This window comes from Sphingorhabdus sp., from assembly GCF_040079335.1.
In the GTDB taxonomy this organism is placed as follows: Bacteria; Pseudomonadota; Alphaproteobacteria; order Sphingomonadales; family Sphingomonadaceae; genus Sphingorhabdus_B.
Map to the genome: position 1 here is coordinate 57,672 of NZ_JBEBKL010000004.1, position 50,500 is coordinate 108,171.

At 62.7% G+C, this 50,500-nt stretch carries 43 protein-coding genes and 2 pseudogenes (1 of these 45 running past the window's edge); 13 read left to right on the forward strand and 32 right to left on the reverse strand.

Features of this window, described 5'->3' with window-relative positions:
* The 3 genes in view from ABL922_RS02500 to ABL922_RS02510 are tightly spaced (each overlapping or abutting the next) and all read left to right on the forward strand, a layout consistent with a single transcriptional unit that may run on beyond the window.
* On the forward strand, positions 1-616 hold the 3' portion of the coding sequence (locus tag ABL922_RS02500; protein WP_349022626.1) for a DUF6361 family protein. 569 nt of this gene lie to the left of the window's left edge; 616 of the gene's 1,185 nt are visible here — the last part of the coding sequence; the start codon falls outside the window, past its left edge; the stop codon is at positions 614-616.
* Positions 606-2,462: a phospholipase D family protein gene (locus tag ABL922_RS02505; RefSeq protein WP_349022627.1), complete on the forward strand. Its 1,857-nt coding sequence runs from the start codon at positions 606-608 to the stop codon at positions 2,460-2,462. The genes ABL922_RS02500 and ABL922_RS02505 overlap by 11 nt, the downstream gene beginning before the upstream one ends.
* Positions 2,452-5,580 carry a DEAD/DEAH box helicase gene (locus tag ABL922_RS02510; RefSeq protein ID WP_349022628.1) on the forward strand — a complete coding sequence of 1,043 codons (3,129 nt, stop codon included), beginning with the start codon at positions 2,452-2,454 and terminating at the stop codon, positions 5,578-5,580. The genes ABL922_RS02505 and ABL922_RS02510 overlap by 11 nt, the downstream gene beginning before the upstream one ends.
* 50 nt (positions 5,581-5,630) lie before the next feature.
* Here the strand turns inward: ABL922_RS02510 and ABL922_RS02515 are convergent, their stop codons facing one another.
* Entirely contained in the window at positions 5,631-6,269 is a 639-nt protein-coding gene (locus tag ABL922_RS02515) for a hypothetical protein (RefSeq protein ID WP_349022629.1), read from the reverse strand.
* Between the two features lie 475 nt (positions 6,270-6,744).
* Between ABL922_RS02515 and ABL922_RS02520 the strand changes: the two genes are divergently transcribed.
* Genes ABL922_RS02520 through ABL922_RS02530 form a run of 3 tightly spaced genes read left to right on the forward strand, consistent with a single transcriptional unit; the run spans position 6,745 to position 8,022 of the window.
* Entirely contained in the window at positions 6,745-7,389 is a 645-nt protein-coding gene (locus ABL922_RS02520) for a S24 family peptidase (RefSeq protein ID WP_349022672.1), read from the forward strand.
* Positions 7,390-7,399: 10 nt separating this feature from the next.
* Complete coding sequence (locus ABL922_RS02525; protein ID WP_349022630.1) at positions 7,400-7,828, forward strand: hypothetical protein; 429 nt, start codon at positions 7,400-7,402, stop codon at positions 7,826-7,828.
* Positions 7,819-8,022, forward strand: coding sequence for a hypothetical protein (locus ABL922_RS02530; protein ID WP_339964384.1), 204 nt, complete (start codon positions 7,819-7,821; stop codon positions 8,020-8,022). The genes ABL922_RS02525 and ABL922_RS02530 overlap by 10 nt, the downstream gene beginning before the upstream one ends.
* 11 nt (positions 8,023-8,033) lie before the next feature.
* Here ABL922_RS02530 and mobF read toward each other — a convergent pair whose 3' ends face one another.
* The 3 genes from mobF to ABL922_RS02545 are packed head-to-tail and all read right to left on the reverse strand — an operon-like array spanning position 8,034 to position 13,727.
* Positions 8,034-10,964: a MobF family relaxase gene (gene mobF, locus ABL922_RS02535; RefSeq protein ID WP_349022631.1), complete on the reverse strand. Its 2,931-nt coding sequence runs from the start codon at positions 10,962-10,964 to the stop codon at positions 8,034-8,036.
* Positions 10,965-10,995: 31 nt separating this feature from the next.
* Complete coding sequence (locus ABL922_RS02540; RefSeq protein WP_349022632.1) at positions 10,996-13,404, reverse strand: type IV secretion system DNA-binding domain-containing protein; 2,409 nt, start codon at positions 13,402-13,404, stop codon at positions 10,996-10,998.
* The gene (locus tag ABL922_RS02545; RefSeq protein WP_349022633.1) at positions 13,401-13,727 is read right to left on the reverse strand and encodes a hypothetical protein; all 327 of its coding nucleotides are present in this window, start codon (positions 13,725-13,727) and stop codon (positions 13,401-13,403) included. The genes ABL922_RS02540 and ABL922_RS02545 overlap by 4 nt, the downstream gene beginning before the upstream one ends.
* Before the next feature lie 440 nt (positions 13,728-14,167).
* Here ABL922_RS02545 and ABL922_RS02550 point away from each other — a divergent pair, with 440 nt between their 5' ends.
* Positions 14,168-14,362, forward strand: coding sequence for a hypothetical protein (locus tag ABL922_RS02550; protein ID WP_349022634.1), 195 nt, complete (start codon positions 14,168-14,170; stop codon positions 14,360-14,362).
* Positions 14,363-14,466: 104 nt separating this feature from the next.
* Here the strand turns inward: ABL922_RS02550 and ABL922_RS02555 are convergent, their stop codons facing one another.
* The gene (locus ABL922_RS02555) at positions 14,467-14,703 is read right to left on the reverse strand and encodes a hypothetical protein (RefSeq protein ID WP_349022635.1); all 237 of its coding nucleotides are present in this window, start codon (positions 14,701-14,703) and stop codon (positions 14,467-14,469) included.
* 319 nt (positions 14,704-15,022) lie between these two features.
* Between ABL922_RS02555 and ABL922_RS02560 the strand changes: the two genes are divergently transcribed.
* A complete protein-coding gene (locus ABL922_RS02560) occupies positions 15,023-15,265 on the forward strand; it encodes a DUF6437 family protein (protein ID WP_349022636.1) in 243 nt (80 codons plus the stop codon).
* A gap of 79 nt (positions 15,266-15,344) precedes the next feature.
* Here the strand turns inward: ABL922_RS02560 and ABL922_RS02565 are convergent, their stop codons facing one another.
* The 12 genes and pseudogenes from ABL922_RS02565 to ABL922_RS02620 all read right to left on the reverse strand — a co-directional run bounded on the left by ABL922_RS02565 (position 15,345) and on the right by ABL922_RS02620 (position 27,731).
* Entirely contained in the window at positions 15,345-15,734 is a 390-nt protein-coding gene (locus tag ABL922_RS02565; RefSeq protein ID WP_349022637.1) for a single-stranded DNA-binding protein, read from the reverse strand.
* Positions 15,735-16,033: 299 nt separating this feature from the next.
* Positions 16,034-16,465, reverse strand: coding sequence for a hypothetical protein (locus ABL922_RS02570; protein WP_349022638.1), 432 nt, complete (start codon positions 16,463-16,465; stop codon positions 16,034-16,036).
* Positions 16,466-16,475: 10 nt separating this feature from the next.
* Positions 16,476-16,937 carry a DUF6878 family protein gene (locus ABL922_RS02575; protein WP_349022639.1) on the reverse strand — a complete coding sequence of 154 codons (462 nt, stop codon included), beginning with the start codon at positions 16,935-16,937 and terminating at the stop codon, positions 16,476-16,478.
* Between the two features lie 127 nt (positions 16,938-17,064).
* Positions 17,065-18,018: a DUF2493 domain-containing protein gene (locus ABL922_RS02580; RefSeq protein WP_349022640.1), complete on the reverse strand. Its 954-nt coding sequence runs from the start codon at positions 18,016-18,018 to the stop codon at positions 17,065-17,067.
* A gap of 297 nt (positions 18,019-18,315) precedes the next feature.
* Positions 18,316-18,743: pseudogene (locus ABL922_RS02585) on the reverse strand (hypothetical protein); the annotation flags it as partial.
* An 11-nt stretch (positions 18,744-18,754) separates the two neighbouring features.
* Positions 18,755-19,708, reverse strand: coding sequence for a zincin-like metallopeptidase domain-containing protein (locus ABL922_RS02590; protein ID WP_349022641.1), 954 nt, complete (start codon positions 19,706-19,708; stop codon positions 18,755-18,757).
* Positions 19,709-19,862: 154 nt separating this feature from the next.
* Complete coding sequence (locus ABL922_RS02595; protein WP_349022642.1) at positions 19,863-21,875, reverse strand: ParB/RepB/Spo0J family partition protein; 2,013 nt, start codon at positions 21,873-21,875, stop codon at positions 19,863-19,865.
* 445 nt (positions 21,876-22,320) lie between these two features.
* Positions 22,321-23,850, reverse strand: coding sequence for a DHA2 family efflux MFS transporter permease subunit (locus ABL922_RS02600; RefSeq protein ID WP_349022643.1), 1,530 nt, complete (start codon positions 23,848-23,850; stop codon positions 22,321-22,323).
* Between the two features lie 6 nt (positions 23,851-23,856).
* A complete protein-coding gene (locus ABL922_RS02605) occupies positions 23,857-25,002 on the reverse strand; it encodes an EmrA/EmrK family multidrug efflux transporter periplasmic adaptor subunit (protein ID WP_349022644.1) in 1,146 nt (381 codons plus the stop codon).
* Positions 24,999-26,450, reverse strand: a complete 1,452-nt coding sequence (locus ABL922_RS02610) for an efflux transporter outer membrane subunit (protein ID WP_349022645.1) — start codon at positions 26,448-26,450, stop codon at positions 24,999-25,001. Before ABL922_RS02610 ends, ABL922_RS02605 begins: the two co-directional genes overlap by 4 nt.
* A complete protein-coding gene (locus ABL922_RS02615) occupies positions 26,440-26,853 on the reverse strand; it encodes a hotdog fold thioesterase (RefSeq protein WP_349022646.1) in 414 nt (137 codons plus the stop codon). The genes ABL922_RS02610 and ABL922_RS02615 overlap by 11 nt, the downstream gene beginning before the upstream one ends.
* Complete coding sequence (locus ABL922_RS02620) at positions 26,850-27,731, reverse strand: alpha/beta hydrolase (protein WP_349022647.1); 882 nt, start codon at positions 27,729-27,731, stop codon at positions 26,850-26,852. The genes ABL922_RS02615 and ABL922_RS02620 overlap by 4 nt, the downstream gene beginning before the upstream one ends.
* 74 nt (positions 27,732-27,805) lie before the next feature.
* Between ABL922_RS02620 and ABL922_RS02625 the strand changes: the two genes are divergently transcribed.
* Positions 27,806-28,258 carry a MarR family transcriptional regulator gene (locus tag ABL922_RS02625; RefSeq protein ID WP_349022648.1) on the forward strand — a complete coding sequence of 151 codons (453 nt, stop codon included), beginning with the start codon at positions 27,806-27,808 and terminating at the stop codon, positions 28,256-28,258.
* A 55-nt stretch (positions 28,259-28,313) separates the two neighbouring features.
* On the opposite strand, the gene ABL922_RS02630 is transcribed toward ABL922_RS02625, so the two are convergent.
* The 10 genes from ABL922_RS02630 to ABL922_RS02675 form a co-directional block, all read right to left on the reverse strand.
* Complete coding sequence (locus ABL922_RS02630; RefSeq protein WP_349022649.1) at positions 28,314-29,099, reverse strand: hypothetical protein; 786 nt, start codon at positions 29,097-29,099, stop codon at positions 28,314-28,316.
* A 113-nt stretch (positions 29,100-29,212) separates the two neighbouring features.
* On the reverse strand, positions 29,213-30,172 hold the full coding sequence (locus ABL922_RS02635) for an alpha/beta hydrolase (protein ID WP_349022650.1): 960 nt from the start codon (positions 30,170-30,172) through the stop codon (positions 29,213-29,215).
* 17 nt (positions 30,173-30,189) lie between these two features.
* Positions 30,190-31,797, reverse strand: a complete 1,608-nt coding sequence (locus tag ABL922_RS02640; RefSeq protein WP_349022651.1) for an NAD(P)/FAD-dependent oxidoreductase — start codon at positions 31,795-31,797, stop codon at positions 30,190-30,192.
* Complete coding sequence (locus ABL922_RS02645; RefSeq protein WP_349022652.1) at positions 31,794-33,407, reverse strand: acyl-CoA synthetase; 1,614 nt, start codon at positions 33,405-33,407, stop codon at positions 31,794-31,796. The genes ABL922_RS02640 and ABL922_RS02645 overlap by 4 nt, the downstream gene beginning before the upstream one ends.
* Before the next feature lie 24 nt (positions 33,408-33,431).
* Positions 33,432-34,523, reverse strand: a complete 1,092-nt coding sequence (locus tag ABL922_RS02650; protein WP_349022653.1) for an acyl-CoA dehydrogenase family protein — start codon at positions 34,521-34,523, stop codon at positions 33,432-33,434.
* Positions 34,523-35,746, reverse strand: coding sequence for an acyl-CoA dehydrogenase family protein (locus ABL922_RS02655; protein ID WP_349022654.1), 1,224 nt, complete (start codon positions 35,744-35,746; stop codon positions 34,523-34,525). The genes ABL922_RS02650 and ABL922_RS02655 overlap by 1 nt, the downstream gene beginning before the upstream one ends.
* A complete protein-coding gene (locus ABL922_RS02660) occupies positions 35,743-36,219 on the reverse strand; it encodes an OB-fold domain-containing protein (protein ID WP_349022655.1) in 477 nt (158 codons plus the stop codon). Before ABL922_RS02660 ends, ABL922_RS02655 begins: the two co-directional genes overlap by 4 nt.
* The gene (locus ABL922_RS02665; RefSeq protein WP_349022656.1) at positions 36,216-37,391 is read right to left on the reverse strand and encodes a transporter; all 1,176 of its coding nucleotides are present in this window, start codon (positions 37,389-37,391) and stop codon (positions 36,216-36,218) included. The genes ABL922_RS02660 and ABL922_RS02665 overlap by 4 nt, the downstream gene beginning before the upstream one ends.
* A 16-nt stretch (positions 37,392-37,407) precedes the next feature.
* Positions 37,408-38,547 (reverse strand): nitronate monooxygenase, encoded by a 1,140-nt coding sequence (locus ABL922_RS02670; protein ID WP_349022657.1) that lies wholly within the window; start codon positions 38,545-38,547, stop codon positions 37,408-37,410.
* Between the two features lie 12 nt (positions 38,548-38,559).
* Positions 38,560-39,348, reverse strand: coding sequence for an FCD domain-containing protein (locus ABL922_RS02675; RefSeq protein WP_349022658.1), 789 nt, complete (start codon positions 39,346-39,348; stop codon positions 38,560-38,562).
* 151 nt (positions 39,349-39,499) lie between these two features.
* On the opposite strand from ABL922_RS02675, the gene ABL922_RS02680 reads away from it, so the two are divergent.
* Together ABL922_RS02680 and ABL922_RS02685 are read left to right on the forward strand one after the other, a co-directional pair.
* The gene (locus ABL922_RS02680) at positions 39,500-40,777 is read left to right on the forward strand and encodes a cytochrome P450 (protein WP_349022659.1); all 1,278 of its coding nucleotides are present in this window, start codon (positions 39,500-39,502) and stop codon (positions 40,775-40,777) included.
* Positions 40,778-40,806: 29 nt separating this feature from the next.
* The gene (locus ABL922_RS02685; RefSeq protein ID WP_349022660.1) at positions 40,807-41,133 is read left to right on the forward strand and encodes a 2Fe-2S iron-sulfur cluster-binding protein; all 327 of its coding nucleotides are present in this window, start codon (positions 40,807-40,809) and stop codon (positions 41,131-41,133) included.
* 167 nt (positions 41,134-41,300) lie between these two features.
* Here ABL922_RS02685 and ABL922_RS02690 read toward each other — a convergent pair.
* From ABL922_RS02690 to ABL922_RS02700, 3 genes and pseudogenes are all read right to left on the reverse strand, one after another.
* Positions 41,301-41,563: pseudogene (locus ABL922_RS02690) on the reverse strand (transposase); the annotation flags it as partial.
* A gap of 96 nt (positions 41,564-41,659) precedes the next feature.
* Complete coding sequence (locus ABL922_RS02695; protein WP_349022661.1) at positions 41,660-45,901, reverse strand: strawberry notch family protein; 4,242 nt, start codon at positions 45,899-45,901, stop codon at positions 41,660-41,662.
* A gap of 75 nt (positions 45,902-45,976) precedes the next feature.
* On the reverse strand, positions 45,977-46,873 hold the full coding sequence (locus ABL922_RS02700) for a toprim domain-containing protein (protein ID WP_349022662.1): 897 nt from the start codon (positions 46,871-46,873) through the stop codon (positions 45,977-45,979).
* A gap of 127 nt (positions 46,874-47,000) precedes the next feature.
* Between ABL922_RS02700 and ABL922_RS02705 the strand changes: the two genes are divergently transcribed.
* Both ABL922_RS02705 and ABL922_RS02710 read left to right on the forward strand, forming a co-directional pair.
* The gene (locus tag ABL922_RS02705) at positions 47,001-47,669 is read left to right on the forward strand and encodes a lytic transglycosylase domain-containing protein (protein WP_349022663.1); all 669 of its coding nucleotides are present in this window, start codon (positions 47,001-47,003) and stop codon (positions 47,667-47,669) included.
* Complete coding sequence (locus ABL922_RS02710) at positions 47,666-47,896, forward strand: DUF5818 domain-containing protein (RefSeq protein ID WP_349022664.1); 231 nt, start codon at positions 47,666-47,668, stop codon at positions 47,894-47,896. Before ABL922_RS02705 ends, ABL922_RS02710 begins: the two co-directional genes overlap by 4 nt.
* 12 nt (positions 47,897-47,908) lie before the next feature.
* Here ABL922_RS02710 and ABL922_RS02715 read toward each other — a convergent pair whose 3' ends face one another.
* Together ABL922_RS02715 and ABL922_RS02720 are read right to left on the reverse strand one after the other, a co-directional pair.
* Positions 47,909-49,132 carry a tyrosine-type recombinase/integrase gene (locus ABL922_RS02715; RefSeq protein WP_349022665.1) on the reverse strand — a complete coding sequence of 408 codons (1,224 nt, stop codon included), beginning with the start codon at positions 49,130-49,132 and terminating at the stop codon, positions 47,909-47,911.
* 438 nt (positions 49,133-49,570) lie between these two features.
* Positions 49,571-50,328 (reverse strand): IS5 family transposase gene (locus tag ABL922_RS02720; RefSeq protein WP_349022666.1). Its coding sequence is split into 2 segments (ribosomal slippage): positions 49,571-49,995 and positions 49,995-50,328, totalling 759 coding nucleotides; the frame shifts between segments, so codons are not numbered across the junction.
* Positions 50,329-50,500 lie beyond the last annotated feature (172 nt).

Consider the following 50,500-nt stretch of genomic DNA (forward strand, 5'->3'; position numbering starts at 1 on the left):
GCTCGACGAGGCACAGTTCATCATTGACCGGCTCATCGCCCATCAACCGCACAGCCTCTTGGCGTTTTTAGCGCGAAGCGGGTCCAACCAAGCTGAATGCGACAACATCTGGGAGCACCCCCACCTTGCCGATTTCCCTGACGATGCCCGCACATTGGTCGGCCATGGCGCGATATTCTCCAGCGTGATGCACGGCGCCTCACTGCTCTACAACTTGCTGCTCAGCCGGCTCCGTGATCGGGCCGAATGGATCGAGAAATACGAGGTGCGGTTTGCCGAATGGCAATCCAGCCTGGACATGGTCGCAATCCGGGCTTGGTCACTCGATGCGTTCTGGGCGGCGACCGATCACCCCGCACACAGCATTCGGCCCGCAGCCAAACGCTTCGTCGCCGAATGGCTTGGCATGTTGACCTCGGGCAGCGTCCTAGACGGTGCGCTGACACCGGCCGGCCGTCTTGTGCAGGATCGCGAGCGGCGACTGAAAACAAGCCAGTCCCGATTTGCCAACCGAGCCGTGCGAGACCGTTGGACAGGCGCTTCTGGTGTCGAGCCGCTGACCTTCCGATGGGCGCAAGCCAAGTCGCACCTGCGGGATCTTGCCAGTGCTGAATAGAACGACGCTCGACCCAGAAACCCGCGTTCTCTACGGCGACAGCCTGCAGCCCCCTCCGGGCTATGTCTTCGACGCTGCGATCGCGACGACTTTCTCGCTCGATTTCGAAACCGCGCTCGCCACACCCGTCAGCCTCGCCCTGTTCGCGGCCGAAAATCGTGACGACATTCTCACCCACCCACTGGCGCTGCTCGAAGGCGCCGAGCGGATCGCTGGACGCCTCGTCATCTATGCCGATGCAGGACATCTACATGCTCAAAGCCGCCCTCATTCACGGCTCTGCTCTCTGCTCGAACGCATCATCGTCGAAGTCGCCGCACCGCGCGAAGGTGCGTTTCATCCGAAGCTCTGGGCTCTCCGCTATCGGCCGACGCGCGCCGAAGATCCGACGCTCCTGCGGCTGCTGGTACTCTCGCGCAACCTTACGCGAGATCGGTCCTGGGACATCTCGCTACGCCTCGACGGCGAGCTGACGCGCCGTCCCGATGCGAACAACCGGCCGCTGTTCGATCTTCTGAGCCGACTGCCAGACCTCGCCGTCGCTGGCATCTCCGACGATGCGCGCACACTGACCGCTGAGGTTGCCGAAGATATTCGGCGCGCCCGGTGGACCGTGCCCGACCGGTTCGACGAGGTCAGCTTCGCGGTCAACGGGTTTGGTGGCAAAATCTGGCAGCCTGCGTCCTGCGCGCGACTGGGCGTCATCTCGCCCTTTTGCGACACCAGTGCGCTCAACCTGCTCAGCGGGCTCCCGACAGCAGAAAAGCCCGTCATCATCAGCCGCCCGGATCAATTGGCTTGCGTCGACAGCGCCACGCTGGACGCTTTTGAACGCGTTTCCGTCCTCGACGAAATGGCCGCCAGCGAAGACGGCGAAGAGGTCTCCATCAGCGCGCTTCAGGGGCTACACGCCAAGGCGTTCATCGCCGAGACGGGATGGGACACGATTCTGACGATTGGGTCTGGCAATGCGACGCGTCCCGCCCTTTTGTCGGGGAACAATGTGGAGCTCTTCGCCTCGCTCAGAGGCAAGCGATCTAAGGTCGGAAGCGTCGAGCAGATCATGGGCGAGAAGGGCTTTGGGCGCCTGACCCGCACCTTCGTTGCCAGCGAGCTCGAACCCATCGATCCAGCCACTATCGCCGCAGAGGCCCGGCTCGACGACGCACGCCGCGCCTTGTGCCGCGGTGGATTGCACCTGCGCTGTGAGCGGATCGAGAGCATTGACGGCGATGCGCACCCGTGGCGCGTCTGGCTCATTCCTACGGAGCCGTTGCCGCTTGTCGGCATCGCCTCGCTACAGGTCTGGTCCATCACCCGAGGAGACGGCCATGCCTGTGATGTTCTGGATGCCCTTCGCACAGGAACAGCCGTTGAACTCGGTGCCATGCCGATAGTCGACCTCACCCGCTTTCTGGCCTTCCGGTTGACCGCAGACAGCGCCCAGGTGTCAGCTCTCTTTAGCACCAGTCTGGTGATGGAAGGCCTTCCGCCCGAACGCCATGCCGCCATTCTTCGCTGGGTGATCGACAGCCGAGATGCGTTCTTTCGTTATTTGCGGCTCCTGTTGTCAGAACTCGGCGATCCATTCTCCGCGGCCTTGGCGGCGCAGGAGGGTTCCGGCAGCATGGCTTGGGCCAGTGCCGCCGACGACGCGCCGCTCTTGGAAGATATGGTTCGCGCCTTATGTCGTGGAGGCGAAAGACTACATGCGATCGAACGCCTGATGACGCGATTGGAAGCCGGCAACGATACCGGTGCCGATCCGATACCCAGTGATTTCCGAACCCTTTGGGATGCTTTCCGCATCGCCCTCCAAGATCAGGGCCTCAGCCATGGCGGATAACCGGTTTGAAGCAGAAGCTGCCCTCGCTCCGCTGAAAGCCTTTCAGCGTCGTACAGTCGATTATGTGTTTGACCGGCTCTACGGCAATCAGGATCCCGTGAGGCAATTTCTGGTCGCGGACGAAGTGGGCCTTGGCAAAACCATGGTCGCGCGCGGTGTCATCGCCCGCACAATCGAGAAACTTTGGGACAGCACCGACCGGATCGATATCCTCTATATCTGTTCCAATCAGGCGATTGCGGCTCAAAACATCAATCGCCTCAATGTGCTTGGCCGGCGCGAGCTGGCGTTGCCGACCCGCATGACGCTTATACCGCTCCAGGTCCGGGGCGATCAGGGGCTCGACGCCAACAAGGTCAACTTCATCAGCTTGACACCGGGCACAACCTTTGACCTGCGCTCGACCACAGGCGTTACACAGGAACGCGCCTTGCTGCTGCGGATGCTCGAAGACCGGGTGTCGCGGCAGCGCGGCCTGCACAATCTGCTTCAGGTGTCCGCCGGTGTTGATGGTTGGAATGCCGCCGTCCGCGAGCTGTCCCTGGATGGTGTCGATCAACGGATCATTGAACGCTTCCGCCGCGACGTCGAAAAAGATACCGAGATGTTCACGGAACTGGAGGCGGTATGCGACCTCTTCCCACGTCGACGTGATACTTATCCTCAAGAGCTGAACCAGCGACGCAATGCCTTGGTCGGTCGCCTTCGCGGCAAACTCTCGCACGCCTGCATCGACGCCCTGAAACCTGACCTGATCATCATGGATGAGTTTCAACGGTTCCGGGACTTGCTCCACGGCGAAACCCCCGCTGCGGAACTCGCTCGCGAGCTGTTCGAGTATTCTGACGGCAAGGGTCATGCCGCACGCACGCTCCTGCTTTCCGCCACGCCCTACCGGATGCTGACCCTGTCGGGCGACGAACCCGACGATGGCGAGCATTACCGTGACTTTCTGGAGACCCTGTCCTTCCTCTACGGTCGGACCAACGGTCCCGACGTGGCCAAGACGCTGGAACGCGAGATGCGCGAGTTTCGTGGCTTCCTCCATGCACTGCCAGGTGCGCGAACTGAGGCCATCGGCGCGCGCCAAGTCGTCGAAAACCGGCTGCGCAAGGTGATGGCACGCACCGAACGCGTGGCCAGCACCATAGAGCGAGACTCGATGGTGAGCGAACCGTCGATGGCCATCACGATCCTGCCATCTGACCTGCGCCAGGCCGCAGCAGTGTCGGACGTCGCGCGCGCGCTCGATGCCCCAGAGATTACCGAATACTGGAAGTCCGCGCCCTATCTCCTCAACTTCATGCGCGACTATGCCCTCAAGCGACTTTTGAAAGACCAACTCGACAAGCCGGCGCCCAATCTGTGCGCAGCGCTCGAACGCGCACGGCCCGCCATGCTCGATCACAACCGGCTTGACGCCTATGAGCCGCTCGAACCTGCCAACGGTCGGATGCGCGGCGTCATGGATGATGTGTTCGGCGATGGTCTCGATCAACATCTGTGGATCCCGCCATCCCTGCCATATTACGGTCCCGAACGATCCGGGCCGCCGCTGACCAAAGCTTTGATCTTCTCATCCTGGTCGATGGTTCCCGATGCGATCGCGGCAATCCTGTCCTACGAGGCTGAACGGCGTATGGGCGTCGGCGCTTCGGGGCAGCGCTATTTCGGCCATGTTCGCCCACGTCCCATCCAGTTCCGGCAAAATCAAGGACGACTTGTCGCTATGCGCGCGATGCACCTGGTCTATCCGTCACCGACCTTGGCACGCCTTGCCGACCCCCTTGCGATCTTTGGAGAGTCGAACGAGACCCTATCTGTCGATGCTATGCGCAAAGCCGCCGCCGACCGTTTGCGCGAGAGCGTCTCGGCACTCGCCGAGCGATCCGGCGACACCGCCGATGGTCGCGATTGGGAATGGGCTGCGCCGGCCGTCATCGACGCCATGGCCGGAGCCGGATCTGTATCCTGGGTTAACTCGCCCTACGGCTTTGCGCTCCTCGGCAACGAGGAGGGCTTCAAGGAGCATGTGGCCGAACTGCGCACGGTGACGACCGAGCGTACCTTCGGACCCGTGCCGGATGCGCTACTTGATCTTTTGGTCGACGTTGCCCTCGGCAGCCCCGCGGTCTGTGCGTTGCGCGCATTGCATCGGATCGCGCCCGATCTCGCTTGGGACGATCATCGACTTCTGAAGGCGGCGAACCAGATCTCCTGGGGTTTCCGCACGCTTTTCAACCAGCACGACGCCGTCGCCCTCCTCCGCAAGGACGACGATGACCGCTATTGGCGCCAGGTGCTCACCTACGGCGTCGAGCATAACCTTCAGGCCGTTCTCGACGAGTACGTCCACTATCTGCTCGACGCCGAGGGCTTGGGCGCCAAGCCAGCCGTCGATCGTATCGCTGGGATCAGCAAGGCGATCTCGGATGCGTTGGCCATTCGCCCCTCGCAGATCGATGTCGAGGATCCAACGGTCGACGGTAAGAAGCTGGTGATCAACAAGTTCCAGATGCGCGGGCGCTTCGCCATGCGCCTGGCCGACTACAAGGACGAGGAAGGTGGGGCCGCACGCCTCTCCAGCGTTCGCGACGCCTTCAACTCACCGTTCCGACCCTTCGCGCTGGCCACGACCTCCGTCGGACAGGAAGGTCTCGACTTTCACCCTTATTGCTATCGACTCTACCACTGGAACTTGCCCGGAAATCCGGTCGATCTCGAGCAGCGCGAGGGGCGTGTCCACCGCTTCAAGGGTCACGCAATCCGCCTCAATCTGGCGCATCGGCAGGTCGACGTGGTGCGTGGGCGGGAGACAGGTCACGATGATCCGTGGCAGATCATGTTCGACGCCGCTCGTGCCGAGACCGAGAATGATTCTGACCTCATTCCCTACTGGATCTACGAAGGTCCCGTGAAGGTCGAACGCCGCGTGCTCATGCTCCCATTCAGTCGCGAGGTGCGTAAACTCGAGTGGCTCAAACGAAGCCTGACCGTCTATCGCCTCGCGTTCGGCCAACCGCGTCAAGAAGACCTGCTGGAATATCTTCACAGCCTCATGGGAACCGCCATGCAAGCCGAGGATCTTGCCGATATGCAGATCTGTCTGGAACCCTGACATTCTTTTGACTGTCGTTCTGCGGCGGGAGTGGTGGGGACCCTCCGCGGTTATGCCGCAACGGCAGGCTGATCGGGTGTCACTTCGAGCAATAGATAGCGCAAGCCCTCCGACGCTTTGTTCCATTCGAAAAGATAATCGTGGGCGAGCGTAATCGGCGGGCCGTAAGGCACCGTGGTTCGATAGGTTAACGGTGTTCCGGCTGCGTACGTCTTTCCATGACGCAAATCGAAATCAAGTGTGTCGGCGGAGTATGCGGCGTGATTTATATAATGGGCATGGTCGGAAGCGACGAGCACATAACCGACATCCGCCACGTCCGCGCAGTGCTCAAGGCGCGCGATATCCTTGAAAACATCGTAGCGGTTGTTCGGCTCCCGCTGGTTGATCTTTTTGAAAAACTTCAGCTCGATGGCGCACCGCCATTCCAAGTCGGCATCGGTGGTGAGCTTGAACCAGATGTCAATGCGTCCACGTTTTGCTCGCCCACCCGTTAGTGGTTTCTCGAGTTCGATAGAGAAAGTTTCCCGCGGGCTTGCGATCTCCAGGTCTGCAACGGTAGCGATGATCCTTCCCAGGTGGAGTTGCAGCGTCGCTTCGCTTTCACATACGATCCGGCCACCGTGGATCTGAGCAAACAAGCGTGGAACCGATGCTCGGACAATCTCCCGTAGTCGCTCGGCGGACATGTACAGCCTCACTCTTCCTTTGGTCATTAACGGCGATCTGATCCTCAGCGCTGTCGTAAATAGCATGGTTTCGCTGATAGCGATGATGCAAATGAATTGCGGATTTCGTGCTTTCAAAGCCCCTGTCGAACCTCCGAAGAACTAGCGGGGTCCGCCAACAACATCGGCAGGTATTTCGGCAGTCGTAAGACTCAAGCGGCCCTATTTTCTCTTGAGATACTGCCTTATCCGATCGCAGGTCTTGGCCCTGGGCGACCGCCCTCCCCGCAGATCCTCCACGAACCTCGGGTCTCCGACTGCAAGCCGTCCGAACTTGCTCGGTGGCATCCGGTGCTGGGCAAGGTAGGTCTCAATCTGATCCAGAAGCTCCATCTCCGTCCGACTCACTTTAGACTTGCGTTCTTGTTATGTTCTTACTAGGACGGCATCCTAGAGTCTAGGAATTTTTCCTATGAAAGCAGCGAGACCCATCGAGATGGACGAGACGCGCGAGGCACTGGAACGGCTGATCCTGGAGCGAAAGCTCACCTATTCGGGCATTTCCCGGCTTCTCGGGCGCAACGTCTCCTACATCCAGCAGTTCATGCGTAAAGGCAGCCCGCGCTATCTGGATGAGCGCGATCGCAGCGTCCTCGCCCGGTTCTTTGGGGTCGAGGAAAGCGTGCTTGGCGCCCCTTCGCGGCGCAGCGGACCAGTTGTGGAACTGATCCAGGTCCCGATGCTCGATATCGAGGCTTCGGCCGGCCATGGCTCGCTCGCCGAGCTGGAATCCAAGAGCGCCCAATTCGGGTTCGACCAGAACTGGCTGCGCAAACTTACCGCGAGCAAAGCCTCGAGCCTGTCGATCATCAGGGTTCACGGGGACTCGATGGAGCCTACTCTGAGCGACGGCGACGAGGTGATGGTCGATCTGGGCGACAACCAGAGCCGACTGCGCGATGGGATCTACGTGCTGCGGATGGACGACGCACTCAATGTCAAACGGATCGCGATCGAGCCGCAGGGCCGCAAGATTTCTGTGGTAAGCGACAACTCAGCCTATCCGAGCTGGAACAACCTCGAACGCCGGGCAGTGAATATCGTCGGGCGAGTGCTTTGGTTCGGGCGCAAGCTGCAGTAGCCTGAACACCATGAGCCTATTTGCCCTTGCCGCCGCAGTTGTTGCCGCCGGCCAAACTTTCACCTGCACCCCGACCCACGTCTACGATGGCGATGGCCCGATCTGGTGCGCCGAAGGCCCGCATGTCCGCATCGCTGGGATCGCCGCGAAAGAGATGGATGGGACCTGCCGCGACAATCAGCCCTGCCCCGCCGCGAGCGCGATCCAGGCGCGCGATGCGCTGGTGAGCCTGTTTGGCGGCGCGCGTGGGGCAATCAGCACCGGCCACGTGATTGTGCGCGGGCCGACCATGAATTGCTTGTCTGAAGGATCAGCCGGCGGCAGCCGCACGGCGGCCTGGTGCACCCTGCCCTCCGGCCAGGATCTCTCCTGTGCCATGGTGGCAACCGGTACGGTGCTCAGATGGGATCGCTACTGGCGGGGCCATCGGTGCCGCTGAGCGACTGGGAACTCTGGGCCTGCGCCAATACGGTGCTTAAAACCCATGGGGATAAGGCCGCTTCCCATGTCGCCGAGCAAATCGGCGCCCTGGCGCTCAAGAACGACGAAGCTGGTATCCGCACATGGCAGGAGATCGCCAAGCGGATCGTTGAGCTCGAGGAAGGCGCGGACGCGCCGGGCACGCGACACTAAACGAGCGCCGCTCAAATCCCGATCTCGAACGGCTTGACGATCGAGCGGTCCTTTTCGGGGGGCTGCTTCTCGGGGGCCGCCACTGCAACCTGGCCCTTGGCCTGTCCTGTCGCTGCCGCATCACGCAGCAGTCCGACCGTCTCAAGGGCCGAGCGCTTCATGCCAGTATTACGCTCGACCGCTTCCTCGAGCCGCGAGGCATTGTTGACATAGAGCGTCAGACCATCGCGCAGCCGCGTGATCGTGACGAGAAAGGTCTGCTGGTTCGAGAGGTTGCGCTCGCGGCTGTCCATTACGGCGATCCCGCGATCCGAGGTAAGCCCCTGCGCCATGTGGGCATTGAGCGCATAGGCGAGATCGAGCCGTTTCAGCATCGGATCGTCTTTGCTCAACTGGTGTTCGATCCCGGTGGAAGTCGTCAGACGCACGGACCTTGCATCGATTCCTGTGATCCGCGCCTGATCGGCGTTGAGCAGTCCCCGGTTGTGATCGGTATGGGTCCAGCGAATGCGGTCGCCGCCGTGCAGCGCCAGGCCCTTTAGTTCGTAGAGCCGCAAAGCGTCGTGCTCACCCTGCGGCCGCAGCCGGTCTGGCCGGAACTCGAACCGTTTGCCGCGCTCGTTCTCAAGTTCGATCCGCTCGCGCCTGGGGTCGATCCCAACCACCTTGTACATGCCGCGGGAAAGCCCCTGGGCGCGCTTGTCGCGCTCGACCTCTACCACCATGCCGGCCCGGTAGGTCGATGCATGGCGCAGCTCCTCTTGTGTAGCGTTGATCCGGGAGAGCACCTGGAGGCGCAGCGAGGGCTCGCCGATTTCACCATTGGCCTTGAGCCCGGTCTGGACCGCCTCGTTTACTTGGGCTCGCAAATCCCGCCCCGACGCATAAATCGCGGTGCGTTCCCGATCAGCCGGGGACAACGAGAGCCATGCGGCAGCCGCCTCGACTGCGGCGCCCTCCCTTACTTCGACGACATTACTGCCGAGGTGCCGCAACGCCTCATCGATCCGTCCGCCTTGCGCCGCGTACTGAGCGGATCGAAGCGCCTTGTCGCGAGCCCGAATGTTGATGTTCATGGTCGCGGTTTCGGCGCCAGCCTGCTGCATCACATCAAAGGGCTTGCCCGCATCGACCGCGCCCAATTGCTTGCGGTCCCCGATCGCGGCGAACCGGTCCAGTTCGAGCAAGTTGGCGAGCCGGACCAGCTTCTCCTTGTCGGAATTGCCGACCATCGAAGCCTCGTCGAGCAGCACAACGGTTCCACGTAACTCGGCCTTTGCCACGGAGAGCGCCGCCTTGTCGCCGCCGCCGAGCAGCGCGGCATGGCGCCTCAGGAACCGCGCTACGGTCATCGACGGGATGCCGGTGTCGCGCTCAAGCATCTGGACCAGAGTATTCTGGACTGCGAGCCCCAGCACCTGCTTGCCCTCCTCGCGCAGAATGTCAGCAACGGGTTTGAGCATGGTACTTTTGCCCGCACCGGCAATCCCCTGGACTGCCACGATCCGGTTGTGCGAGCCGAGCAGAAGTCGTCCGGCAGCTTCCTGTCCGGGGTTGAGGGTCATGCCGTATTTGAGCTGCGAGAGCGCCTGGAGGCGGGTCCCGGCCTCGTCGGCCTGCACGATTGCAGGCGCCTTGCCCCTGCCCTCCTCAATGCCCGCAACGATGCGCTGCTCGGAAGCAATCGCGCCTGCCGTGGTAACCAGCCCGCGGTCGGCACCCTTGCCTCGTTGCAGCTGCCCCTGTCGCTCGAGCTGCATCACCCGACGTTCGATCGCGGCCATCCCGGCGGGCAGGCCAAAACCCAATGCGGCCTTGTAGATATCGGTCCGGGCAAAGGCCGCTTCGCGCTCCGACAAGTGGCGGACCGCCGAGGCGACGGCGTGGATCGCCGCGACCTCTTCCTGTGGCCGACGCGCCAGATCGGCGGGGATCAAAGGGTCGCCTTCGCGCAGGCCGAAGCGCTCGGCGAGCGCGGCGATCAGTTCCTTGCCCCGTGCGGCAAGATCGCGGGCCGCAATGGCCAACCCACCCACATTTCCGATCTCGCTTGCTGCCCTGGCATTGGCCCTGGCGATGACCGCCCTGGGATCAAATCCGATCGCTGCAGCCTTGGCGGCCCACTGGCGCGCCAGTGCTGCCCGATCCGCGATCGGCTGTTTCTCTGCCCGGGTCATCAAGGTGGCCGTATCGGTCGCCGATGGCCCCTTGTGCGTCATCCTCTCGACCAGAGCGAGCACTTCGGCGCGGCGGGTGCTGAACGCTTCGATCGCGGTGCGCGGCACGCCAGCGGCGTCGAAATTGCCATGCTTGCCGATCTCACCGATTTCATAGCCGAGCCGTTCGACCGAGATCCGGAAACGCGCCATGGTCATCGCATTGAGCAGCGTATTGTGCTCCCAGAGTTTGTCGTTCTTGAGCGCGCGCCATTTGCCGTCAGGCCCCTGGGTCGCATTGGCCACCACTGCATGGATGTGGGCATTGGGTTCCTGATTACGGTTGGTGTCATGGCTGAAGAGCGCCACAAGAAGATTGCCCGTCTGGACCGGCTTGTACTTGCCGCCCGCTTCCATCCGGGTCTCGGCGAGGTTCTTCTCCGCCCAGGCAAGGGTCTCCCTGACCGCCCCGGCGTAAGCTTCGAGAATCCGCTTGTCGCCACCCACCAGCGCCAGCAGCGACCAGCTCTTGGGCATCGAGAATGTCAGATCGGTTCCCGCGCGGTGCTCGCGATTGTCACTTCCCAGGCGGCTGCCATCGGGAAGGAATCCCTTCAGCACCGCTTCGAATATCTTCGGATCGACCTCGCCCAACAGCCCAAGCTCCTCGGCGCCTTTGCCGAACCAGGTACCCGATCGATCGGCATCGGCGCGAGTGTAGTAGTTGTCAGCGGCGAAGTATTTTGCGGCGCCGCCGGCAGTGCGGACATTGGCAACAGACAGCATGCCTCACACTCCCGGCGGACGCTTGGGCTTTTCAGATTTCCATGTCGGCTTCGCCAAGCCCGCGCGCATCGCGGCCGGGCTCGTCGTGCTCGGCAAGGCCATCCTCGAGCATCAGCTTGCGGGCTTCGGCGGCGGCACCCAGCACACCTTGCTTCGCCTCCGGCTTTTGCTCGCTATCAGCCTTCAGAACCTGGGGCGCGTCGCTGCGCGGCGGGTCTTGACCATCCTTCGACCTGCCTTGCTCCTGTCCGTCACCACTCACCAATCGAAGCGCAGCTTCCTTGGGTAATGCAAGAGGAGCCTGCCCTTCTCGTGGCCCAGCGGCATGCGCCGCATCCAGGGCACTCGGAGCAGGTACGGTGCTTGCGAATTCGGTAGCTCGTGCCTCCTTGAGCACCTCGGCAATCGGCTCGCGTTGCTCCGCCTCACCGCCACTGATGGAGGCTTCCTGACCCGATCGTAGCGCAAGTTCACCTTGGCGCGGAACAATGCGTTGCCCCGCGCCGTCGTCATTCGCCGCATGCGGCGCGGCAGGGTCATTGCCGCCATTCGCCTGAGGCGCAGGCGCGGGTGCTGGCGGCACCGGTGATGGGCCGGATGGCGGACTATGGGGCGAGGCCGGACCAGCCTTAGATCCCGAATCTTCCGCGCGGCGAATGAAGGGGTCGGCGTGCCTGACCCGGTCGACCGGGACCAGTTTGACCGGAGCTGCAGGGAACCCATCGGGGAATTTGAGATATCCCGAAAGCCGCGGCAGGTTCATCAACTGATCGGGCAGCAGCAGCGGCTCGATGTGCTTGCGCGAGGTCAGGCTGACCGCGTCGCGGGCGTTGTTGTAGCCATAGGTGTAGCCTTCTTCCATGTCGCGGACCTGGCGGTGGCCGATGAAGTCGGAGCACCAGGTCGCGGTCGCGCGGTCAGCCGTACCGAGGATCAACTTGGTCCGGGCCAGCGACGACAGGGTCATTGCCATGTTCTCGCCATAGACCTCCTTGAGCTTGGCATAGGCGTGGATCCCGGTGACGATCGCGCCGCCGAAATTGCGTGCGGTCTGGAGCCCCTTTTCGAGCGCGGGCAAGCGGTGGAGCGCGCCGAGTTCATCGACGAAGAACCACATCCGAACCTCGCGCGTCCGGTCCATCGCCATGAGCGTATTCATGGCAAGATCGAGCCAGACGGTGAGGAGCTGCGAGCAGACGCTCATGTCGACATAGCGCGCCGAAATGAACACCATCGACCCGTCACGCTTGTCACTCTCGATCCAGTCGCGCACCGAGAACTGCTTGCCTGTCTTGGGCAGCAGCGTGAGCGCCTTGGCATTGGCATTGAACACGGCGCGGATCGATTCCGCCATGCGTGCGGCTTCGGGCGCGGTGAGCGGATCGGCGATCGTGCCGCGCATCAGGCGGTGCACTGCGGCAAGATCGGCAGTCATCAATTCCGCCGCCAAAGCTTCATTGGTCGCCTGGCCGCGCGCCCTCAGCTTCAGGCACATTTCGACGAACAGAAGCCGCGCGGCGAGCACCCAGAACTGCTCGGCCCCACCTCCATCATGGGGCACAAGTGCCTCGGCCGCAGCCGTGAACTCAGCCTCGTCACGGCACTCGTCAAACACGCTCCACATCGGGCAGCGCGCGTCGAGCGGGTTGAGAATCACGTCGCGGCTGCTGTCGAAAAAATGCTCGATGAACGCGCCGGTCAGATCGAAGATTACCGCGCGCTGACCGCGCGCCCGTGCCTCCTCGATCATCTCGGACAGAGCGACCGTCTTGCCCATGCCCGTTGTGCCGATCAGCATCGCGTGGCTCTGCTCGAGCCGCCAGGGATAGGTCACCTTGGCAAGGCGCGATGGCCGGTAGGGAAAGACTTCGGCGAGTTCCTTCTGGCTGCACAGGCGGTAACGCCAGCCCAGCACCGCGGTGAGCTCCTTGGCCTTTTCGGCATTGTTGTGAACGCGCACTTCCTCGACCAGTTCGGGAAGCGTGGAGAGCATCGCTCCGCGCTCGTGTTTGCGTTCCTTGGACTTGGCGCCGAAGCGCGAGGCGAACCAGTAGAACAGCGCAAAAGCAGGTACGAGCAGCAGCGCCGAATAGGTCAGAGCACGCCCCAGGATCGAGACCATATGGTCCCAGGCGCGCGCCACCGGCGGGAAAGCTTCGACATAGACAATTGGAAACTTGACCGTACCCCCGAAGGCGGTTTCGAGGGCAATCTCCTTGTTAGGATCGAACTCCATGAAGCCGTAAGCGGCAGCGTAGAATTTCATGCCTACGAGGTAGCTTTCGTGGTCGCTGAGCCCGGTCGAGAGCATCCACCACGACATCCACGAGATGATGAGCGCGGCGATGATCAGTGGGCCTTTGAGCCCGGCGGCAAACATGAAACTGAAGTGGCCAAGGAGCTGGCTACCGCGGGTGAAGTCGACGAGATTCTTCTTCATTTTGCGCCTCCCTTGGTCGGGGCGACGGCCATGCCGGCTTCCTTGCAGCGGGCCTTCCATGCAGTGTGGGCACGCTCGCGCAAGGTGTGGTCGGGATGCCCCGAAAGGAGCGCATCGAGCCCGACGAAAGCGAACAGCGACTGCCGGTAGAGCTTGTCAAGCAAGCCGCGATCGGTTGCACCAGCAGGTCCGTTTGCGAGGGCCTTTTTGAGCTGCGAGCGCAACCATTCGCTGACCGCGAGGCCATCGGCTTCGGCGGCGGCCCGAACCTGCTGGGCAAGCTCGGGCGAGACATAGACTTGGAGGGATATTGGTCTTGGCATTGTCAGGATCCTTCGATCTTGGATCCTGGTTTGCGCTCGCAAGGCAGTGTTGGAGCTACATTACACAAAAGAACATGTCAAGAACATATTCGCCGCGCAATTCCGCCATCCCGACGCATTCACAACGCAGACTGATTTACGTTTTGCCATGTAAATCAATCTGATTGCGAAGCGACGAGAGGTGAATTCTAGCTTGCGAAAGGCCAGATTCTGCGCAATTCCAACCTGCCAGACCTGGCGTAGGGTGTGCCCCCTGTTCCCTACTTCGAAGTGCGGTACCGGTGTTTGTGTTTGAACAGGACTGAACGGCATTGAATACGGGTCCGGCCCGACACCCGCCTTGGCGGAAAGTCGGTTTGCAGGGACAGGAATGTAAGTGGGAAATGCTCCGCATGCGGCCTATGCTTGCCCGGTATAGTCGGCATCAAGGGAGCGAATCCATGTCGAGCGTAACCTTGTCGGCGACTGCGAAAGGCAATGGGTTCCAGGCGACGGTCACCTTTTCGAACGGGGTCGGAATCAGTTCATCGGAGTCGTATCCGACTAAGGCCGAAGCGATCACGGCGGCTGCGCTGAAATTGCTCGACATGCCCAGGCGTCTTGAGGAGTTCGACGCGACCGAGATCGACACCTAACGCCAAATCGATTGCCCCAGACGGCGTGCAAGCCCGGGCGTGAAACGGGATTCAAGCATAAAGAAAGGAGGAGGCCCTGTGCGGACTTCCTCCTCGCTTCGTGATCAGTTTTCGTCGCAGAGCTTGCTCGGCACGGTCTCGATAACCCGTTCGAGAAGCCGGGGTGCAAGTGCCCCGTAATCGCCCTCGTCGACGGTGATGAACCCCGCCTCATCGTCAGTCAGAACGTACTGGTTGAAGTAGCTGTGGTAAGACCGGGCATGCGCCCGATCCAGCGCAGCAAGGTAAGCAGCCTGGTCAAAGTCCAGCGGCGTGGCGGTAAGGACAGCAGATACAATCATGGCAAACCTCCTGATGTTCGATGCTTCGCATCAGGGGCTCGTGAGATGGGGGCGGCGGGACGGGTCAGGGACCGCGCGAAGCGCGGCCGCGCAGCGGCGATGGGGGCAACGATTTTTCTCGTGGCGTAGCCGCGATAAAAATGGGGGGGCCCCGTCGTCCTTGACGCGTCCCCAAAGCCGCCATCACACTCGGCCATCTCGCGAGAGAGCCCTCCCCCCTCTCGGGGAGCCGGCGTCTCCACAAACCATTTTCCTACAAGCCATCGACCTGCGAATTGAAGCCGCAGGAGGGGACCAACGGCCAACGAAAGGTATGTCTATGGCCAGGTCCAAAGTGAGCGCACGCGATGCGCTCTTAAAGGTGCAACGCCAGCGCGAAGAACTCGCGGCCGAGGAGACGAAACTGCGCGAAAGTGCCGCGACCGAACTCGGCAGGGTCGTGCTTGAATGCGGCGCCGAGACGCTCGAGCCGGCGCAGTTCAAGCAGCTGGTCCGGCAGTCGATGGCGCTCGGGATCGACGAGAGTCTCAAGCGCCTCGCCTCCACGCCCAAGGCTTCATAAAGCGGCGGCGCTGGGTTCGATCAAAACAAAAGGCCCCGGTGGCTCGCGCCGCCGGGGCCTGTTGCTGAAGGGCTGAGGTTCAGTCCTCTTCGATGTCGGGGGCGCCCTCGTTCCCACCCTGGCGGCCCTTCGAGAGGAAATCGACCTTGTCGGCGATGATCTCGCAGCCGTAGCGCTTGGCGCCGCTCTGATCTTCCCACTGGGTGTAGTGGATGCGCCCTTCGACAGTCACCAGCTGGCCCTTGGTGCAATACTTGGCGACGTTCTGGCCGAGACCGTTGAAGCAGGTGATGCGGTGGAATTCGCTGTCCTTGGCGGTGTAACCGTTTTCGTCCTTGTAGGTCTTGCCCTCCTTGCGGGCGGGCCGGTCGGTCGCCACCGAGATCGAGGTGATACCTGTGCCGCCTCCCGTGGTGCGGGTTTCGGGATCGCGGGCGATGCGGCCAACGAGGATAACGAGATTGGTCATGGGTCTTCTCCTGATCGAGCATCCGGGACCATCCCGGCTGCGAACCAAGTGAAGAAGCGGCCAACGGCGATGCGCACCGAAGGGGAACCCGGAACTGGTTCGGGTGGTGCGGGCAGCCGGGCAAAGCCCGGCAACACGGCCGGACCCGATCCGGGTTGCGTCTCGTCCGGGGGCTGATTCAAGGGACGGTTCGCATGCGTGACGGGGTGTCCTGGATGGTTGGTCTGGAGGTGCTGACCTCGATCCCAACTGTCCTGGCCGTTTCGCCAGTCTCCCCACCCCGCCCCGGCGTTCCAGTGTCAGATCGCGATCCGCACCAACCGACTTTCGCCGCCGCGCAAACCTGCACGCGAAACGACCCCGCCCGGTGCTGCGTCCGCCTCATTTCCATCGAACGTCTCGTCCAGACGGTGCCCGCGCAGCATCCAGGTCTGCGGGGTGATGAGGCGCGCCCAGTCGGCAAAGGAAGGGATCGAGCCCAAGTCCTCGCGCACGTGCTGTTCGCCGATTAGACGCACCGGAACGATCCGGCCGTCGGCGTTGACGATCGTCGCCCCGAAGAGGGCTTCGAGCATGAAAATGCCCTCAGCATGATGGCGCAAGGCGCGGTGCCGGGGGTCTGCGAGAATGGCCTTGGACTGATCGAACCACTGGTGAAGCGAGAGATAGTCCTCGGGTTTGCCGCCCCATTTGCGAACCGAGGAGAGCGCATGAAAATAGCAGTGTGCCATGACGCCCTCCTCAAAGGCCCGTAAAATGCTCGTCGTAGCCGGTATAGCGCAGGCTGCACTTGAGCACGAAGCTGGCTTCGGGCACTTCGATCACGAGCATGCCGCATGAACCGTCGTTAATTTCCCAGCCCGAATGGAACCGTTCAAGCGCGAGATAAGTGAGGGAATCGAGCGCGGCCGGGAGCAGCATGGGTGCTTCTCCAGTCGGTTCGCGCGCGACCTCGTATTCGAACGGAGCGACCGCCACCTCCGGGCATGGAACGGTGTTCATATCGGCGTCGAAGCATTCGCATTCTTGGGCCGCGCCGCTGTCGCCGCAGCCATCGAAGCGCACCTCGACCCTGGTGATGCCGGCTGCGCAAAGCGGGCCAATCACGGCTTGCTTGAGATGCTCGGTCTCTGTCTGGGCTTGAAGGGCGCGTTCGGCCTGCCGCTCATGAAAATCGGCCATTGCCTGGGTCATATCGACCATCGGAAAATCCTCCTGTACTGGAGTCAGACGGCAATTCCGCCCGGTCCATAACCGCAGGCGCGCGCCTCTCCTCTGTCCCGGCAACGCCAGCGCCGCTTGGGGCGCTGGCGCGAAGGCCGATCGGCCGTCAGTCGGTCGACGGCGACTGCGCCTTCGGGCTGGTGCCGAGCGGACCGCGGCGATCGACGACCGTGATCCGGCGCGTTTTGGCTTCGATGACCAGGCGTTCGAGAACGCCATTGCCTGGGAATGCGACGACGTAGCGCGGGTCGAGCGAGAGCATCCGCTCGTTGCGCTTGAAGCCCGCACGCGCGCCAAGCCGCATGTCGAGCGAGAAGGTCACTTGCGGGATGTTGCGCCGTTCGGCCCACGACGATGCCAGACGGTCGACACCCTTGGTGTCGCCGCCGTGGATCAGCACCATTTCGGGGACGCGATCGCGAACCTTGTCGAGCGCCTTCCAGACATTGTTGGCGAAGGTCAGCGCGTCGGCTTCGGTGGCATGACGTGTCCGGCCGCCAGCGAATACGACCGGTGTGCCTTCGGGCATCGCCGCGCGGCGCTTGGCCTCGGTCCGGGCACGCAGGAAATCGCGCCCCTCGACCAGCGCGGAGGTGAGCATCGCGCCGTGGTTGAAGCGCGAGCTGGACACCGGCTTCCAGGACGAACCGAACTCGTTGAGGTAAAGGCTTGCAGCGACCTCGCGCATCTCCTCAAGTGCCAGCATCGCGCCTTCGGCGCATTGCGCGCGCTCGACCTGGGTTTCGAGTTCATGGGTATGGATCTCGGAGCCATCGGCCGTCGCGACGAGCGCCCGGACCTCGTCCGTGGCGCGGTCGAGCGCGGTGGATTTGCGTGTCGCGGAGCGGTGAAAGAGATTGACGAAAGCCCAGCCCAAATCCTCGGCATCGGCCTCGAGCGCGGTCCCGGAAACGAGCGCGAAGAGATCGGACCAGACCGCCTCGAGTGTCTGTTCGACGGCTTCGCGGACGGGAAAATCGCTTGTCGATACGGGGGCCGGACCGATCGAGAAGCCGGCGAGATCGAGACCGGCGAGCTGGTCGGTGAAAGATGTATGCATGGACGTGTCCTCCTGACTGGCGTGAGGCTGACGCTGCGACAAATGGCTGCGCCAGCGAGAGCCCGTCAGGGCCAGCGTGAAGGCGGAGCCCCGCACCGATCAGGGGAACACGCTTTGGCAGGCTGGCGCGGGCAGGCTTGGCCAAAGCCAAGCCAACACGGGCCTGCCAAAGCCGGGTTGCGGGGACCGCCGGCTGGCCCAGGGCCTCTCTCGCTCGGGACGCAGGCCATGTATCGCGGCACCCACATTTGTCAGGGAAGCTGCCACAACATTCACGCGGGGGGAGCTACGGTTTCGGGCGGCTCGCCGGCGGTAGACGCCCTCCCCGTTCGACATGTGCCCGAGGCAGTCGAAGTCGCCGAACAGCGCGTCGAAGCGCGGCGCGATCTGGCTCAGCCAGCGCTGCGCCCGCGGGCTGCGGGCTGCGCGCCGTGCGCCATGCGGCGTCCCAATAGGCGCCATCATCGCGTTCGGCGATCCAGACCGCGGCCAGACCGCCATAGACCGAGACACCGAAGTCGGCGAACGTGCCCTCGCAGAAGGATCCGGTCCTCGCGGCCACGCCAGCCATCGTGGGGACCAAGCGATGGAAAGACCGCTGCTGCGCGGGTCCTGAGGTCCTCGCGCAGCCACTCATATTCGAATTCCCAGCCGTCATCGTCCTCAACCTCGAGAACTGTGAACGCGACGATTGCGCCGCTGGGATAGCTGACCGATCGGCCTATGACGTCCTCCTTCAGGCTGCGAGCGCAGCTTCGTCGGGCTCGCCAACGCCGTCGTCAGCGATCACCCGGCCACCAAGCTTCAAGAGCAGGCTCGAGGCTTCCTCGGCCTTGGCTGCGGCAGTGAGGATCGCCCGATCGTCTTGCCTAAGGAGCCCGAGCCAGTGCTCGACATAGCTCGCGTGGTTGTCGAGGTGGGTGACCGGCAGGCCAAGCTCGGCGCCCAGCATCGCGCTCGACAGTTCGGCGATCAGTTCCTCGGCGGCGTAAGCTGCCGTCCCGAAACGGTTCTTGAGATCGCGCGCCAGTCGGCTGGGATGGCCCGTCCAGTGCGAGAGTTCATGCGCAAGCGTAGCATAGTATTGGCCGAAGCCCGTAAACAGATGCGCGGGCGGCATCGTAATCCGGTCGGCACCCGGTTCGTAATAGGCCTCACCACCCTGATGCCGAAGCATGGCAGGGATCGCACCGAAGAAGGCGTCGAGCTCGGCTTCGCGGCCTTCAGGCTCGACCAGATCGAGCGAGGCGGCGGGATAGTAACGCTCGGGCAGGCCTTCGACCTGGTTGGCGTTGAACACCGGATAGGCCTTGAGCACGCGGCGCGCTTCATCTGACTTCTCGCCGGTGCCGGGTGCTTCGACCTCTTTGGTGTAGCTCTTGTAGAAGATCGCGATCGTGGACTTCTCGCCCTTCCTGACCTGCGCCCCCAAGCCCTTGGCCTGGTTGTAGGTCATCCAGTAGGGCGAGGCGTAGCCGGACATGTCGGCGACCATCCACAGCCAGAACACATTCATGCCCCGGTACGGGATCCCGCAGGCCCGCAAGGGCCGCGAGACCGGCACCCCGCGCCAGGGCTGGATCCACGGCTTGGTGCCTGCCTCGAGCCGGGCGATGATCTCCTGGGTAATGCGGGTTGCGGGCGAAAGTCCGCCGCCCGATCTGTCACCAAACCGCTTGCGATAGGCCATGCTGGGTCTCCTGATCCGGCCTGCCGACAGGTTCGCCGGACAGGTCCGAAGGGCCCCACGCTCCCTCTGCTCTGTTCCCAAAACGGAAGCGGCCCCCTGCCCGGGGGGCAGAGGACCGCCTCAGGGGACGAGTAGTCTGCCTGTCAGGAGGAGGTCAGGCAGCCAGCTCGCGGGGGGTCTGATGATCGTCGTTGGTGCCGTCTGCGGCGGCCTGGGTGTCCTCGCCGGGTTCCGCACCCTGCGCATCGGCACCCTCGACTCGGGCGGGCTCGGTACCAGCAAAGCGCATCACCTCGGGAACCCAGGCGAGAGCGCGTTCACGCACCTCGACCTCGGTGATGTAGGTCCCGGCGAAGACACGTTCGGCGCTCATCGCGAGATCGCCCTTCTTGACCGACGCGAAGCGGCTCGAGAGATCGGGGCCGCCGACATCGGCGAGTGCATCGAGGATCAATGCCTTCGATACGCGATCGAAGTAGTTGGCCGCGGTCGGGCGCCACCAGGCCGCCATGTCGATGCCGATCAAGCCGCCGAGGTGGTCGTGGATGCCGATGGCACGCTCGCCCGCCATCTTGAGACTCGCCTCGAGTGTGCGAGCGACGACAAAACCCAGCCAAGCCGCACGCGTCTCGTCGCTCAGCGCCCTGAACCGGTCGAAGCGCGCCGACGCGTCATCGCCGGCACGCCAACTCTCGTCGAGACCCGACTTGAATTCAGCAAGCGACGCGCTTGCCGGGGCATCCTTGGCCTCGAACCCGACAATCGGACCTGCCGGAATGCCGCCGCGGATCGTCGTTGCCGCACGCGCGCGGTAGTCGAGCGTATCGGCATCGGCCAGCGTGAAGACCATGAAGTCGAGCGCAAGACCGGGATCGGAGGCAACGTGGAGCGCGAGGACATCGCGGCGCTGCATCGCAAGTTCGTCGACCAGGCGCTTCGAGAGCGCCGCGCGGCGCTTGCCCTCACTGCCCTCACCGGTGACGATCTCGAACGCATCGCCTTCGCCGCCAGCCTCAGTCTGCCGCTCGCCATAGAACACCGGCTGGAGCACCGGCGTACCGTCGCGCGACAGCACAAGGATCATCCCCGCCTCGGCCTTGAGTTCGGGGGCGAGCACGGGCGGACGCGCTCGAATGTCCTGGCATTCGCGCTCGATTGCCTCGATCGCGGCTTCGGCCGCCGTGACGGCTTCCTCGGCGCTGTTCTCATCCTCAAGGATTGCCGCGTGCTCATCGTAGGAGGCATCAAGCACGTCGAGCCGGGCCAGCTCCTCTTCGGTCAGCGGCGCGGGATCGACCGGGAGCCGGACCAGCCCTTCGACGAGGTCGTGACTGGCATAGGCATCGAGGGTCGGCTTGACCCAGGCCAGGCCCTGCTCGGCGGCAAGCAACTTGGCCTGCTCCTCCATCTTCACGGCGGCGAGGTTCTCGAGCAGCGCGACATCGGCCCAAGCTTCGCTGTCCTCGTCGTCGAACAGTTCGCGCTCAATCCGGCCGCCAGCGGCGAGATAGGCATCGCGCCCGACAAGCCGGGCGCGCGGGTCACTGCCACGCACGGTGCCCGTGAGAACCATGCGGCGGATCGAGTCCGAGTTCGACGCATAGTAAGCCGTGGAGATCTGCTCGAAGACCCGGGCCTGGATCTCCTGGTCCGAGGTTGCGCCATAGGCCTTGGCCATGTCGAGCGTGATCTCACCCGAGGCCAGCGCCTCGAAGACAACAGGTGCCAGTCTGGCGAGGCGCAAACGGCCCTCGACAAAGCGGACGGTGAGGCCGAAGCGGCGGGCGACGTCCTCGACCGAGGCCCCGGCATCGATCAGCGCGGCAAAGGCCTGAGCTTCGTCGGCGGGATTCATCGCCAGGCGGTGGAAGTTCTCGGCAAGGCTGGTCTCAATTGCACCCTCAACGGTGTCTTCGAGCACCAGGCAGGTCACCTCGTGGTCTTTGGACAGTACCTTGTCCTCGGACAGTGCCAGCATGGCCTTGCGGCGGCGTTCGCCGGCCTCGACTTCGAATTTACCCTTGGCACAGGGGCGAACGATGAGGTTCTGCAAGAGCCCGCGCGCAGCGATGCTGGCCTTGAGCTCGGCGTCGGCCGCCGGATCGGCATGACGACGGACATTGCGGGGGGACTGAACGAGCTTGTTCAGAGGGATCGTCTTGATCATGGGACATACTCCTGACTGCGAGCCCGGCGCATCGACCATCGACGCCCAAATGGCTCAATCAGGGCAAAGCTCCCTCCCCTCTTATTCGCGATGATGGGTCCGTAAGCCGACCAGGCGTCCAGGTTCGCGACGCGCGAGAAAGTGGCATCTGGCAGCAATGCGCCCCCACGCCGCCGAAACGCGGGTTCGATCCTCTTAGGTGTCACCAAGAAGATCAAACTCTCAATTTGTTGTTCTGTTCTTTTTGTCAGATATCCGTTGATTATGTCCAAGCGGATGTGGGCGGATGCGTCGCTAAGCTTCCGTTCATAAAAACTGCTGCCTACGAACTGCCCTTGCGCGTCCCGCCCAAAATCGTGCCTCGATAGAAACATTGACTTACGGCGGTCATCTTTGCCAACGTTATGTTGGGGGGAAGCTGTCCGTGCGGAATTACCTCACCGGGTCAATGCCCCATCGACATGCCTCCGCTTCGCTTAGGACGCGGTGCCAGCCAAATCAGGGCCGCAGCGATGAGCAAGATCGCGGATGTCGTCCAAAAGATATGAATTACAGACAGTGTCGTAGCCTCCGCCTCAACCATATTGCTGAACATTTGAAGCACCGCGTCGGGTGAGAAGCCCAGCCCCGAAATTGAGCCGCCCGCCGCGCCTGGTTCCAAAACGGCGATGATATCGCTGCGCGCCGCGCGTTGGGTGTCACCCCAATAAGTCAATGAAGCCGAAGTGGCAAAAGCCGTTGCGATCGTCCGCATGAAACTCTGGAGACCGGCAGCAGATGCGACCTCATCTTCGTTCACGGTGTTTAGCGTCAGGTTGATGATCGGCAACATGAAGAACGTCATGCCCAGCCCCAGGAAAAATTGCGGTAGGGTCAGCGTCCAGAAACCGCTGTCGCTGGTCCAAAACGTCCGAGTCAGCCCAATAACCGCCAGCCAAACGATTCCAGCGGAAACCAGGGCGCGGGGGTCGTACCGCGCCATCAGCATTACGACAATCGGCGCAGTCAATAGCCCGCCGATAGCTGTGAATGACGACGAAAAGCCGGCCTGTGTTGCGGTGTAGCCAAGCCAGGCCTGTTGCCATTGGGGGATGATCACGAAACCGGCAAAATAGGCTCCGAAGCCAATCGCGAGGACAGCAAGGCTGATGCTTAACCCCCGGTGTCGCAAGACACGCAGGTCGACCACCGGATGATCCTCGGTGAGTTCCCAGACGACAAAGATGAGAAACGCGATTGCAGACGTGATCGCCAGGGCGACGATCAGCGGATCTCCGAACCAGTCATGGTTGCGGCCAATGTCGAGGATGATCTGCAGACAGCCGACCCAGACAACCAGCAGGACGAGCCCGATAATATCGATCGGAAGCACCTGACGGTCGGTTTCAACCCGACGAAGCAGAACAGCGCAAGCGAAAGCCGCGAGGACAGCGATGGGCACGTTGATGAGGAATATCCAGTGCCAGGACCAGTTGTCCGTAAGCCAGCCTCCAATGATCGGTCCAAGCGCAGGACCCAGGAGCAGGGTCATCGCCCACATTCCCATCGCAATATTCTGTTGTTCAGGTGGAAAGACCCGCAGTAATAAGGTTTGCGACATTGGCATCAGAAAGGCACCGAAAACGCCTTGGCCGATGCGGCAGATAACGAGCATTTCGATTGAAACCGACAGCCCGCAGAGCATCGAGAACAATCCGAACCCAGCCATGCTGAGCAGAAAGGTTTGGACCGACCCGAACCGTCCCGCGATCCATCCGGTCAAGGGTACGCAGATCGCTTCCGCGACAGCGTAAGAGGTAATGACCCAGGCGCCCTGCTCCAAGGTGACGCCGAGCCCGCCCGCGATGCTCGGAATCGACACGTTGGCAATCGTCAGGTCGAGGATCACCATGAAGTTCGCAAAGGCCAGGGTCAGCCCGGCGATGAGCCGAAGCGAAGGCGGAAAACCTGCCGAAGCCTGTGCAGCACCGTTCATCTGCGCTCAGTCTCCCGACACGTCGATTTCGACGTCCATCGACAAGCCGACCCGCAGAGGATGTTGCTTCAACTCGTCAGGTCTCAGCTCGATCCTGACGGGCAGCCGCTGGACCACCTTGATCCAGTTGCCGGTCGCATTCTGCGCCGGGATCACCGCCATCGACGAGCCGGTGCCGCCGGAAAAGCCGGCAACTCTGCCGTGGTAGGTCACGCTCGATCTATAGATGGCAGCAGTCAACGTCACGGGCATGCCCAGGCGCACCCGGTGTAACTGCCCTTCCTTGAAATTGGCATCGACATAGACATTGGCCAGCGGGACAATTGTCATGATCGTCTGGCCCGGGTTGAGGCGCTGCCCGACCTGGACCTGCAAGCGACTGACGACGCCGTCGATCGGCGCGCGAATTTCGGTCCGGTCGAGATTGAGTTGCGCAGCATCGCGCTTGGCCATTGCGGCCAGGACGGCAGGATCGGTATCTTCGCTCAGGCCGCGCACCAACGCATCGTTGGCGGCAAACTGGCCTTGGGTCGCACGCCTCGACGATCCGGCTTGCGCAATCACGCCGCGTGCGGCGTCAAGCGCAGCGAGCGTGGTTGCGTAAGCCTTGCGAGCCTGGGTCACTTCCTCGCCCGAGACGGCTCCGCTGGCTGCAACGGTTTCTCTGCGGCGCAGATCGATCTTTGCCTTTTCATGTTCGGCCAATGCCATTCGGTATTGCGCCTGCGCCTGCACCAGGCCCGCACTCGATGTATCGACTTGCGCAGCCAGCGCTGTGTTGTTGGCAAGAGTCTGGCGAAAGCGGCGGCGAGTTGCCGCCAAATCCGCGTCTGCCTGTGCCAGAACAATTCGAGCGTCAGCCTTGTCGAGCCTGACGAGCACGTCACCGGCTTTCACCAGCTGGGTTTCCTTGACCAGAACCTCGACTGCGGGAGCGGCAATCAGCGGTGTCACCTGCGCCATTTGCGCATTCACATAGGCGTTGTCGGTGCTGACGTAGTTGCGCGCAACCAGCACATACCAGATGCCCCAGCCCAGCGCGATCAGCGCCAGCACCACGGCAAGCCGCCGTAGCCACAGCTTGCGTGCGGCCTTTCTCGCTTCCGACAGGGCAGGATCGACGGGAGGGATTTCGCTCGTGGCTTCGTTCATGATCCTGCCGGTTCCTTGGATGTCTTGGCCTCTGTTCCGAAGCCGCCGCCAAGCGCCCGGATCAACGCCAGGGTCGCTCCGCGCTCGTAGATTTCAAGGTCTACCACCGCAAGTTGCAGCTCATGCAAGCCGGCTTCGCTGTTAAGCACGTCAAGATAGCTCGCCAGCCCCGCCTGGTAGCGCGTGCGCAACAGCGCCTGTGCATCTTCGTTTGCTGACAGCGCAGAGCGGGCTGCGGCAAGCCGTCTGTCGGCGGCGTCGCGCTGGGTGACCGCATCCGCGACTTGCTGGTAGGCGCTGATCACCGTCTGGTTATAGACGGCGACAGCCTCGTCATATCCGGCCTGGGCGCTGCCATATTCCGCCTTCAAAGCACCGCCCTGGAAGATCGGCAGGCTGATCGCCGGTCCAACGGACCCGAATTTTGATGAGGTATCGATTAGATTGCCAAGGCCGATCGCCTGCAGACCGATCAATGCGCGCAGGTTTATAGACGGGAAGAACCCAGCGCGCGCTACCTTGACCCGGCTCGCTGCCGCTTCGACCCGTTCGCGGGCGGCAACAATGTCGGGACGCCTGCCAAGCAGTTCGGTGGTTACGCCTTCGGGAAGACCCGCAGGAGTCGAAGGAATAGGTAGTGGACGCGTGATCGCCAGGCCGCGATCCGGTCCCGCGCCAACTAGCGCCGCCAGCTGGTTGCGCCGCAGCCCGATGCTCTCATCTGCAGCGGCCAGATTGCCTTCGGCGCGCGCGACCTCGGCATCGGCCCGGCGCAGGCTGACGCGGTTGTCGAGCCCGTTGCGCTCGCGCTGTGCAATTAGCTCGCGGGTGGCGTGGCGATTGGCCAGAAGCGCCTCGGCCATGTCTCGCTCGCTGTAGTAACGCCCAAGCTCGGCATATGCGGCGGTGATCGCAACCGAAAGGACTAGCCGTGCCTGGGCCGCATCGACCACGGCCGCGCGTGCTTCCGAAGTCGCAGCGGCATGGGCGGCGCGATTGCGCCCCCACAAATCGGGATCGAAGCCGAAAGTCAGCGAGACTTGACCGTAATCCTTCCAGCCATCGGGGAGGAACTCGGCGGGAATACCCGTGTTACCGCTCTGCCGCCGGACACCGGCCTCGCCGTCCACACCGATGGAGGGCAGCCGGCCCGCGCCGACGCGCTGTGCTTCGGCCTCGGCGCGTCTGATCCGGGCCGTGGCCACGGCGACCTGCGGGGAGTTCGCCAGCCCTTCCTCGATCAGCGCCGTCAGTTGCGGATCGCCGGCAAGCCGCCACCACTGATCCGGTGGCCAGACAGCGTCACCCCGCGCAGCAAGGGTCTGCGACGACCCGATGCTGTCGGCGGTCTGCATAACAGGCTTGATGCCGGATTTTGGCACCGGAACGCAGCCGGCGAGCGCCAGGATCGCCGAGGCCGGCAGGAGCAATCGGCGGTTAGGCGACATAGGCCCCCCTGCCGCTGGCGAGCAACCGCCCATCCGTGTCCTCGATCCGGGTCTCTGCGACGCTCAACTGCTTGCCGAGCTTGACCACCCGGCCAATTGCACGGAGCGGACCCGTGGTCGCCGGGCGGTGAAAATCGACGCGCATGTCGGCGGTGGCGCGTGCCGAGCCGCCCAGCGCATTGATCGCATAGAGTCCAGTAAGATCGATCAGGGCGGAGAGGATACCGCCGTGCGCCGATCCGATCATCGGGTTGGAGACGATTTCATCCCGCCACGGCATTTCGAGGATCAACTCGTCAGCGGTCACTGCGACAATATCCAGCCCGAGCCAGCGATGGAACGGGGCGACCAGCAGCAATTCGCGCAAGGCCTCCAGTTGTGGAAACGATGGCTTGTGGGTCATTCTCCCCCCTTTCGAGCATGGGTGCGGATCAGGAAATCCACGACTGTTTCGCCAAAGAGGTCGTTTTGGTCGCCGACGACCATATGCGTTGCATCAACAATATCGCTGTATTCTGCATGGGGAACCAACTCGCGGAAATGGGCCACGGCCTCCGGCGAGACGAGATCGCTCGATCCACCGCGGACAAGATGAACAGGAAGGGTCAGCCTTCGCGCAGCTTCGCTGAGTTCTACCCTGCCATAGCCACGATCCTCGCTTTGATCTTCGTCCTGGCGCATGACCCCAGTCACAAATGCAGGATCCCAGTGCCAGTAATAGCGACCATCCGCCTTTTGCCGCAGGTAACGCGCCAAGCCGGGCGAAGCGCTACGGCTTGGACGATTGGGAAGATATTCGGAAATCACGCGCGCCGCTTCGTCAGGTGAGGCGAACCCCTCGCCAGCATGGGTTGCCATAAAGCCTATCACGCGCGCGACACCGCCAGCATCCAGTTGCGGGGTGACATCGACCAAAGTTAGCGATGCAAATAGGTTCGGGCCGAGTTCGCCTTCGGCCAGGATCCCCGCAAGGCCGCCCAGCGAAGCACCAACCAATGCAGGCTTGCGATCCATTGCGCTGGCAATGGCAGCCAAATCGCCAGCAAAGTCGGCAATCGCATATGCCCCGTCTGGGGCCCATGCACTATCGCCATGGCCGCGCAGGTCGAGGGCAATCGCCCGAAACCCGTTTTCCGCCAGGAGATTCGCAATCCTCTTCCATGCCCATCGCGTCTGGCCACCACCGTGCGCCAGCAAGACCGGCGTTCCCCCGTCAGGACCTTCGGCGCTGGCAGCGATTCTGTGCCCACAGTGGCCAACAAGTGTCAGATCAGAAAACATGCTTATCTCTTACTGTAATACTTTTTACAGTAAAGACTTTTCATGCATCGCCAGATGCGTTAGCTGTCGTTTCCATGGGAAATACAGCGCCAGGCAAGGGTTATCTCACCGAGGCAGACGATCTCGTTTTCTTGCTCGAGGAGGTGCCGCGCAAGCTGCGAAAGCTCTTCGACGCAAGTACAGTCAAATTCGGCCTGTCCCGCACCCAGTGGCGCGCGCTTGGATATATCTACCGGACCCCCGGCCTCACCCAGACCGAACTGGCTAAGCACCTCGAAATGGAACGAGCCAGTGTCGGGCACGTGATCGACCAGCTGGAAAAAGCCGCCTTCGTCGAGCGCCGCTCCGCCGAAGGCAACCGCAGAATCTGGGCGCTGCACCTGCTTCCCAAGGCGATCGAAATTCTCCCTTCGCTGCGCACGGCAGCCGACAGGATCTACGAACGGGTCCTGACCGGGATTTCCGAAGAAGAGGCGGACATCGTCAAGGACATGCTCGCGATCATGTCCTCGAACCTTGAAGATTGAAGCCAGGAAGCCGGGCCCCGACGGAGCTCGAAGGTCAACAGCGTAGTTCTTTGAATCAGGCGCCGAGCGTCCTCAGCGGCTGCGAAACGGAGCCATAGCCTGCGTCGGGCGGTATCACCAGAACACGCTCGCCATTCTCGATCGAGACCTCGGGTAGCACCGTTACCAGCCTGCGTTGCCTTGCGCGGGAAAGGCAATCTTGCGCGCTTTCCGCCTCGGCGAGCAGCCTCAGGTTCATCAAGGTGGGAAAGATGATGGTACGTTCGCCCACAGCCGCCAATCGGATCGCCTCGGACGGCGAGATCCATTCCGCATCGACGGTCTCGCGCCCATCACACGCCGCGACTTGTCCCGGTGGAGCGCTCATGGCGTAGAACCAGGTGTCGAACCGCTTGGGCATCATGGTTGGGGTAATCCACCGAGCGAAGATGGCGAGCTCGTCCAGCCTGAGGTGGACACCCAGTTCGCGAATGACATCGATGAAAGCGACCTTGCCAGCATCGACGGCGCTTCTCACCGACGCGTCGCACGGGTCCTCGAAAGGTGTGCCTTGGGCGGTCTGCGCCAACAGAATACCGGTTTCCTCGAACGCCTCGCGGATCGCCCCGATCCGCAAAGTTCGCTGCACCGGATCCAGTTCGTCCCATCCAATTGCATGCTCGGCCCAGCGCTCGTCGGTGTCGCCGCCATGCGTCTTTCCCCCGGGGAAAACCAGGGCGCCGGACGCAAAGTCGATCTGGTGGTGGCGCTTGACCATCAGGACCTGGAATTCGGGCTGATCACGTACCAGAAGCACCGTCGCTGCGGGCTTCGGCTCGGGAATCTGAGGTGCATTGGTCATGTCTGTCTCCCTGGCTTTAGCTGCATCGACACCCTTTGGCGCGCTCACAATTCCGTTGATGCCGTTCTGCGGATCCTGCTCGAAGGTACATTTTTCATCAGCACCGTCTTCAATCAGTCACCTGTGGACCAGTCTTCGATGACAGCGCGCAAGGCAGCGGTGAAGGCCAGGGGCTGGTCGAGCATCAAATGATGTCGCGCTTCGGGAACCGCGATGATCGGGATGTCCTCCCCTCCCAGTTCACGCAGGTACTGGCGTGAATCCCGCGTAAAGAGCTGGCTCTTCTCGCCATGGATAATCGCCTTCCGACCGGTTGCGGCGATCAGGCGCGGGCCAATCTCAAGCCACAAGCGTTGTGAATTGTCGCGCTTGAATACTGCGGGTGAGAACTTCCAGGTCCAGTTGATCCCTTCGCGGCGCAGCGCATGATAAGCCATGTAATCCATCAGAAACGGTTCCCCCACCGGCTGAGGCGGGGACAACACATACCGTGCGCGGGCATTCGGGTAGTCGGGATAGCGGCGATGGGGCCGGTTGGGATCGCCCGAGCCGGGGCTGGTACGGCCATTGCTCTTATACTTTTCCAGCTCCGACGGGCGGAGCACCATCATGTCGCAGATCACGGCTCCGCCAAAAGTGGCCGGGGCAAGTTCGAGAGCCTCCAGCGCCACTGCCGAGCCGAAACTGTGGGCGGCCACGATGGGTTTGCGGGCATGGCCGAGAAGGCCCAAGGCTTCGGCAACCCCGATCATCTCGCGGCCGCGCGCCGCCATGTCGCAGTCCGCGCGCACATCACTGTCACCCATGCCGGAAAGGTCATAAGCGACCACGTGGTAATCGCGGGCGAGAAACGGGGCGACAAAGGCGAAGCAGCGGGCGTGCGAAAGGAAGCCATGGGTCATCAGCACCGGCGGCGCGGCCGGATTGCCCCAACGGAAGTAATGCATGCGCACGCCATCAACGGTTACGATGCCTTCCTCGCGCGGAACAGCCAGGGCCTCAGCAAACCAGCCCGGCAGGACGGACGGGTCAGGCGCCCATTCCGGCGTGATGTCGGATGTGGTCACGTTCATCAGTCGTAGTCCCCCGTTCATGCCAGCGTGAAGCCGCGGTACCCGTCCGCTGCCACTTCGTTAGAGATCGTCGCGAAGCCAACTACGCTGGGATAATTGAGCAACTGCCGCGGTTTGCCCGGAATATTGTCGCCCATGTACCAGGACTTTGCCCGGGGAAAGAGCGTCATAGTCCCGATCGCAGCAACGCTCTCGGTCCATTCGCGCTCCGCGTCTATTTCCGCCTCGAAACGCGTGAAGTTGTCTTCGCGCAGCTTCACCAGAAGGTCGCGGACCCAATCACCCTGGATTTCTGCCGCGGTCGGACCGTTGGAAAAGCCTGAAGGACTGAGCGGTCCGTAAAGATAGGCCATGTTGGGAAAGCCGTGCACGGCATAGCCGAGATAGGCGGTCACTTCGTCATGCCAGGCAGCGGTCAGGCTGCGACCGTCCCGCCCCCTGATCTCGATTTGCGTGAGCCCGCCGCGTCCGGCGTCGAAGCCGGTGGCAAACACGATCAGCTCGCATTCGATCAACCCATCGGCGGTTTCGATCCCCTCGGGCACGATCCGCTGAATCGGCGAGCGCGAGAGATCGACCAGCGCGACATTTTTCTGGGCGAAGATCTCGTAATAGTTCCGCTCGAGCGAGGGACGCTTGGTTCCGAAGGGGTGCGGCGGCTCGCTAGGTGCCAGCGTCTCGTGCAAGGCCGGATTGGCGATCCGCGCCCTGGTTTTGTCGCGCCAAAAATCGTAGGCGTGGCGGTTGGCACGCTCGTCGGTCAGCAGATCGGCGAAATTGGCGTACCAGAAACGCAGACCACCGGCCTGCCACTGCTTCTCGAACAAGTGGTGCCGTTCTTCCTCGTCGACTTCGAGCGCGGAGGCGTCGACCCTGCCCGTATCGAAGCCGCCGGCAGTCTGGAGACGGGCGGCAAAGATCGCCGGGTAATCTGCTTTCTCCCGCTCCTGCTGCTCAGCAGTCAGCGATTCCTGCCGCATCGGCAGCGCGAGAATCGGGGTGCGCTGTAGCAAGGTGACCTGGGCCGCTTCTGCTGCGGCTTCCTGCGCCACCTGGACACCGCTGGCTCCCGTGCCGATGATCGCCACCTTGCGCCCGGCCATGGACAGCCCTTGCTGCGGCCAGTGGGCCGTGTGGTGCCATTCGCCCGCAAAGGTCTCCAGTCCGGCGATTTCGGGCACATAGGCCTTTGCGGCAAACCCGAGACAGGGCAGCAGGTAGCGCGCCGTGATCGTTTCGCCTCCGCCGGTCGTGACCCGCCACTTGCGCTGGCCTTCATTCCACTCAGCGCCCGCTATGCGTGTTCCCATGGTCATATGGGGCCAGAGTCCAAGTCGGTCGCAGACATGGCGGAAATAGGCGCGCAGCTCGCGCCATCCGGGATAACGTTCGCTCCAGGTCCAGTCGCGCCACAGTTCTGGCAGCGAAAGTTCGTACAGCGGCACCTGCGAATCGACGCGCGCGCCGGGGTAGCAATTCCAGTACCAGATGCCGCCCGGCTCTTCGGCCGCATCGATCAGCCTGGCGTCGAAGCCGGCCTCGCGCAGGCGGTGAAGCAGATAGACCCCGCTGAAGCCTGCGCCAACGATCAGCGCCTCGCAGTCACTGTTGGCTTCGCCGCTCACGCCGCCCCGCCCTGGCGCATCGCGAAGTCTCTTACTGCGGCGTAGTCGGCCTTGCCGTTCGACGCGCGCAGCGCGATACCGGCCCGATAGACAGCCTTGGGGGTCTTGTAACCGGCCAGCTGCTGGCGAACATGGGCCTTGAGCCCGGCCTCGTCGAGCGCGGCATCGTCCTCCAGGCGAACCACTGCGGTCACGGCCTGGCCCCATTTTTCGTCAGGCACGCCCACGACCAGGGCATCTATCACGGACGGGTGGGTCTTGAGCGCTTCCTCGACTTCTTCGGGATAGACCTTTTCCCCGGCGGTGTTGATGCAAACGCTGCCCCGGCCGAGCAGGGTCAGGCTGCCGTCAGCCTCCACCCTGCACCAGTCGCCGGGGATCGAGTAGCGCACGCCGCCGATGGTCCGGAACGTTTTCGCAGACTTTTCCGGATCCTTGTAATAGCCCATCGGTATGGCGCCCTTGCGGGCGATGAAGCCGGCGACGCCGCTGCCCGCTTCCACCTTGGTGTCTTGTTCGTCGAACACGTCGCAATGCTCGCCGATCATGAATTTGGCGGTCTGGACGGATCCCTGCGCGGTGGCCACCGACAGGCCATAACCAAGCCCCTCGGATGCGCCGAAGGCGTCCATCAACGCGACCTGCGGAATGTGCCGGATCAGCCCGTCCTTGACCTCTCGGCTCCACATGACCCCTGACGAGAGGATCGAAATAAGACTCGAGGTGTCGTAACGCCCCGGCGCGTTGTCGAGCGCGGTGAGCATCGGCTTGGCGAAGGCATCGCCGACGATCGCGATCGACTGCACCCGGTGTTTCTCGACGGCGCGCCATAACTCATCCGCGTCGAACGACGGACTATCGAGCGTCACGATGCAGCCTCCCCCCATCATCGTGCCCAGGGCAGAGAGAAGACCGGTTCCATGCATCATCGGACAGGCGGAAAGGAATACCCGGCCCGGTCCGTCCGCGCGGATCATCTCGACGGTTTCGTCCATGTCCTGCGGCGCCGGACCAAGCAAGCCAGCGGAATCGAGTTGCGCCCGCCGCAGGTTATCGTGGCGCCACATCACCCCCTTGGGCATGCCGGTGGTGCCGCCGGTGTAGATGAACAGCATGTCGCCGGGCGAACGGGCTATGCCCAGCGGCGAACCGTCGCCTTGCGCCGCCAGCGTCTCGTAAGGTTCGGCAAACGGTGCGATCGCCCCCGGATCGCCTATTTCTACAAAGATCCGGGCCTTGCCTAGCCGGTCCTTTAATTCGACAATGCAATCGCGGAATTCGCTACTGTAGATGATCGCCTCGGCATCGGAATCTTCGAAGATGTAAAGCACCTCGTCCGGATTGTAGCGGTAGTTGATATTGACGTGAGTCAACCGGGCCTTGAAGCAGGCGGCCATTGACTCGCCGTATTCCGGTCGGTTGCGCATATAGAAGGCCACTTTGGCACCTGGCTCGATTCCCCTGGCGCGCAGCGCGCGGGCAAGATTGTTGGACCGAGCGGCCATTTCCGACCAGGTGATCTGCCGGTCCCCATGGATCAGCGCCGGGGCATCGAGAGGAAGCGCCGGTTCGATCGCATCCAGTATGTCGCCGAAATTCCACTCGGTCATCTTCTTATCTCCCGACCCGTCGTTCTATGTAGTTGCGGTCAATCCCTGAAGCTGCGCTGCTTCGAACCGGACTCGCTCCGGTCCGCCAAACACCTGGCGGTCGAAGCCGATCCGCTTGAACCAGAAGTGCAGGCCAAGCAGGTCAGTAAAGCCCATCCCGCCGTGCACCTCTGTCGCGGTTCGCGCCACGAAGCGGTGGACCTCACCAGTGAGCGATTTTGCGTGGCAGGCCACAAGCGCCGCCGCCTCGGGAACGGCGTCGAAGGCGTGCGCGGCATACCACACCAGAGCGCGGCACGGTTCGTGCCGAGCGGCCATTTCTGCGCACATATGCTTGACCGCTTGGAAGCTGCCGATGACCCGCCCGAACTGCTCGCGCTCTCCGGCATAGGCGACCGCCTTCTCGATCATCACCTCGCCCGCCCCGAGACTGTCCGCTGCAAGCAAGACCCGCCCAGCGTCGCGCAGCCGCCGCGCTGCCAGGCCGCCATCGTCGGCAAGGGGTTCGGCCGGTGCGCCGGTCAGCCGCAACTCGCCGACGCTGCGGGTTGCGTCGATGGTCTGCAAGGCGATCCGTTCAACCCCGGTCGCCGTTGCGGCAAGCAGATGAAGCCTCCCTGAATCATCGGCGACAATGAAATGGTCTGCCCCCGCAAGGTCGAGCGCGAACAGCGCGGTGCCGGTCAGCCTGCCGTCACCGGCCCTGACCTTCGCGCCATCGCGCTCCTCGACGATGCCCCCGATCGCAACGCCAAAACGCACTTCGCCGGAAGCTATCCGGGGCAGCCATTCGTCCTGCTGCGCCTCCGAACCCGCCAGCATCAGCGCCAGCGGGGCGAGCACGCTGCGCGCCAGGAACGGCGCGGGAGCCACTGCCCGGCCAAGCTGCTCGGCCGCCACCGCCGCATCGAGCAGTGTCATCCCAAGCCCGCCATGCGCTTCGGGTACCATCAGGCCGGTCAGCCCGATATCATGGAGCGCAGCCGCGACCTGGTCGCTGACCGCACTGCCCGCATCCAAGCAGGAGCGCACGTGATCGAGCGGGCAGATTTCCGAGAGGCAGCGTCCGACCGTGTCCCTGAGCATTTCCTGTTCGGGTGAAAGACCGAAATCCATCAGGCGACTTCCTTCCGGCTCTGGGCGGCGTCGAGCGCAAGTCGCGGTTCGCGCGGCATGTTGAGGCCGCGCTCGGCGATGATGTTCTTCTGGATCTGCGCGGTGCCGCCGCCGATGATAAGCCCCAGCTGGAACATGTAGTTCCATTGCCAGTTGCCGCCTTCGCGTTCGCGCGGGCTGCCGCCATACAGGATGCCTAGTTCGCCCATGGCGTCGATCGCAAGAGCCGAGATCTGGTGCGCCAGTTCGCAGCTCTGCAGCTTGACGATCAGTTTGGCCATGCCTCCCGGATCGCCCTTGAGCTGGTTGGAAAGCACGCGCATCCCGTTGTATTTCATCGCCGCGACTTCCGCCTGCAGGGCAACAAGACGGTCGCGCAGCACGGGATTGTCAATCGCGCGAGCGCATCCGACCTGCTCCTCCTGCATCAGCCTGATCAGCGCCAGCAGGCGGCTTTCAAGCGCATCGGGATCGCCCAGCATCCCGCGTTCGTGGCCGAGCGTCGCATTGGCGACGAACCAGCCCTGGCCGCGCTGGCCGACGATCTGATCGACCGGCACCCGCACGTCGGTGAAGAACGTCTCGTTGAATTCAGCGTGCCCGGTCATCGTCTTGAGCGGGCGGACCTCGATCCCCGGCAGGTCCATCGAGAAGATCAGATAGGAAATGCCCGCGTGCTTGGGTGCCTCGGTCTCGGTCCGCACCAGGCAGAAGATCATGTCGGCCTGCCGCGCGGTGCTGGTCCAGATCTTCTGTCCATTGATCACGAAGTGGCCGTTTTCCTCGCGGGCGCTGGTGCGCAGACTGGCCAGATCGGAGCCCGCGCCGGGTTCTGAATAGCCCTGACACCAGACGATCTCACCGCGCAGGGTGGGTTCGATCCAGCGGCGCTTCTGCTCCTCGGTGCCGAGTTCGAGCAGGGTCGGAACCAGCATCGAGATGCCCTGGTTCGACAGCCCGCCAGGCACGGAGGCACGGACGAACTCCTCGGCGATGATCCGCGCTTCCAGGATGTTGGGCGCGGCGCCGTAGCCGCCATATTCGCGCGGAATGGTCCGCGCGGTGTAGCCACGTTCCAGCAGCAGGTTCTGCCAGACGACCGCTTCGGCCGTCGGGCGCGCTGCACGCTGGGCCGGTTCCGGGGCGCGGTGGCCATTGCGGGTCAGAAAATCGCGCACTTCGGCGCGGAAGCGCTCGTATTCAGGGCCATATTCGAGGTTCATGGCGCGTGTTCTCCACTCGCAGCCGGCCGGAACACCGGCAGCCGAAAATCGTCCCCCAGCGGCTCGAAGGTCAGTTCGACCGGCATGTCGAGTTCGATCCGATCCACAGTGCATTCGATCAGCCGGGTCGCCATGCGCACCCCTTCCTCCAGCTCGACCAAGGCCGCAATGAACGGGATTTCGTGGGCAAATGCCGGGTGCAGGGCCTGGTGCGTGACGGTCCATGAGAACAAGGTGCCCCTACCGGTGCTGGGCTGCCAGGCGAACTCGGGAGAACCGCAGCGGGCGCACATGTAGCGCGGCAGATGGCGCCAGGTGCCGCAGGAGGAACAGCGCTGGAAATGCAGCTGGCCATCCTGGCACAGCCGCCAGAATTCCTGCTCTACGGGGTCCTGCGGACGCGGCCGCGGCTTGGCTGGCCGGGTCTGCGCATCAGGCCGCTGCTTGGGAGGAAGTTCTGCATCGTGGCTCATGTGAACCTCCGCAAGATGGCGATGCTGCCGTCGCCCAGATCGCCCCAGCCGGTGACCAGGCCGGTCTGGGCGTTTTCGACCTGCCGATCGCCGCAGTCGTGGCGCAGCTGGCGGACCGCCTCGACCACATGGTTGAGGCCCCAGACATGCGCTTCGCTGAGCAACCCGCCGTGGGTGTTGAGCGGATAGCGCCCGCCAAGTTCGATCTGTCCGTCCCTTACGAAATCGAGCTGCCCGCCCGGCTCGCAGTAACCCAGCGCTTCCAGCTGCAGCAGTACCACGTAGGTAAAACAGTCGTAGATCTGCAGGAAGTCCATGTCCTCACGGGTCACTCCGGCCATCGCGAAAGCTTTCGGAGCGGCGTAGGAAAGCCCGATCTTGAACGGATCGGGACGCGAGGGAATGTCGTCGGCCGGATATGGGTGCCCTTCCGCCGCCCCGGCAATCGTCACCGGCACGTGGGGCATGTCGCGCGCCTTGTCGATCCCCGAGACCACCACAGCGCAGGCTCCGTCGGTTTCAAGACAACAGTCGTAAAGCCGGAAGGGCTCGGAAATCCAGCGTGATGTGGCGTAGGTATCCCAGTCGAGCGGGCGACCGTAGGTGAAGGCCTTGGGGTTTAGCTGGGCGTGCTTGCGACAGGCCAGCGCCACCGCGCCCATCGCCTCCGGTCCAACCCCGTAAAGCCGGGAGTGGCGGGTCGCCAGCCAAGCATACATCTGCACCGGCAGAAAAACGCCATAGGGAATGTAATAGCCCTGGATCGTGTTGGTCAGCGTGGTCATGTTCATCGACCGGGTCGGCGGCGCGCCGGGCTTGGGGCGCAGCGCGGAAAACCCGTTCCAACCAAGGGTGACAAGGACATGGTCGCACAGGCCCGCAGCGATAGCCATGGCCGCGTTTTGCAACGCAGTCGTCGGACTGGCACCGCCCATGTGGACCGTCGCGGCATAGCGCAACACATCGATCCCCAGGTTGGCGGCCAACTCCTCGGACGTCGTATAAATCGGCGGCGGGATCATGCCGTCGATGTCGCCCGGTTTCAGTCCCGCGTCGGCGATCGCGCGGCGCGAGGCCTCCAGCATCATGTCGACCGCGCTGCGTTCGGTGCCCTTGACGAAATCGGTTTCGCCAATTCCGGTAATTGCGGCTTTGTCGGAAAATCCGGTCATGCGCCTCGCCCCCGCATCAGCGGAAACGGCTGGCAAGCGCGAGTGCGCGTTCGGCTTCAGAAACCAGGTCGGCCATTACTTCGGCGGCAGGGCGCACCGCGTGGATCAGGCCGATCCCCTGTCCGGCGAAGCCAGGCAGGATATCCTTGCGCCTGGCCTGGATGCCTGCGGCCATAACCGGGCCGGAGATCATCGACTGATAAGGCATGGGCAGCGGTTCCTTGCCGGCCGCAACCCAGGCGTCAGCCCATTTGTTGCGGATCATCCGCGCCGGTTTGCCGGTGATCGACCGGCTGACCACGGTATCGGCATCTCCGCCATCGACGATCGCCTCCTTCTGGAAGTCCTCGATCCCCGCCTCCTCGGTGGCAAGGAACGCCGTGCCGACCCAGGCGCCTTCCGCGCCCAGCATGAAGGCAGCGGCCACCCCGCGTCCGTCGGAAATGCCGCCTGCGCCCAGCACCGGCACCCGGTCGCCCACGGCATCGACCACCTGCGGGATCAGCGATATTGTCCCGATCGGTGAATTGTGTCCGCCGCCGTCGTGGCCCTGGGCGACGATCACATCGACACCGCTTTCGACCACCTGCTGCGCGTGCTTGACCTTGCCGATCACCGCCATGACGACCGTCCCGTTGGCATGGAGCCGGTCCATCCACGGGCCGGGATTTCCAAGGCCAGCCGCATAGACCGCCACCTTCTCCTCGATCACCACTTCCATCTGCGCTTCGAAGAACTCTTTTGAGAACAACGGCGGACCGCCCTCGGCATCGCGCCCGCCAATCGCGCGCCTTACTGCCTCGCCATCTGCCCTAGCCAATCCTTCGCGGGCCATGAAATCCTCGGCGAACTCGCGGTATTCGGCCGCCAGCGCCATCGGATCGGCGAGCGCGGCGCCGCTTTGCGGAGGCTTGCCCCGGCGCACCGAAGCCGGCAGCAGGGTATCGACCCCAAACGGCTTGTCGGTCAGTTCGCGGGTCTGGCGAATCCATTCCCGCAGTCGCTCGGGCGCGCAGGCTGCGGCGCCCAGGACGCCAAGCCCGCCAGCATTGGAAACCGCAGCCGCCAGCGCCGGAACGCTTGCCCCACCCATGCCGGCGAGGACGATCGGGTATTCAATCTTCAGCAAGTCGCAAATGCGGCTGTTCAAAGCCATTGTCTCTCTCCTTCAAGTTTCCCGGCTTGCGTCCCCCCAGCGGACCTTTTGCGCGAGCAGATCGGGACTGCGCTCTGCCAGATAGCGGGTAGATCCATCGATCAGCCGTTCCATCTGGCGCCGGGCACCCACAGCGTCGCGCATCCGCACGGCGTGAAGCACGCGGCCGAGGCACCTCAACTGGGCGTCGCGCTCCTGTACCGAATAGCCCAGACCCACTGACATGCTGCGGGTCAACAGGTGCAAAGCGGAGACCAGCAGACCGAAGGCCGGGTTTCCGCTGGCCCAGCCCAGAAGATCGTGAAATCGCCGATTGGTTTCCTCGAATCCCGGTCCGTCGCGCTCACGCTCGAGTTGTGCCAGGCAATCCTCGAGCGCGGCAAGATCGGCAACGGTAGCCATCTCCGCAGCCCGCGCCGCAACCATCGGGGCAACCGCCTCGCGCAGTTCGAGCAGCGCCCGAAGGTCGGTATCCATGAATTGCAAAACCAGCGCCATCGAGCTGGCGAAATCTGCGGTCTGCGGACGGGTGATAACCGGTCCGCCGCCCCGACCCGGAGCGAGATGGATCACACCCTGCAATTCGAGAAAACGCAGCGCCTCGCGCAGCGTGGCGCGCGCCACATCGTAGCGTGCCAGCATGGCATGCTCGTGGGGAAGCCGATCACCCGGCCCCTGCGCGTTACTCTCGATGTCTTCGACAATCTCGCGGGCAAGCAACAGGGCGCGCTTGGCCTTGATCTGAACAAAGCTTGCGGCGGGTACCGCCGGGCGGACAGGGTTGTGACCGGATCGCATCATATTCTGATAAGAATTAATCAAAACGCTGTCAACACGCACCCCTATATCAACCTATATCGACGATTGCCAATCAATCCCTTATACTATTTATTGACACATCGGCGATTCGCCCTTATCCAGCCCAAAGCAGACTGTGCTGAGGGAGGCGATCATGGCCACACAGGCAATTCCAACCGATCTGGACGAGGCCGAGCTTGCCCGGGCTGTGGCCAACATACCTATTGAGGAAATCGACGTTTCTCGCCCGAGCCTGTTCCAGAGCGACAAGGTCGGGGCCTTTTTCGAGCGGCTGCGGCGTGAGGACCCGGTCCACTATTGCGCCGAAAGCGCCTACGGACCCTACTGGTCGATCACCAGATACAACGACATCATGGCGGTCGATACCAACCACAAGGCGTTTTCATCCGAAGCCAAGCTCGGCGGGATTGCGATCCAGGACATGCACAGTGACCAGAGCAATCTCGAGCTCGAGATGTTCATCGCGATGGACCAGCCCAAGCACGACGCGCAGCGCAAGGCGGTCACTCCGGCAGTGGCGCCGTCGAACCTGCTGCTGCTCGAACCCGTAATCCGCGAACGTGCCGGTGCGATTCTTGATTCGCTGCCAGTCGGTGAGGAGATCGACTGGGTCCAGAGCGTTTCGGTCGAATTGACCACCATGACGCTGGCAACCCTGTTCGATTTTCCCTGGGATGAGCGGGCACGCCTGACCCGCTGGTCCGATGTCACGACCGCGATACCGGGGGCAGGAATAGTCGACACCTTCGAGCAGCGCCGCGAAGAGCTTATCGAGTGTGCGATGTATTTCAAAGGGCTCTGGGACCAGCGGATCGACCAGCCGGGAGGTAACGATCTGATCTCGATGATGGCGAATTCGCGCGCCACGCGCGAAATGCCGTTCCTCGAATTCCTGGGCAACCTGCTGCTTCTGATCGTGGGCGGAAACGACACTACCCGCAATTCGATCAGCGGCGGGGTTCTCGCGCTGAACCGGCATCCCGATCAGTATGACAAGTTGCGGCACGACCCCGCCTTGATCGGCAGCATGGTTCCCGAAATCATACGCTGGCAGACCCCGCTCACCCACATGCGTCGAACCGCGCTGGAAGACAGCGAGATCGGCGGAAAGCGCATCGCCAAGGGTGCCAAAGTCGTCATGTGGTATCTTTCGGGCAACCGCGACGAAACGGTGATCGACCGGCCCGAGGAGTTCATCATCGACCGGAAGAACCCGCGCCAACACCTTTCGTTCGGCTACGGCATCCATCGCTGCATGGGCAACCGCCTGGCCGAATTGCAGCTTCGGATCATCTGGGAAGAAATCCAGAAGCGCTTCCACTTCGTGGAGGTCGTTGGCGAGCCCGAGCGACTGCTGTCAAACCTTGTTCGCGGCATCACCCGCCTGCCGGTCAAACTTCACGCGCACTGATTTCCGCGCCAAAGGAAAGTTGCAGTTCTATGGTCAAGGTCACCTTTGTTGCCCATGATGGTCGCCGGTTTCCCGTTGAAATCGCATCCGGTATGACGGCGCGCGAAGCGGCACTGTTCAACGATGTCCCGGGAATCGACGGCGATTGTGGTGGCCAGTGCGCTTGTGCCACATGTCATGTCCATGTCGATCCAACATGGATCGACCGGGTCGGATGCCTTGCCGATGGCAGTATGGAGGCCGATTTGCTTCAGTTTGCCGAGGGAACCACGGATGAAAGCCGGCTGGCTTGCCAGATCACGCTTGATAATCGGCTTGACGGGCTTGTCCTCCATGTCCCGGAGCAGCAGTACTGACGGCGCGGTTATGGCGAGAACTAGGTGTGCCGAATACACCGCATCGGGCGGTGATATCGCTAGTTCCAGAACAGCCAACGAGTCTTGGATTGGCGAGGCAGGCCGCCTAAAATTTCGGGTTTCGTCCGTCGATGTGGCGTGATTTTGGCGCTGGCCAGGGGTTATCGTCAGGCGGCTTTTGCAGTGATTTGTAGGTGCGGATCTTCCTCCTCGATCATGAGTTGATTGAGCTCCGCCATGCCCTCGACCTGCATCTAGTGGTGCAGGAGCTGCCACTCATCATTCTGTTCCAGCAGGACTGCACCGACGAGGCGGATGATGCTGTTCTCGTTGGGGAAGATGCCGATGATATCGGCCGCCGCTTGACCTCCTTGTTGAGGCGCTCAAGAGAAATCTTGGAGTGCAACTTCGTGCGATGCTGGGTGGGGAACCTGGTGCAGGGCCATGTCGGAGGGAAGCGACTGGTGCGGCGAATTCCAGACCGGAGACTCGGCATGAAACTGGCCCGATCGCCCAGGCCCGGCAACTAGCTTGGGCATTCGCCGATTTGCGCCAGAACACTGCTTGCTCCGTCGAGGGGAACGAACAATCGCGTCTGGTAGCGGATGATCTCGGTGAAGCAGCCATGGGCTTTGTACCAATCGAGCCGCGCGGCTGACCAACCGGCAAGCTCGAGCCGCTGCGCACCGTTGACCAGGCTGCGCTTGAGTGTGAGCGTCTCGCGTCCCTTCACCTGCATCGGCCGCCCTGCAAGCACAGCCTCGACGACCTGCTCGGCCGAGAAAGCATGTTCGCGTCCCAGGCCGAGTGCCTGGCAGAGCTCGGGGACGCAATGCAACGGAACCTCGCGGCCGAGCAGCGAGCGCCCGTCGCGCGCCGAGATCCGGCTCACACGGACGTAGTCGGATGGCAGTTTATCCCAGACCGGCAGCAGCAGCCCGGTCGCGAGGTGAAGGCGTTCGCGCTTGTGGCTGGTGGCGGCCTCATCGACCTCGGCTTGCCAGAGACGGCGAAACTCGGCCGCGTCGGTCGGCTCCCAACTGCTCTCGCCCAGTTGATCGGCGGTGAGGTAGCCGCGTTTCAATGGCCGGACGAGTTCGAAGCGCGCGATCCGCGCCCCATCATCGGCGAGCAGGCTGCGTGCCGGGACAAGCAGTCCGATCCGGCCCGAGCGGCTGTTACGCATCATGCGCTGCCGCTCGCCCGTCAGGCCGTGCAGTTCCTCCAGACGCGCGAGCACCAACGGCCTCAGTGCGCGGGCGATCTCGATTTCGAGGAGATGGGTTGTCGCGCCCGAGAGCGCGTCAGTGCGCAGCAGCGTGTCGGACAAGACGTCGAAGTGCTCGACCGCGATGGTCTCGACCCCGAGGTCGAGCGTGCCCGCTTGCCGGGCAGCATCGATCCGCGCTTCAACGAGACCGAGGAACTCGTCAAAGATGCCATTCTGCAGGGCGATCGGCAGCGCGAGGAGCCGATTGAGCCAGCGCTGGATCGTCGGAAGATCGTCGACCATCGATCCGTCGGATCCTTCGATCCTGAGTCCCGTCAGTTCCTCGAACCGACCAAGTGTTACGGCGTCGAGCTTGCCGGTGAACAGTAGGCCAAACCAGCGGTGAAGCGCCTCCTTGGCGTAGCTGCTTTCGAGATTGTCGGCAGGGTCGAACAAGTTTTGTCCGCCCGTCTGGCGCTGGCCGCGGGTCAGGGCGCCGAGGCTGTCGAGCCGCCTCGCGATTGTCGAGATGAACCGCCGCTCTCCGCGTACATCGGTGGTCACCGGCCGGAACAGCGGCGCGGATGCCTGGTTGGTGCGGTTGGTCCGCCCGAGTCCCTGAATTGCGGCATCGGCGCGCCAGCCCGGTTCGAGCAGGAAGTGCACCCGCCGCGCCTGGTTCTTCACAGCAAGATCGGCATGGTAACTGCGCCCGGTCCCGCCAGCATCGGAGAAGACCAGAACCTGCTTGCTCCCATCCATGAATGCCTGGGTCTCGGCGACGTTGGCGCTGGCCTTTCGCGATTGCAGCTTCTGGCGTCCATCGCTCCCGACGATCAGTCGGCGGCTTCTGCCGGTCACTTCGGCGACTTGATCGACCCCGAACCGCTCAATGATCGCGTCGAGCGCGGTCGCAATTGGCGGCAGCGCGCAGAGCTGTTCGATCATCCGATCGCGGGCGGCGAGCGCGGAGCGGCACAGCACCGGCGCACCAATATCGTCGCTCATCGGCACGGAACGCGGGTTGCCGTTCTCGTCGGTAAACACGGCCATCAGCCGCACCGGGAAGCTCTTGGTGAGGTAGTCTATCACATATTCACGCGGGCTGAGGTCGATCTCGAGCGCTTCACGTTCGGCATTCGACAGATCGGCAAGGCGACGGTTGAGCATGGCCTCGGCAGTCGAGACGAGTTGCACCACCACGGCATTGCCCTCGGCCAGTGCGGTCTCGATCGCGGGAAGCAGGCTCGGCAACTTCATCGAAAGCAGCACTTGCGCAAAGAAGCGCTGCTTGGTGCCCTCGAAGATCGACAGCGCCGCCGCCTTGGCACCGGAGTTCAGAATGTCGCCGCTGTCCTGATCGACGATCCGGGTCGCTTCGAGCGCCTCGCGCAGGTTGGCATGGATGATCGCCCAAGCCTCAGCATAGGCGTCATAGACCGCGATCTGGTCGGCTGTAAGGCAGTGCTCAAGGATTTCGTATTCAACTCCGGCGAACGACAAGGCCCGCGCGGTGTAGAGCCCGAGCGACTTCAAATCGCGGGCGACCAGTTCCATCGCGGCGATGCCGCCGTCGCGGATGTCGGCGACAAAGGTCTCGCGATTGGCAAAGGCGGTCTCGGGACCCCACAGGCCGAGCCGGGTCGCGTATGCGAGGTTGTTGACGTCTGAGGCACCGGTGGCCGAGGCATAGAGCACCCGTGCACGCGGCAGGAGGTTCTGCAGGCGAACGCCAGCGACCCCCTGCTCCGAACCCTTGACCTTGCCGCGCGAACCTTCGCCTCCCGCAGCGTTGGCCATTGCGTGAGCTTCATCGAAGACGATCACCCCTTCGAAGTCTTCCCCGGCCCAATCGAGGAGCTGGTCAAGCCGGGTCGCATCACTGCGCCCGGATCGCAGGGTCGGATAGGTGACGAAAAGGATGCCCTCGCGCATTCCGACCGGAACACCGAGCTTCCACTGTCCGAGCGGCTGCACGTCGATCGGCAAACCGCCGAGCGCAGACCAGTCGCGGCGCGCATCTTCGAGCAGCGCCTCGTTTTTCGATATCCAGATGTGACGGCGCTCGCCGCGCACCCAGCGGTCAAGCATGACCGAGGCCACCTGCCGGCCCTTCCCGGCCCCAGTGCCATCGCCAAGGAAGTAGCCCATGCGATAACATTTGCCCTCGCCGATGGCTTTGAGCGCACAGCCCCTGTCCTCGGGTTCGTAACGACCGGAGAGATCGCAGGAGTGCGCGCTCGCGGCATAGATCAGCGTCTCGGCCTGAGCGGCTGAAAGCACGCCCTTGGCAATGAGATCGGAAGGAAGGTGCGGCACCGCCCGTGGCACCGGCGCGGTGATCGAGCCCATTGCGACGGATTCAACGAGCGGGGTCGGATGCTCACACGCACCGGGAATCGCGATGCGGCTGGGCCGGTAGGGCAGGTAATGCCCGATCTGCTCGGCGATCGGGGCGGCGGCCTGGAGCGGCTCGTAGGCAAGCGGGATGACCGATGGCGCGGCGACAATTGGCTTGGATACCAGCGGAACCGGCTTCCTGGCGCCAGCAACCAGGCGGAGCGGCAAGGCTGGCCCGCGCACGACACGGGCCGGTTCCTGCGACCCGCTTTTCCGCAAAGGCAGTGCATCGACCAGCCAGCAGAGCTCCTCGAAAGTCACGGGCTTCGCAATGGTCGGGCTGGCACCGGCATCGATCTTGTCGAGCACGAGCAAACGGGTGGTGATCGACGTGCCCTGCTTCACGAAGCCTCGTTCAATCGCGGCGTTGAGACGGATCGCAATCGGCCCGGCGATCCCGGCGAGAAAGCGTGGCAGATCGAACCATTCAGACATCACCGCGACGAGGCGACCGCCTGAAGCCAGGCGTTTCCAGGAGGAACGCAGGTGGCGCGCGCCGGTGCGCCCATCGTGGCCGCGCTCGATTCCGTACGAATAGGGTGGGTTCATCAACACTGCACTCGGAGCGACACTGGGCTCGAGCAGTTCGTCGAACAATTCGCCATCGTGGCCGGTCACCGACGCGCCCGGGAACATGGCTGCGAGGCACTCACGGCGCAGCGGCGAAATCTCATTGAGCGCAAGCCGCGCACCCGCTTTCGCAGCCCAGATTGCGAGCATGCCGGTTCCGGCCGATGGTTCGAGCACAAGTTCGCCGGGAGAAATCGCGCAAGACCGCGCGGCGAGCCAGGCGATCCGCGGCGGGGTGGCGAACTGCTGCCACTCGATCTGTTCGTCGCTGCGGGTGGTCTGGCTGGGCACCTGCGCTTCGAGGCGGGTAAAGGCGCGATCCGCCGAACCGGACGGCATATCGCAGGTCAGCGTGGTAGCCTGATTCAGAAGCAGCACCTGGGCCAACTCGAGCGCCGCGTGAGCATCGCGCACCGACCAGCGTCCGTCGGCATCGCTGCCGCCAAATTGCTCGCTCATGATCGCATTGAGGACGCTGCGCGTGACGATCTGGCAGGCGCCTAGCCGAACAGCGAGCTCGCGGGCCGCGCTGAGCACAAGCGGCTCGGCGGGAGCGGGAAAGGCGAAAGCGGGTGAAGCGTGGGACATTGGGAACCTCCTGACGGGGCCCAAGTCCGTCCGGGGCCTCAAAAGGCCCCAAGCCCCCTTTCCTCTCAGAGATGCTCAAACCGTCACGCGGACGCGGCGCATCAGCACGTCGTTCCAATCGTCATCGGTTCGCTCGGGCCGTCGGGTGACAATCCGGCGACCCTCGCAGGCATAAGCTTCGCGGGCGCGCTCGTCGGCCAAAAGGCCGCCAGCATCGTTGTCGACGAACAGGTGCAACTCGCACACCGACTCCGGGATCGTGACCAGGCCGAAGCGCTCGTTGCCAAGCGTCGCCCAGCAGGGGATGCCGAACAGCTGCATCGCCGAGAGCGCCGTTTCGATCCCTTCGGCGAGACCCAGACGGCCAGCGCGCGGGAATGCCAGGCGGACTGCCCCCGCACCGAGGCTACCGAGCGCACGCTTGGGTTGGTCGAACGGCGCAAGGCCCCGGCTCGCCGGATCGAGGAAGGTCCGGTGCAGCGCCAGCACGCCGGCATCGTTGCGGACTGCCGCGACCATTGCAGGGAGGAATCGGACTGCGCCTTTGGGTCCCAGCGGCATGCGGGGGTGGAAGCGGAGGTCCGGCGAAGAAGTGGTGATAGCGCGGCCCGCAAGGTAGCGGGCGGCTGGGCTGTCGGCGAGGATCGCTGCATCGCGCCACAGCCGGAGCGCATTGCGATCGGCGATCTCTTCGCGCGGTGCCGATGTGATCGCCTCGCCCTTCCCGTCGAACAGGTCGGAAATCCGGACCCCGACCTTGGCGAGGCCCTGCATCACTGCCTGGTTGGTGCAACCAGCAAAGCAATGAACCAGGATCGCGCGCTTGCCGAGTGTGATGCTGAGCGACGGCGTGCGGTCGGCATGGGCGGGACAGCAGCACATGCCGCGCGAGCGCGACCAGGTGCCTCCCAGCGCCTCGACGATCTTGCGAGCGCGGGCTTCAAGCGCCGAGCGCCTGTGGCATTGGGACATGGGGCATCTCCATCGGTGACATGCCTCCACCCGCGCAGCCTCCGCTCTGCGCCACTGACAATGCGTTTTCCTACAACGTATGTTCTCTATATGTTCTCATTCGATTCGACTAGAGAAGGAATCGAAAATGGCTCAAAAACTGATCGCTGCCCTCCTCGCGGTGGCAGGACTCGCGACCACCACTCCTGCCGTAGCGCAAGATGACGGCACCGTTTCAGCGCCGTCGCCCAACCCAGCCTCAGGCTATCGCATCGAAAACTCAGACGCTGGCTTCGAACTTGTCACACACGGAGTCTGGCACTCGCCGACGGCCCAGCTGCCATCGGCAGGTATTTCGTCGGACGCAGTCTTGGGCACTCCAAGTGCCACGTCGCGACGAGGATCAAAGCGGTCGCCAGGCATTGCGCCGAACTTCCGACGCGCGGCCTATCTGCCGCACGTCTATGCCGCAGAAACGCAATACGGCCTGCCTACTGGCCTGCTCGATGCACTGATCTGGACCGAATCCCGCTACAATCCCTTTGCCATCAGCGGTGCCGGTGCGGCAGGTCTCGGGCAATTGATGCCCAAGACCGCGCGTGAGCTGGGGGTTACCAACCGGTTCGATCCGCGCGCGAACCTGTTGGCTGCGGCGCGATACCTGCGCCAGATGCTGGACAAGTTCGGCATGGTCCATTTAGCCGTGGCAGCCTATAATGCAGGGCCCGGCGCGGTTGAGCGCGCTGGCGGCATTCCGCTCAACGGTGAAACCCCGTCCTATGTACGGAATGTCTTGGAGTTCTGGGGGACTAGATGATTTCGATGTATGGGAATGGCAGCAATCGGCGGATACGGGTGAGCGGAGTGCTCCATGACGGCGGACGCGGCCTGAACATTCTCACCGATGCCGGTGATATTTGGGTTATCGATCGCGAACATGTGGATCCGGATTTGGTTGGGCAGCGAGTAACGGTCGAGGGAGTTCAAACCGGATATGACCGGCTCAATGTTGAATGGATTGGCGAGAGCCATTTCTCGGGCTGACCTCACAAGCATTTAAACTGCCCGCCGATCCAACACCTCAACAGCCTTCAATTTGTGCTCCGGAGCTAGGTGAGCATACCGCAAGGTCATTGCATAGTCGCTGTGACCAAGCAGCTCACGCACGGTATTGAGATCAACACCGCCCATAACTAGGTGCGAGGCAAAATGATGACGCATGTCGTGCCAGCGGAAATTCTCGATCTCCGCGTCTTTTAGTAGTTTGCTCCATGACGTTTTGATCCATCCGAAGCGCTGACCCTCGCCATTGACAAAGACGAGCCCTTCGGTCCCTTCAGTCTGCTCTTGCCAACCTGTGATCACAGACATCGCTTCGCGATTAAGTGCAATATGCCTGGTCCGCTTTGATTTTGCTGAGACCCCGCTAACGGTGAGCGTGCGCCGCTTCAGATCGACATTCTCCCAAGTCAGATCGAACAATTCGCCTCGCCGCGCTCCCGTGTTGATGGAGAGCATGACCAAGGGCTTTAGGTGATCGGTGAAATGCTGGTCACGTAAATCCGAAAGAAGTTCATACTCTCTCGCAGCCCTCCACGCATTTGCTGAGTCTCGTTCTCGACACCGACGCTCTTCACGATCGTCGAGGGCATTGCGCAGCCGTAGTTCCTCATCTTTCGAAAGGAACCGCACCTTCACGCGATCGTCGGTCCTGACCTTCTTGACCTTGGCCAGAGGGTTCCGCTGCAGGATTTCCCAATCAACTGCTCGGTTGAAGCAGGCTTTGAGCGACGAGATGTCACGGTTGATTGTCTCGTGACTGAGTCCACGCTCGACCTGTTTCGCGCGCCAGCGCTCAATGTCGAGGCCGGAGATTCCATCCAATTTCTTCTGAAGGAGCGACTTGAAGGCGGTCTTCAACCGGGCGAGATTCTTCTCGTGGGCACGTTGATTGGCTCGAGCCCACCCTCCGTAGTCTCCGTCGAGGAAGTCAATTAGCTTTGGCAGTTCGGCTTTCGGCTTGCGTGCTTCAATCGGGTCGATCCCGCGGTAGGATTCCGACAGGATCGTTTGAGCCGCCTCGAATGCTTCGGAATAGCCAACCGCATCGACACGCCCCAACCATACCCGTTTTGCCCTGGCGTATTCGCAGTACCAGGACTTTACGCCGCTCGGCATCGCCCTTAGAATGAGTCCCTTGAGGCGCGTGTCGCGGTAGTCGATCGGCCTCTTTGGTATCGGGATCTTTTTGACGAAGTCCCTCGTCAGACTGACGCGCATCCTGATCTACCCTTCAATCTTGAAGCAATTTCTGGTGGTGCACTGGTGGTGCAAATTGCCGAAACTATATGGAACATAATTAGAACAAATGCACCACCAGAGCAAGGTGGATATTGCTCCGATCTGGGCAGAAATCCAAGGTTTCTACAAGGTTTTCAGCAACTAATCTTAGGCCAAAAAGTGCCAATTTTTCAAGCTGGGGGTGTGGGGGTCGGAGGTTCGAATCCTCTCGTCCCGACCAAATTTACTATAACTCTCAATAACTTATACGCACCAACCCTCGCTTGACCCTGAGCCCGGTGTTGCGCTGGTGGTGCAAAATATTCTCAACATCGCCGGTCGCTGCACACTTCGCAGGGCACAATGCAACGTAATTGGACAGCTCTTGAGGCCATTTGCGACCGCGGTTCTCGTCTCCGCCTTGGCTAGGGTCCGGACTCATTTGAGCCACCAGATGACCGTTGCGGCGAGCGCGATGGTTGCCATGAAGGTTTTGATGTTGCGGTCGAAGCGGGTGGCGACCCTGCGCCAGTCCTTGAAGCGGCAGAACATGCGTTCGACGACGTTGCGCTGCTTGTAGATGGCGCGATCCCAATCGAGTTGGATCTTGCGGTTGCACTTGGAAGGGATGACGGCGGTGGTCCCCCGCTCGGCGAGCCAGGCGCGCAGGTCGTTGCTGTCGTAGCCCTTGTCGCCGACCAGTTCGGCAGACGGAGGCATGGCCGCGATACAAGCCTTGGCGACCTTCATATCGTGGATATTGCCGGGGGTTATCATCAGCACGCAGGGGCGGCCCTTCACGTCGCAGATGACGTGGACCTTGGAGTTTCGTCCCCCGCGTGTCTGGCCGATACCATTGGCCAAGGCCCCCCTTTTGCGCCTCCTGCCGTGCGGTGTACCTTGATGCAGGTGCTGTCGATGAACAGCCGGTCGGGAATGCCTTCGGCTCCGGCCAGCGCGCTGAAGATGTCCTGCCAGATCCCGCGCTCGGCCCAGCGTACGAAGCGGTTGTAGAGCGTCTTTTTCGGGCCATAGACCGGCGGGCAATCGCCCCAGCGTCCACCGCTTTGCAAGGCATGGACGATCCCTGACAGCACCCGGCGATCATCGACCCGCCGTGCACCGCGCAAACCAGAGGGCAGCAGCGGCTCGATCCGCGACCACTGCTCATCCGAAAACCAAAAGAAATCGGCCATCGCCAACGCCTCCTTCGCTGAGGCAGTGAATCACATCACGGACGCAATGGGAATCCGCTTATTGGGTCCGGACCCTAGTTGTCTCAGTTCAATCGCCATCAAGCAGGCTAGCAATGTCACCCTCGAGATTCAGCTCGATCGAATCCCGAAAGTGATGGCTCTCGGATTCAGC

What these genes read in the sequence shown, in the direction of transcription:
- ABL922_RS02605 (WP_349022644.1), bottom strand. Translation starts at nt 25,002, where the DNA reads ATGAACGAAGCCACGAGCGAAATCCCTCCCGTCGATCCTGCCCTGTCG.
- ABL922_RS02700 (WP_349022662.1), bottom strand. Translation starts at nt 46,873, where the DNA reads ATGTCCCAATGCCACAGGCGCTCGGCGCTTGAAGCCCGCGCTCGCAAG.
- ABL922_RS02670 (WP_349022657.1), bottom strand. Translation starts at nt 38,547, where the DNA reads ATGGCTTTGAACAGCCGCATTTGCGACTTGCTGAAGATTGAATACCCG.
- ABL922_RS02615 (WP_349022646.1), bottom strand. Translation starts at nt 26,853, where the DNA reads ATGACCCACAAGCCATCGTTTCCACAACTGGAGGCCTTGCGCGAATTG.
- ABL922_RS02695 (WP_349022661.1), bottom strand. Translation starts at nt 45,901, where the DNA reads ATGTCCCACGCTTCACCCGCTTTCGCCTTTCCCGCTCCCGCCGAGCCG.
- ABL922_RS02625 (WP_349022648.1), top strand. Translation starts at nt 27,806, where the DNA reads ATGGGAAATACAGCGCCAGGCAAGGGTTATCTCACCGAGGCAGACGAT.
- ABL922_RS02650 (WP_349022653.1), bottom strand. Translation starts at nt 34,523, where the DNA reads ATGGATTTCGGTCTTTCACCCGAACAGGAAATGCTCAGGGACACGGTC.
- ABL922_RS02620 (WP_349022647.1), bottom strand. Translation starts at nt 27,731, where the DNA reads ATGTTTTCTGATCTGACACTTGTTGGCCACTGTGGGCACAGAATCGCT.
- ABL922_RS02570 (WP_349022638.1), bottom strand. Translation starts at nt 16,465, where the DNA reads ATGGCACACTGCTATTTTCATGCGCTCTCCTCGGTTCGCAAATGGGGC.
- ABL922_RS02710 (WP_349022664.1), top strand. Translation starts at nt 47,666, where the DNA reads ATGATTTCGATGTATGGGAATGGCAGCAATCGGCGGATACGGGTGAGC.
- ABL922_RS02705 (WP_349022663.1), top strand. Translation starts at nt 47,001, where the DNA reads ATGGCTCAAAAACTGATCGCTGCCCTCCTCGCGGTGGCAGGACTCGCG.
- ABL922_RS02635 (WP_349022650.1), bottom strand. Translation starts at nt 30,172, where the DNA reads ATGAACGTGACCACATCCGACATCACGCCGGAATGGGCGCCTGACCCG.
- ABL922_RS02520 (WP_349022672.1), top strand. Translation starts at nt 6,745, where the DNA reads ATGGACGAGACGCGCGAGGCACTGGAACGGCTGATCCTGGAGCGAAAG.
- ABL922_RS02555 (WP_349022635.1), bottom strand. Translation starts at nt 14,703, where the DNA reads ATGATTGTATCTGCTGTCCTTACCGCCACGCCGCTGGACTTTGACCAG.
- ABL922_RS02550 (WP_349022634.1), top strand. Translation starts at nt 14,168, where the DNA reads ATGTCGAGCGTAACCTTGTCGGCGACTGCGAAAGGCAATGGGTTCCAG.
- ABL922_RS02630 (WP_349022649.1), bottom strand. Translation starts at nt 29,099, where the DNA reads ATGACCAATGCACCTCAGATTCCCGAGCCGAAGCCCGCAGCGACGGTG.
- ABL922_RS02675 (WP_349022658.1), bottom strand. Translation starts at nt 39,348, where the DNA reads ATGATGCGATCCGGTCACAACCCTGTCCGCCCGGCGGTACCCGCCGCA.
- ABL922_RS02680 (WP_349022659.1), top strand. Translation starts at nt 39,500, where the DNA reads ATGGCCACACAGGCAATTCCAACCGATCTGGACGAGGCCGAGCTTGCC.
- ABL922_RS02610 (WP_349022645.1), bottom strand. Translation starts at nt 26,450, where the DNA reads ATGTCGCCTAACCGCCGATTGCTCCTGCCGGCCTCGGCGATCCTGGCG.
- ABL922_RS02525 (WP_349022630.1), top strand. Translation starts at nt 7,400, where the DNA reads ATGAGCCTATTTGCCCTTGCCGCCGCAGTTGTTGCCGCCGGCCAAACT.
- ABL922_RS02715 (WP_349022665.1), bottom strand. Translation starts at nt 49,132, where the DNA reads ATGCGCGTCAGTCTGACGAGGGACTTCGTCAAAAAGATCCCGATACCA.
- ABL922_RS02575 (WP_349022639.1), bottom strand. Translation starts at nt 16,937, where the DNA reads ATGGTCGATATGACCCAGGCAATGGCCGATTTTCATGAGCGGCAGGCC.
- mobF (WP_349022631.1), bottom strand. Translation starts at nt 10,964, where the DNA reads ATGCTGTCTGTTGCCAATGTCCGCACTGCCGGCGGCGCCGCAAAATAC.
- ABL922_RS02660 (WP_349022655.1), bottom strand. Translation starts at nt 36,219, where the DNA reads ATGAGCCACGATGCAGAACTTCCTCCCAAGCAGCGGCCTGATGCGCAG.
- ABL922_RS02600 (WP_349022643.1), bottom strand. Translation starts at nt 23,850, where the DNA reads ATGAACGGTGCTGCACAGGCTTCGGCAGGTTTTCCGCCTTCGCTTCGG.
- ABL922_RS02545 (WP_349022633.1), bottom strand. Translation starts at nt 13,727, where the DNA reads ATGCCAAGACCAATATCCCTCCAAGTCTATGTCTCGCCCGAGCTTGCC.
- ABL922_RS02540 (WP_349022632.1), bottom strand. Translation starts at nt 13,404, where the DNA reads ATGAAGAAGAATCTCGTCGACTTCACCCGCGGTAGCCAGCTCCTTGGC.
- ABL922_RS02560 (WP_349022636.1), top strand. Translation starts at nt 15,023, where the DNA reads ATGGCCAGGTCCAAAGTGAGCGCACGCGATGCGCTCTTAAAGGTGCAA.
- ABL922_RS02665 (WP_349022656.1), bottom strand. Translation starts at nt 37,391, where the DNA reads ATGACCGGATTTTCCGACAAAGCCGCAATTACCGGAATTGGCGAAACC.
- ABL922_RS02565 (WP_349022637.1), bottom strand. Translation starts at nt 15,734, where the DNA reads ATGACCAATCTCGTTATCCTCGTTGGCCGCATCGCCCGCGATCCCGAA.
- ABL922_RS02515 (WP_349022629.1), bottom strand. Translation starts at nt 6,269, where the DNA reads ATGTCCGCCGAGCGACTACGGGAGATTGTCCGAGCATCGGTTCCACGC.
- ABL922_RS02595 (WP_349022642.1), bottom strand. Translation starts at nt 21,875, where the DNA reads ATGATCAAGACGATCCCTCTGAACAAGCTCGTTCAGTCCCCCCGCAAT.
- ABL922_RS02590 (WP_349022641.1), bottom strand. Translation starts at nt 19,708, where the DNA reads ATGGCCTATCGCAAGCGGTTTGGTGACAGATCGGGCGGCGGACTTTCG.
- ABL922_RS02580 (WP_349022640.1), bottom strand. Translation starts at nt 18,018, where the DNA reads ATGCATACATCTTTCACCGACCAGCTCGCCGGTCTCGATCTCGCCGGC.
- ABL922_RS02510 (WP_349022628.1), top strand. Translation starts at nt 2,452, where the DNA reads ATGGCGGATAACCGGTTTGAAGCAGAAGCTGCCCTCGCTCCGCTGAAA.
- ABL922_RS02645 (WP_349022652.1), bottom strand. Translation starts at nt 33,407, where the DNA reads ATGACCGAGTGGAATTTCGGCGACATACTGGATGCGATCGAACCGGCG.
- ABL922_RS02685 (WP_349022660.1), top strand. Translation starts at nt 40,807, where the DNA reads ATGGTCAAGGTCACCTTTGTTGCCCATGATGGTCGCCGGTTTCCCGTT.
- ABL922_RS02655 (WP_349022654.1), bottom strand. Translation starts at nt 35,746, where the DNA reads ATGAACCTCGAATATGGCCCTGAATACGAGCGCTTCCGCGCCGAAGTG.